The following is a 57,671-nucleotide window of genomic DNA, read 5'->3' on the forward strand; positions in this document are numbered from 1 at the left end:
CAGGCTCAGGTCGTCGATAATCAAGGCGCGCTCAATGAGCGAGCGCAGGCTGAGTGAGAACTGCAGGCGCTCAAAAGAGATAAAGGTTTGGTCGCTGTCGGGTTCTTTGAGGTCAAGGTTCTCTATCTCAAGCTGCAGGCTGAGGGGGTGGACAATAATCTTGCCGATTTTGAGCTCCCGATGGTAATCCTGACGGACCTGTGCAATCGCTTTGTCGCGCAGCATGTTCGGTAGAATTACGGCCGCAGCCATGAGGATCACGAAGATAAGGACAAAGACAGACAGCAGAATTTTTTGCCAGCGGCGCATGAGAAAACTCCGGTTCAGGGTAGTGGTCTGTCATTATAGCAGAGATATCTGGACCTTTTGGGTGCCAGATGACCTGTGCTTTTGTTGTTGTCGGCTAACTTGTTGAAAAATGTGTTGAGTGAAAGGTGATAGTTGGCCTTGATAGTTCGAAGTAATTGCTGGCGGGTGAACGCGGGATTGGCCCGGTTCAACATGCGAGACTTCTCCCCGAGAGGGGTCTTGATCCGCCGCTGCGGATCCTGTCTTGTCACTATCCGACGGTATTTTCCAGGGCAGCCTCAGCCATTCGGTCGTCACTCGTCTGCCAGGTTTAAAAAATCAAAAGGTGCAGGCCCGCACGCAGTAGTATTCCAACCAGGGCCCCGGCCAGTGCCGGTCGGACCACTGAGGCACACCGGCTTCCGGCCGAAATCAGAATCGCCACTCCAACCAGGTCACAGGGATTTATCACCAGACCGGCCATGCGGTTCATTTCCAGCGTAGTCAATGTTCCCTCCTGCAGCAGCTTGAGTACCACCCCCATCATGGCCGTGCCGCCGGCCATAAACTTGGTCGCGATCGGCAGGACTGCGACCGCCGGCAGCCCGATCAGGCTGAAAAATGGAGCCAGCAACCCTTGAACCAGTGTGATGACTCCGATTGCCTTGAGGACATTCACCAGAAAGATGGCCAGCAGCAGGATGGGGATGGCCCCAAAAATGATCTGAATCGCCTCCTGGCCGCCGACAATCATCAGATTGAAGGTTGTGGTTTTGCGCAGTTTTGCGGTCAGGGGCAGGCTCTCCTCTGTGAGCCGAATGTCCTCCTGAATGCCACGGGCAAAGATGAAATAGGTCGCGGCTGCGGCCGTCAGTCCGCCGACAACCGAGGTGAGCATGACCACTCCGAGGTTGAGGCCGACCGCCACCAGCGGGAAGACCACGTTGGCCTGGGACAAAGTAAAAAGCATCGCCAGGGTCGCGGCAATCTGGCGCCGCCCGGTAGCATCCCGCTCCATAATCGTCAGGGAAGCCAGGGGGGCGGCAAAGCCGATCAGCAGCAGCTGCAGCATGGCAAAGCCCCCGGCTCCTGGCAGTCCGAAGATCTTCAGCAGCGGGTGCAGCAAGCGTGCGACCTGCGCCAGCAACCCGCGCGCCTCGACAACTTTCATCAACGCCATCATGATGACCAGCACCGGCAAGAGCACGTAGAGCGCCAGATCAAGGGCTGATTTCCCCGAAGCGAGGATAATTTGAATAATCTCTTCCAAAGGTATTGGCTTTTCTGATGGGTTAGTAGATTGAACGCTCGGTCACTGCATCGAAGATATGCAGATGGGTTAAATCGAGGGTCATCGCCAGCTCTTCGCCGCTGCTGAAGAGGCGTCTTCCCGCCGACCTGGCGACCAGCTCGACCCCTTGAAGATTCATATGCAGGTTGGTTTCGCTGCCGAGAGGTTCCACGACCTTGATAGTCCCCAGGGTATCAAATGAGATGGCCGGGATGCGTCCACCGTCGGTCTGGGCGATGAAAATATCCTCGGTACGCAGCCCTACTACCACCTTCTGCCCGTCATTTAATTGGGCCTCTGGTCGGGCCGGGATCGGTATCTCAAGCTGCTCGCTCAACTTGAGGTGCTGGTTTTCTCCGGCATTCACTATGGTTGCCGGCACCAGGTTCATCGGTGGTGAACCGATAAAACCGGCGACAAAAATATTGTCCGGGTGTTGAAAAATATCCATCGGACTGCCGACTTGCTCGATATAGCCATCGCGCATGACCACGATCCGGTCGGCCAGAGTCATGGCCTCAACCTGGTCGTGGGTGACATAGATGATCGTGTTCTGAACCCGCTGATGCAGTTGTTTGATCTCCAGGCGCATCTGGGCGCGTAATTTGGCGTCCAGATTGGAAAGTGGCTCATCGAACAGATAAACGGACGGATGGCGGACGATGGCCCGTCCCATCGCCACGCGCTGACGCTGGCCACCCGAGAGTTCGTGCGGCTTGCGCAGCAGCAGGGCCTCCAGTTCGAGAATTGCGGCAGCCTCACTGACCCGTTTCTCGATTTCAGCTTTCGGCATTTTTCTCAAGGAGAGGCCGAAGGACATATTCTTGTAGACATTCATATGCGGATACAACGCGTAGTTCTGAAAAATCATCGCCGCATCCCGATCTTTGGGGGCGATATCGTTGACGATCCGGTCTGCAATCGAAATTGTCCCCCCGGAGATATCCTCCAGCCCGGCGATCATGCGCAGGGTAGTCGATTTTCCACAGCCCGAGGGTCCGACCAGCACGACAAATTCCCGGTCTTCGACGTGCAGGCTGACGCCGTGGACGACCTCAAGCTTGCCATATTTTTTAACGACATTATCGAGGATAACGTTGGCCATAGCATTAAGTTCTCCAGAATGAATGGATTTTGTCCAGATCATTCGTCTGTTATTATTTAGTCTCAAGAGTTAAAGCTGTTTGAGTTTTTTAGGTTAAATCGATTGACGTGCAAGTCAACATGGTTTTAACTCGAACTTTGTCAAACAGGGTTTTGATTGTATCAAAACATATATGCCTTATCAGGTCCCTGCTGGCAAGATTTAAACTGACAGGAAAGATAACCAAAATCATTTTTCGGGAGGAGAGCATGTCAAAAAACAGAAGTTTCATGTTTGTGCTGATGTTGGTTCTGCTGATCAGTTTTGCTGGGCCGGCGTTTGCTAAGCCGATCGAGATTCAATGGTGGCACGCCATGCGCGGTTCACGCGGGGACACTGTGCAAAAAATTGTCGATGGGTTTAATAGCTCACAATCAGACTACAAGGTGGTTGCGATCTATAAGGGTGCTTACGATGAGGTTCTCAACGCTGGTGTTGCTGCGGTGCGTGCCCATAAGCAGCCGGATATCCTGCAATCGTTCGAGGTTGGCACTCAGACCATGATGCTCTCCGGGGCGATCTATCCGGTGTATAAGCTGATGGCCGACAACGGCTACAAGATTGACTGGTCGCAGTATCTGCAGCCGGTGCTTTCGTACTACATGAACTCCGACGGTAACCTGATGTCGATGCCGTTTAATTCTTCTACGCCAGTCATGTATTACAATGTCGATCAGTTTAAAAAAGCCGGTATCCCCATGTTGTCCAAGGAGAAGCCGGTCACCTGGGATGAAATGGGCGAGATTACCGGTAAGCTGGTCAAGTCGGGCGTAAAAGGCGGCCTGGTTACCGCCTGGCAGTCCTGGACCCAGGTCGAAAACTACAGCGCGATCCAGAATATCCCCTTTGCCAGCAAAGCTAACGGCTATGAAGGGCTGGACACCGAACTGTTGATCAACAACGACAAGGTCGTCAAGCATATCGCCCGGCTTAAAAGCTGGATGAAGGATAACCGCTTCTATTACGGTGGTCAGAAATACCAGGGGCCTAAATCTGAGTTTATCGCCGAAAATGCCGGCATCTATATCGATTCGATCAGCGCCATCGCCAAGTTGAAATCGGCGGCAAAATTCAAATGGGACATAGCGCCATTGCCGGTGGAAACCTGGAACACCCAGCCACAGAACAGCATCATCGGTGGGGCCTCACTCTGGGTTTTCAAGGGGTTGCCGAAAAACCATTACAAGGGCGTCGCCGCCTTCCTCAACTACCTGGCCGGCGACGGACCCCAGATCCTCTGGCACAAGGAGACCGGTTATTTCCCGATTACTCTGACCGCTTATGAGCAACTGAAGTCGGAAGGCTACTACAAAGAGAGCCCGTATCAGGAAGTCGGTATCAAAGAGCTGACCCGGGCCACCCCGAACAAGAATTCGCGTGGCCTGCGTCTCGGGTACTTTGTGCAGATTCGGAACATTATCAATGAAGAGCTGGAGCTGGTGTGGAACGACACCAAAACGCCTCAGGCTGCAATGGACAGCGCGGTTGCACGGAGCAATGTCAAACTTCGCGAGTTCGAAAAGACCTATAAGTAATTCTCCTGTTTAAAGGCTGATGAACGTCCCCCTCTCCTCGCGTTTGGAGAGGGGGCTTCTTCGTGAACTGATTCTGCCATGATAAAAAAACGAGCCTTTTTTAAATCGCGGTCGCTCCCCTATCTGCTGATTCTGCCCCAGCTTCTGATCACCCTGACCTTTTTTTACTGGCCGGCCGCGCAGGGGGTGATCGCCTCATTTCAATTGAGCGATCCGTTCGGTTTTCGCACCCGTTTCGTCTGGTTCGATAATTTTATCGCTCTGTTCAGGGACCCGCTCTATCTGAAATCGATCCTGATCACTCTGTTTTTCAGCGGGTCGGTGGCCCTGATTTCGATCAGCTGTGGCCTGTTTTTGGCGACTATGGCCAATCGGGCGTTGCGCTTCACGACCTTAACCCGCACCCTGCTCATCTGGCCCTATGCCATCGCGCCGGCGATCTCGGGAATTTTGTGGCTGTTTCTGCTCCACCCCTCCTACGGCGTGGTCGCCATCGCGCTGAATAAATGGTTCGGCCTGGACTGGAACCCGCTGCTTGAAAGCTCCCATGCCATGCTGCTGGTGGTGATGGCCAGCGCCTGGAAGAACATCAGCTATAATTTCGTTTTTTTTCTGGCCGGGCTCCAGGCGGTGCCCCATTCCTTGATAGAGGCAGCTGCCATGGACGGCGCCAGCCCCTTTCGGCGTTTCTGGGCAATCACCTTTCCGATGCTGTCGCCGACCCTGTTTTTTGTAACGGTCATGACGATCATCTTCTCCTTTTTTGAATCCTTCGGCATCATCCATGCGGTCACGCAAGGCGGGCCTGGCGGGTCGACCAATATTCTGGTTTACAAAGTTTATCAGGATGGCTTTATCGGCCTGAACCTCGGATCCTCCTCGGCCCAATCGGTGGTCTTGATGGTGCTGATCATTGTGATTACGGCTCTGCAGTTCAAGTATGTCGAGCGTAAAGTCCAGTACACGGGGTAGCTTATGATGGTTGAAAAGACACCGGTCCTCGACCTGTTTACCTATGTGGTGTTGATCTTCGGCGTGGTGCTGGTCGGGTTTCCGATTCTCTATGCACTCATCGCCGCGACCCTCTCGCTGGATGAGGTCTCGCGGGTACCCATGAGCATGATTCCCGGGGATCAACTCTTCAATAATATGCAGGAAGCCTGGAGTCGGGGGCACCTTGGCACCCAGATGCTGAACTCGTTCATCATGGCGATGGGGATCACCTTCGGCAAGATCATCGTTTCGCTGTTCGGCGCTTTTTCCATTGTTTATTTCGATTACCGTTTCCGTACCCTGGCCTTCGCCACGGTCTTCTGTACTTTGATGCTGCCGATTGAAGTACGAATTCTGCCGACCTATGAAATGGCGGCCAATATCTTTGGGCCTCTTCAGTCGGTGTGGGACGCCCTGGGGCTGGATGGCATCGTCAGCTGGTTCGCACAACATGAGGTTAAGGTCACCCTGGAATTCAGTCTGCTCGACAGCTATGCGGGCCTGATTCTGCCGTTGATCGCGTCGGCCACCTGTACCTTTCTGTTCCGTCAGTTCTTCCTGACGATTCCTGAAGAGCTCTGCGAAGCGGCCAAGATGGACGGCGCCTCGCCGATGACATTCTTCTGGAAGATCCTGCTGCCGCTCTCCAAAACCAATATCGCGGCCCTGGTGGTCATCGAATTTGTCTACGGCTGGAACCAGTATCTCTGGCCCCTGTTGATCACCACCAACGCCAGGATGACCACCGCCGTTATCGGGCTGCAGCATTTGCTCCCCTCTCCGGAAGACCCGCCCAACTGGCATATCGCCATGGCCGGTGCGCTGATTGTCATGCTGCCGCCAATTCTGGTGGTGCTCTGCATGCAGCGCTGGTTTGTTAAAGGGCTGGTTGAGCGGGAGAAATAGCCTTGATCATACCCTTGCGCCAGTATCCCGCTATCGTAGATCAATCCAGTTTTTTTGCCGGTTGCTCCTGTGGCAAGCCGCATCCCTCGTCCGGGGTGACACTTTTTGTGAGGGATGATGCCTGCCGGGTTCTAGCTGAGGATTGCCGGGCCATCTACTGCGACCGGCCGGTTCTGCTGGTTAGTGATCCCGATACGGATGCTGTGGCCGGCAAGACCCTGCGCAACGAGCTGCAGCGGGCCGGGGTCAGTCTGGAGCATCTTCTGCTGAAGGCACATCCTGTCGCGACCGCAGATCTTGCAGAACAGGTCGCGGCGGTAGCGCAGGGGAAAGCCCTGATTATCGGGGTGGGAGCCGGGACGGTCAATGATCTCGGCAAGTTCGCCGCCGGGCGGAGCCTCTGTGATTACTGGAGCCTGCCGACGGCGCCCTCGATGAACGGCTATACCTCCGGGATTGTCGCCCTCAAGGTCAAAGGGGTGAAGCGCACCCTGCCGGCGGCACCTCCGCAACGCATCTACGCCGTTCCCCGGATCATTCAACAGGCGCCACTGAAAATGCGTCAGGCCGGCTTCTGTGACGTGCTGGCCAAGGTGGTGTCCGATATCGACTGGCAGTGTGAATCGTTGCTGCAGAGCCGCAGCTATTGTGAGCTCCCCTCGGCACTGATGCATACGGCAGAGCAGGGCTACGCCCACAATCCGGAAGGGGTTGCTCAGGGAGAACCTGATGTTGTGGGGGGACTGTTTGAAGGATTGTTGATTTCGGGGGTGGCCATGAGTCTGGCCGGCTCCAGCGCGCCAGCATCGGGGGGGGAACATCTGATCTCGCATTTTTGGGATATGCGTGAGGCGGTGACCGGCCGTAAGCCCGAACTGCATGGGCTGCAAGTCGGGCTCGGCATTATCCTCGCGACCGCCTGTTATGCCCGCCTGGCAGAGTGCCGAAGCGAGGATTGCCAGGCGGACGCGGCAACCGTTTATGCTCGGACGGAAGCTGCCATCCCGGAGATCTGGGGGCCGCTGGCAGAGGAGGTGACCCTGCAGCTCGCGGGGAAACGCGAGATTCTGCAAGAGTTCGATCATGTGCTTCCGCAATACTGGGGGCGTTTGCACCCCCTGTTTCAAAAGGTCCAATCGCCCCGTTACTTTGTCGATCTCTTCACTCGCACCGGCGCGCCCTTCACGCTCAAGGCCTTCGGCCTGAGCGCCGCAGAATTTCGATTGGCGGCCCTCAATGCGCGCGCTATCCGTTCGCGTCTCACGGTCCTCGACCTCGCCGCCCATCTCGGCGTGCTTGAAGCGGCAACCGAAGATGCCCTGCGTCTTTTGGTTTAGATCTTTTTCCTCAGGGTTTAAGCCGCCACGAGTTCTTCCCGTCGTGATGTACGAAAACTCCGCATAAACAACCAGCTCAGCACCAGCAGTCCGGCGACATGGACCCACCAGGGGGACGGCCAGAGCAGGGCCCCGGCGCAGGCCAGGGTCAGGAGCCGGAGCGGCCAGCCGAGCCTGGTTTCCATAAACCCTTCCAGGCCGGCGGCAAAGGCGTAGAGGCCGAAGAAAGCGAAGAAGAAGATCTCAAAGTCTCCGGCCCAGGAGCCGCCGATAAACGGAGTATAGGCAAACAGTAATGGGATTACATACAACCCCTTGGCCAGTTTCCACGACTGGAAGCCCGTCTCCATCGGTTTGGTCCCGGCGATGGCGGCGGCAGTGAAGGCGGCTAGCGCAACCGGCGGGGTGACGTTGGAATCCTGGCTTAACCAGAAGATGATCAGATGCGCCGAAAGCAGCGCGAAGGTCAGATCATGAGTACTGATGACCGCCTCGCGTACCATGCTCGCCATGTCGACCGGCACCGCGTCGACGATCGCCTGGGCGGCGGCGCTGGTCATGGGGTGCCCGATCACGGCGAGATGTTCAGGGGAGGCGATCATGAAGATCGCCTTCGCCGCTTCGGGGATCTGACCGCTGACCAGGGCGTGCACCAGCAGACCATCGGAAATGAGAGCGTAAAGCGCTGGCGCCGAGAGCGTGCCGAGCACGATATAGGCGGCGGTCACCGGCAGTCCCATGCCGAGGACCAGTGAGGCCAGGGCGATCAGGGCGATGGCGATGACCAGGCTATGCCCGGCCCACTGATTAATCATCAGCGAGAAGGTGTTGCCGACTCCGGCGGTGGAGATAACGTTAACGATCAGCCCGACGGCGCAGAGCAGGATGGCCGTCATCACCATGTTACGCGCGCCCATCGCCATCGCCTCGATGATCGCTCTGGGCCCCATGCGATTGGGTGAAAACCAGGAGGCGACAATAACGGCAAGAATGCTCAGGCCGGCTGCGTAGGTTGGGGTGAAACCGTAGATCAGCAGCCCGATGAGCACCGCGATCGGCAGCAAAAATACGATCCCGCCCTTCTTGAAGACTTCAAGGGCCGAGACCTCTTCGTTATCCAGCGCGTCGACATGGCTGCGTTTGGCCTCGATCCGGACAAAGAAACCGACTGCGGCAAAATAAAGGATCGCCGGCAGAATACTGACCATGACGATGGTGTTGTAGGAGATCTGGGTGTAGGTCGCCATGACGAAGGCCCCGGCGCCCATGATCGGTGGCATTAATTGGCCGCCGGTTGAGGCGGCCGCTTCAACCCCGGCGGCGAACTTGGACGGAAAACCGGCACGTTTCATCAGCGGGATGGTGATGACCCCGGTCGAGGCAGTGTTGGCCACCGCCGAACCGGAGATGGTCCCCATCAGCCCCGAGGCCATAACCGCCACCAGCCCGGGACCGCCGACCATGCGTCCCGCAACGGCGCGGGCCAGGTCGATGACGAATTCGCCGGCTCCCGAGCGCAGCAGAAAAGCGCCGAACAGGATAAACATGAAGACATAGGTCGAGGAGATGCCGGCGATGGTTCCAAACAGGGCGTCGTCGCCGTAGACGCTGCGAAACAGGATGGTTTCAAAGCTCAGCCCGGCAAACTTGAAGACCCCGCTGATCAACCCTCCCCACCAGCCTACATAGCTTAAGGCGATGAGGATCAGGACCGGGATAAACCAGCCCGCCACGCGCCTTGTGAGTTCGAGGGCACAGAGGATTAAAATAATTGCGGCGACCCATTCGGAGTGGGCCATGTGCACCCCACGCGCATAAATGGCGTCCTCCCTGGCGATCAGAAACAGGGCCGAGCCAGCGGCGAGCAGACCGACAAGAAGATCCAGCGCTCGCCACATGAGGGTTGAGTTCTTGCGCAGCGGATAGACCAGCACCGCCATCAGGGCGAATCCGGCAAAATGGAGGGAGTTCTGCCACAGGGATGAGAGGACGGTCACCACGTTGAACCAGATGTGCATCAGGGAGATAGCGACACCGAGAACGATCATTAGTCGGGTCGGAGGGAGTTGAGCATCGGCATCTGGCGGGGGAATATTTTCGGGCATCGCATTCCTCTCCTGGCAGAAATAAATCACCCGGCTGCTTTATTTTTCGCGGCCGGGTGAGGTTTGTACGCTTATTTGGAGAGCAGGCGAGCCGGAATCTTGATTCCGACTTCCTGATAATACCTGGCGGCACCGGGATGGAGGGGCATTGGTAGTCCGGCAATCGCTTTTTCGACCGCCATTGCCTTGGTAGCGCCGTGAATGGCGTTCAGGAACGGCAGGTTTTCATAGATGGTCTTGGTGATCTGGTAGACCGCATCCTCATCCACGTCGGCGCGCACCGCGAGGAAGTTGGGTTGAGCGATGGTGTTGATCGCCTTGGTCTGGCTCGGATAGGTCTCGGCCGGAATCACATAGCGGGTCCAGAGGTCCATGCCGCCATCGGCTTTTTTCATCTGCTCATCGGTAAAATCGAGTACGACAAAGTTATCGCCCATGTTGGCCATCGCCTTGGTTACGGCGCTGACCGGGACCCCGGCCGGGGTGCTCATGCCGGCCGCCTGACCATTCTGCATGGCATCGGCGGAGGGACCATAGCCGACGTAGATCAGGTTATAGTCCTTGGCGACATCGGCACCGAGGTTGTCAAGCAGTACGGTGTTGGAGCCGAGGGTGCCGGAGTTCTTCTTGCCGAGAGAGAGGGTCTCCCCCTTCATTCCGAGCAGGTCGGAAACCGTGCCGGTTTTGGCAAATTTTTTGTTGATCGCGAAGTGCTCCACATTCTGCCAGAGCATGGTCACCGAGCGCAGGTTCTTCTGGGCGCCTTCGGCCTTAATCGGGCCAGTGCCCTGCCAGGCATAGGCTCCGTAAAGTCCCTGCAGGATGGCGAACTGCACTTCATTGTCGCGCAGCAGCTTGATGTTTTCTCCCGAACCTGCCGAACTGATCGCCGACATCCCGATCTTCTGCTTCGGTTGCAGCTTGACCTTGACCAGGGTCGAGAGCGCGACCCCGACCGGGTAGTAGGTCCCGCCCGTTGATGCGGTCGCCATCAGATAGTTACGTTCCTCCGCGGCCCGGACGCTCGAGATGGAACCGAGCAGAAGCGTCAGCACTGCGACAAAAATCGTGAACTGTCGAAATTTTATTATCGTTGCCATGTCATTTTTTCTCCTCGGGTCAAGTGGTTGCATGGGGTGAACAGGCTGTTGGTTAAGGTCGGATCTCCTCAGATTCTACTGGAGAGTGCTGAACTTGCAAGCTGGATCGGGAGACATATCACCAACTCAATCCTTATGGGCGGGATTATGGTGTGATTGATCTTCGCGCCATTAATTATGGAGACCCTCTGTGGCAGGGGTCGGTCCGGCGGATTTTTCAAGATGGGGAAAGTAGTAACTGTTACGCCCGGTCTGCTTAACCTGGTACATCGCGGTATCGGCGACACACATCAGATCAGCTATGCTCTTGCTGTCATGAGGGTAGATCGCGCCGCCGATCGAAGCGGAGATTTGGCGGATACCGCCAGGAAGGACGAAGGGCTCTGCCAGGGTCTTAAGCAAACGTTCTGCTGGGAGGAGAACCTCGTTGACGTCTTTCAGGACTGGCAGAATGATGGTGAATTCATCCCCCCCCAGGCGTGCGACCGTGTCGGTCTCGCGCAGACAGGTGCTCATGCGTTTGGCGACCTGGCGCAGAAGTTCATCACCATTGTCATGACCCAGGGTGTCGTTGACGGCTTTAAATTGGTCGAGATCGATAAACATCAGGCAGGCCAGATGTTTATCACGGTCACAGTTTCCCAGGGCCTGTTTCAGCCGATCCATGAAGAGGCTTCGATTCGGAAGCCCGGTGAGAGCATCGAAGTTGGCCTGTTGCCAGACGAGGTCCTGGGCGGCTTTACGCAGAGTGATGTCGCGCAAAACGCTCTGTACCGCCGCCTCGCCTGCATAGAAGGTTACAGATCGGCCAATTTCAACGTCGAGACTCTTGCCGTCTAGGCGGATAATTTGCTCTTCGACATGGAGGTGTGTGTTTTTTTTAGTTTCGACTTCGGAAATTTGCCTGAAAGCGGTTTTGTGGTAATGGGGGTGGATCAGTTCGTTGAGGGAGCGGCCAACGAGATCCTCTTTACTCTTTGCACAAAAGAGTATGTTTGCCGCTCGGTTGGCGTATAAAACGTTGGCATGACGGTGCACTATGATCGCATCAGGCGAGCTGTCGATCAGCGCGTGATAGCTCTCCTGAGTTTCGCGCAGGGTCTTCTCTGTGTGTTTCAGGTTGGTTAGATCATGCAGCGTCTGTATCACAGCGACCAGCGTGCCATTCTGGTCGTGGATCGGCGCTGCATCGAAGGTCAGATATTTCGACCTGCCGTTATACAGTTTGAGCCAGCCTTCAGCCTGAATACTATTTTCGACCAGCGGTGAGTCGGCTAACAGGGGGTAAAGATCGAAGGCGGCAGAGTAGTCCTTGTCCAGCACAATGTCAGCCAGGCAGGGGCGCTCCGAGGGGTAGAAGGCCTGCCAATGAAGATTTGTCCCTAGAATGTCGTTAGCCTTGAGACCGGTCAATTTCTCAACCGCCTGCGTCCATATCAACACCCTGTGGTTCACATCGAGAACAAAGCAGGGGGTGGCAGAATTTTGCAGCAGGTTGAGGGTGAACTCACGTTCCCTCGCTACCTCGGTCATTAACCCATCAAAGGTCGCGGCCAGGGTGGTTATTTCATCCCCCTGACCTCTAACAGGGTGACTTTTATCAGCATCTGGCGGAGAAAATCCTGCCACGTGTGCGGTAAGCCGGGCCAGAGGGGCCAGCAGGGTGCGCGTCACAACCCAGGTAACGACGATGCAGAAGATGAGGATGATGCCGAGGCCGACAATGAAAAACCGCTGTACCTGAGCAATCGGTTGAAAGGCTTCATGGGTCGGGTAGTTAGCGGCAAGAATCCAGCGGTTACTGTTGAGACGCTTGAAGGACACCAGGGTGTGTAACCCGCGTGAGTTGACGGTCTCTTCAGTCCCCTCAAAACCCTCGATTGCCCGATCGAACCAGAGGTTCGCGCCGAGCGGAACGTCTTTCTTCATGATGCGCCGCGGGTCTGGATGCATGATCATCAGTCGGTCGGTATTAAAGAGGTAGAGATAGCCCGTCCGACCAATCCGTACAGCGCTCAGGCCGCCGAGAAAATTCTTACGCGTCAGATCGACGCTCCCCGCGATGACCGCGAGGATTTGTCCCTTGTCATTGCGGATGGGGGCCGTGAAATTAACCGCCGGGTGTTTTTGTTTCTGACTTGAAACATAGGGGTCAGAAATTTGAGGTTGTCCAGAGCGCAGCGTATCCTGGAAATATTTGCGGAAAGAGTAGTCTCGACCACGGCGATCAGGTTTGAAGGGATACTCCGCCAGCAAGCGCCCATCCGCTGTGAACAGGAAAATGCCATTATCGAACATGCTGGTGGTGCCGAGACCAAGCTGGGTGTCGAGGTAGGACTGGGCGAGTTCGGCGTTTTTAAGGCGGTCGAGGGGGAAGCTGCCAGCCGTAGCGGTGATCAGAGAACTGGCATCCTGCAGTTGTCTGTCAATCTGCTTGGCGATCTGTTCGATCAAGGTCGACTGTTGGTCAGCAATGAGTTTCTGGAAGGAGCGTTTAAAATAATGCAGCGACAGTCCACCCACACCTGCCATGATGACAAGGACGAGAGCCATGACGGAGAATGACATTCTGGCTTTGAGGCTGAGGGGGCGCTTGGGAATCATTTAGTTTTCCCCTATGACGGGAATGCTGGATCAGCAGAAGGTTGATCTCAGGGGGCAGAATATCTTAGGCAAATTTAACAGCGCTGGAAGGCTAATGCAAGGAATTGATAAAACAGCGTTAGTATTTACCCGACCTGCTCGGTCTGCCGCGCAGAATGGGTGGCCTTGAACTAATCGCGGGGAATTTTCATCGGACCCCGCTCCCCACCCCTTTGAGGGAACCCGGAACACTGTCATGTTGAAACGTTTAAATTTAAATTCTATTAAAAAGTCATCCCTTAAGTATACTGAAACTCTATTCCAGTGCGTATGCTCACTCTGGTCGCGATTGCTCTCAACTGAAATCGTCACCACTTGGGTTTCGCAGCTACTGTCGGGGTGGGTACGCCCCTGTCGCCGTCCCTTTGATTCTCGAAAGTCTGATCCTGAAGGAGTTCTGATATGACACGCAGTGAAATTATGACGATCATCCAAGAACAGAAGGTTAACTTTTTCCGACTGCAGTTTGTCGATATCTTTGGTTTCATGAAGAATATCTCCATCCCGCTGAGTCAGATTGAAAAAGCGCTGGATGGCCAGATGATGTTCGACGGCTCGTCGATTGACGGCTTTGTGCGCATCAACGAGTCGGATATGTATCTGAAGCCCGATTATGACACCTTTGTCGTTCTCCCCTGGCGGAACAAGAACGGTGTCAATGCGGCGCGGATTATCTGTGATGTGCACAAGGCCGATGGTACCCCCTTTGAGGGCTGCCCGCGGGTGAACCTGAAACGGGTGCTGGCCGAGGCCAAGGAACTCGGGTACACCATGAACGTCGGCACCGAGTGTGAATTTTTTCTGTTTCAGAAGGATGAGAACGGCAAGCTGTCAACCGCGACTAATGATGTCGCCGGCTACTTTGAGGTCGATCCGGATGACACCGGCATCAACTGTCGGCGTGAGATCATCGATACCTTGGAGGCCATGCATTTTGAAGTTGAGGCCTCCCATCATGAAGTCGCCGAAGGGCAGCATGAGATCAACTTCAAGTATTCTGACGCCTTAAAAGCGGCCGACAACACCCTGACCTTCAAGTGGGTGGTACGTTCCATCGCCGATAAACACGGCTTTCACGCGACCTTCATGCCCAAGCCGGTGTTCGGCATCAACGGTTCGGGCATGCATACCAACCAGTCCCTCTTCACCCTCGATGGGCAGAACGCCTTCTATGATGAAAGTGGGCCGCTGCAGTTGAGTGAAATCGCCTACCAGTATATCGCCGGAATCACCAGGAATGCGCGTGGCTTTACCGCCGTGACCAATCCGCTGGTCAACTCTTACAAACGCCTTGTCCCTGGTTACGAAGCGCCGGTCTACGTTGCCTGGTCAGCTTCCAATCGCTCGGCCATGATCCGTATCCCCGCATCACGCGGTATGGGCACCCGCACCGAGGTCCGCTGTCCCGACCCGACCTGCAATCCCTATCTGGCCTTCGCCATGATGCTGACTTCGGGGCTCGACGGAGTGAAAAACAAGCTCGAAGCCCCGGCGGCCGTCAATATTAATATCTTCAAGATGACGGCCGCCGAAAAAGAAGCGACCGGAATCGCCAGTCTGCCCGGCAGTCTGGAAGAGGCGATCATCGCGCTCAAGGAGAATCCGCTCGCCAAAGAAGCGCTCGGCGAGCATATCTTTAAAAAATATATTCAGGGGAAAACGAAAGAATGGAATCGCTATCGGATGGCGGTGACCGACTGGGAAATTAAGGAATATATGAAGAACTACTGATTTCTGTGATTATTTCGCGATGCTTATTATCCAAAGGCGAGGATGTTTGTTTCATAAACGCTTTTCTGGAGAGGGCAGCCATTCTGTGCCCTCTAGATGATATTGATCTGCCAGGCAAAGCGTTTCTCAACGTACAATTTTCACGCAATTTTTACCCGCGTTTTTGGCGGCATAGACGCCGCGATCCGCTGCCTTGATCAAATCTTCAGGTGTTTTCATAGCGGCTGTCTTGGCTGCAACTCCGACGCTGATACTTCCTGGCCAGACTCCGCCAAGGACCGGGACTGTTAGGGCTGCGATTTGGTCATGCATGAGAGTTGCGATCACCATGGCACCTTCCTCATTCGTCTTGGGACAGATGATGAGAAACTCATCTCCTCCAAGCCGACAGACGATATCGTCTGTCCGGACTGCATATCTCAGCTGTCTTGCCAGTTTCTGCAATACCAAGTCACCGGCATCATGGCCGTAGTTATCGTTGATTGCTTTAAAACCGTCGGCGTCAATCATCATGCAGGCGAGTGTGGTCCCCATATTGACGGACTCTTCCCACAATTGATCCAATATTTGTAAGGCATGGCGACGATTCGATAGCCCGGTCAAAACATCGGTGGACGCCAGTTTTCCGAGTTTTTGATTTGCCTCAGAGAGAGACTGGGTCCGCTCCCTGATCTTAACTTCAAGGGTTTGATTTAATTCGCTTAATTGTTTGTTTCGGTTTGATACCTGCTTGAAAAGATTATTCAGTGATCTGAGCAGTAACCCCGTTGCTTTATCAACCGCTTTTTCCTCCATCAGATAAGCGTCATCGGCGGAGTGACCAAACTCAATCGCTCTAATTTGACGGGCCAGGCTCATATCTGATCCCAGAATGTGGCAGACCAGCCAATTCATCAGAAATTCAAACAAGTCTTTCCCCGTAGTATCCTGGGAGGTTTCCATCTGTTGATGAAGCAACGTGACTTCTTGAAGAAAATTAAGGTGCTCTCGCTCGTGATGCTCGACATGTCTTATGTCGACACCGGTGCGATGAGACATTTTCTCTTCTTCTTCAAAATGATATTGCGTGTATGACACCAACTCGGTAAACACTTGTTCCAGGTCTGCAGAGTTGACGCTGTTTTGGGAGAGAAGTTGGCCGAACTCGTTGATCACTTTAACCAGATGCTTATGTTGTTGATCAACTTCGGCGAGACCTGTTTCAAAATTTTGATCCCATTGAAAGACGTCCATATACAATCCTTAGTAATGGCGGAAGCGTGCAGGATAAAGTGCTTTCTGGTGTAAACCCTCTTCTTCTGTCAACTGGTGGCGTGGAGGTTATCTTAGTAAAGGCCGTTCCGCGGCCAAGCTGTCCGTCGGTAAGTATGAAGAAATTTTGAAGTTTTAACTCCTGTAAAAGCTTCGCAGGCGAGATTCCAGAAGACGACGCGACCTTGCCGATTCAGGAGAAAGGCTGGGTTGGAAGATATTTCAGGCGCTCGTTGAAACAGGTTGTCCATTGACTCCACCTTGGCTCGCAGCGCTCCATCACCAATATATAGGTCTTTTGAGGAGGATAAAAAACGTTCATTTCACTTATTGATGAGGGTTAATTCGAGATGTTCGCATGGTCTGGATTAAGTTACAGCGAACTAATTATAACACAAACAAGGTTTTACTTTAAAGCGAGTATAAAATTGGATGTATCGGGGGACGCAGAAAGAATGGAATGGTTGTCTGACGGCGGTGACGGTCGGGGAAATTAAGGAACAGATGCACAACGACTGATCGTCACCTGCGGGACGAAAGGTTGTGGTGTTAAACTTTCAGCCCCTGTCAGCATAAGCTTGCAGGGGCTGAAAGTTTTATCTGAAATGCCCGGCTGACCCGGATAACCGTCTGTGAAAACTAATGGGACATCAGCACGGGGACGGTCATTGAATCCAGCAGGGTTCGGGTCGCACCGCCAAGTACCCACTCCCTGAGCCGTGAATGACCGTAGCCGCCCATAACGATCAGGTCGGCGCTGAGGTCGGCCGCGCGCGACAGGATTTCATTCCCCACGTCGATCCCGGTGACTGGATCTGTCGTCATATCGACACGCACGCCATGGCGCTCAAGATAGAGGACGATCTCGTCAACAGGAATGCTGCCGTGGCCACCCTGCTTGAGCTGAATTGCCATGAGGGTCACCTTTTGCGCCCGTTTGAGGAGCGGGATGGCGTCGGTGACGGCACGGGTCGCCTCGTGACTTCCGTTCCAGGCGATGAGAGCTCGACTGCCGATGCTGAGAAAACTGCCTGCATAGGGGATAATCAATACCGGACGACCGGACGCCAGCACCAGGCGCGGCGGGAAATCCACGGGGGTTCCCGAGTTATCCGAAATATCACTCTGGCCGATCACGACCAAATCGGCGTATCGCGCCTGCTTTGCGACCGCGTCGACGGGGAAGTCGGTCGTTGTGCGCCATTCGGCATTTTTAAAACCCAGGATCGACAGCTGTTGTTTAAAGGTTGCTTCGGCGTGCGCCATCTCCTCAGTTGCGGCTTTCTGCTGGGTCTCGATGAGTTCCGGTCCCATATGGACCAGGTAGCCGGGAAGGACAAAGGGGGTCTGCACGTACAGCGCGACCAGATGGGCTTCGTGCTGCAATGCCAGGCGGGCGGCGACTTCGACGCGTGGTGCACAGCGTCTGCCGGGGTCAATGTGAACCAGGATCGTCTTATAGCTCATGGAATTCCTTTCTGGGCAGGTTGTTGGTTCCTGCTTCGCCGCTTCTTAAGTGGACGAAAACCTCTGGTGGCATCTCACTTTGGCCGATCTTGCTTAATACTAATTGTCTTTAGCAAACACCTGATGCTGACGTCGCTCCTCCCCCTCAAATGGCATCACCAGGTGCCGCATTTTGTCTCGTCCAAGAACCGCCCAGCCATCGGAGCGTTCAAAGAACATGACCTTTTCGGTGACGATCAAATATTGTAATTCATCTTTTCTGACGGAGCATTCCAGCCAATTTTTAAGCACCACCGGAACAAGCATAAGCGCCTCCCTGGTTATGGATTTCCGATCCATCTTTTTAAGTGCCCAATTCCCTTTGCATAAACTCAGCCCTCAGTTTTCGGTAGACGACCTGCAACGGGAAGAACTGCAAATTGACGCCAAAGGTTGCTGTGTATCGCGACGGTTGGCTCAAGGCTCACAGGGCCGGGTGTGATCTTGCCTGGCCGCCTCCTAATAAATTCCGAAAAAATGGCCCACTTCATTCAGCGTGAGCCATTCCAATGTCGGTCGGATTTCGAGTTGTTGTAACTGGCCTGTATCACCGCCGGACGCAGATGACTCCAAAAATGTTCAGCTCATAGCTAAGAGCGAGCTACTTCACTTTAATTTCGATCTTTTTCGGCCGCGCCGCTTCCGTCTTTTCGATGGCGATATTCAGCATGCCATCCTTGAAGGTTGCTTCGACCTTCGATTGATCGACGTTGTCCGGCAGGGTAAAGCTCCGAGTAAAGCTGCCGTACTGCCGTTCAACGCGATGGAAGCGTTTTCCACTTTCCTCCTTCTCCTGTTTCCTTTCCCCGCTGATCGTCAGGACCCCGTTCTCCAAATTGACCTTGACATCCTCTTTTTTAACCTCGGGGATTTCGGCCTTGATCAAGAACTCTTTGCTGGTCTCAGCAATATCGACCCTGGGGGCCCAGTTCCTTGCGACATCTCCCGTCGTTGTGAGTTGGTTTTGCGAGCCACCAGCCCTGGTATAACGATCGAATAAATCTTCTATTTCGCGCCACGGGTCCCACGTCATAATTGCCATATTGTCCTCCATTTATACGGGATTTTGCGTACCCTCGAAGACAGCCCGCATTTCCGCCAATCGGGGTCTGTTGCTGCCGGTTGCCCCTTGAGGCCAGCAACCACCATAGAAAAGCCGAGCAAGCCATCAGGAATCACATCCTTCGGCAGCTCGGCTATCCTTCGCCAGAAAGGATCCGTAGCATTCCGTCGCCCTCCTTACAGAGGGGTTGGCTTTATCGGGACGCACAATATCCCACGGCTGATAGTTACCTTGTATCAGGTTTTATGGGGGAATCAAGTTTGTGCGTCAGGGTGGCCAATAATACGCCACACGCGCAAAAAAGCCCCCTAACTCAGATGATTTAGAGGGCTTTTTCGCAGGGCGACTCCAGCTTTTTAATGCGGTGAAACAGGGTCTATTTTTTTCGCACGTTTGACGCCTGGGGACCTTTTTGACCCTGGGTCACATCAAAGGTTACCCGGTCACCTTCGGCGAGAGACTTAAAGCCTTCCCCCTGTACCTCGGAAAAATGGACAAAGACATCCGGTCCATTGTCCTGCTCGATAAAACCAAAACCCTTTGCATCGTTAAACCACTTAACCGTACCCTCTGCCATCTTCTCGCTCCTTTTCTCCCCGGCCGGGAAGAATCTTGTCGTTGTGCCAATCGTCATGGACGACCTGAAAACCTCAACCCTCGAGGTCATGTGGATAAACCCAGGTTGCCGAACAGTCAATAGAGGTGCGGCAGCCAGTTTTGCTTTTAATGTAGCCTAGTATGCCAGAGGTCTTTCGGAATGCAAGCGGTCAGCAGTAGGGGGTGTAGTGAAGCCTTATGTCAATGAAATCCCCCTGGTTAAATGCTGGAACCCCGGCATAAAATCCAACGGGATGCCACCGACTGAGGCTGGCCGCCTGTGGTCCGCAGCTTGCCGGGCTAACCGGAACACCCCGATTTGCCAACGGATCGGGTCCCGTTATAATTAGAGCGCGGCGGCAGATGTCACGCGGTGAAACGACACAAACGGTGCTGCGACCCCGAAATCCAACCACCCGCAACAGGAGCAGGTTATGCACGAGGCGATGTTTTATACCCAGCTGGCCGATAATCGGGTGCGCTGTCGGCTGTGCCAGCATTTCTGCGAGATTTCCGCCGGCCGCCGCGGCCTCTGCGGGGTGCGCGAAAACCAGGCCGGAGTGCTGCGGACCCTGGTTTACGGGCAATCGATTTCAGCCGGTATCGACCCCATCGAAAAGAAACCGCTCTTTCATCTGCAGCCGGGATCGACCTCCTTTTCGATCGCCACGGTTGGCTGCAACTTCACATGCCGGCACTGCCAGAACTGGCAAATCGCACAGTATCCGCGCCTGCATGCGGGGACGATCCCCGGCAAAGAGCTGGCGCCAGAGGCCATAGTCAGGCAAGCCCTGGCGGCGGGATGCTCCTCTATTGCCTACACTTACACCGAACCGACCATCTTCTTTGAGTATGCCTACGCGACTGCAAGACTGGCTCATGAGGCCGGACTCAAGAATGCCTTCGTGACCAACGGCTACACCAGCGCCGAAGCGTTAAGGACCCTCGCACCCTATCTGGATGCCGCCAATGTCGATCTGAAAGCGTTCAGCGAGGATTTTTATCATCGGATCTGCGGGGCGAAACTGCAATCGGTTTTGGATACCATCTGCCTTTACCGCGAGCTGGGAATCTGGCTTGAGGTGACAACCCTGATAATCCCTGGTTATAACGACGATGAAAAGGAACTGAAAGGGATTGCCGATTTTATTGCCAGCGTCGGAGTGGAAATCCCCTGGCATGTCAGCGCCTTTTATCCGACCCACGAATTGCTGGATGCGCCCCGCACCTCAGCCAAAATCCTGCACCGGGCCCGGCAGATCGGGATTGAGGCCGGATTGCGTTATGTCTACGAGGGGAATATTCCCGGCGAAGGGGGCGAGAACACCTACTGCTATGCCTGTGACGAACTGTTGGTCGAGCGTTTCGGCTACGCAATTCGACAGAACCTTATCGACCAGGGCTGCTGCCCCTTCTGTTCGGCCAAAATCGACGGGATCGGACTATAGGAACCTGTTGATGAGATGGTCTTCCCCGTTCTTTTTCAGCCGCGTCTTGCCCGCTCGCCGGCCAGTTCGTTGCCGACGAGGAGCACCAGATTATTCAGCTGTTCGGCAATCAGTTCGGTCAGATCATCGCTCGTGATAATGCCGACCAACGCACCCTCGGCGTCGACCACCGGCAGGCGCCGCACCCCATGATGACGCATTTTTTCGAGGGTCTCCTGTAGGCCGAACTGCTCATTAATGCTGTGCAGCTCATAGCTCATGGCATCTCCGACCGAAATCCGGTCCAGGTCTATCTCCTCCGCAACAACTCTCACCACGATATCGCGATCGGTCAGGATGCCGATCGGCACCTGCCGTTCATGGCGGTTGTCGACTACCACTAGATCGCCGACGTGTTCAACGCGCATCAGTTTGGCCGCATCGAGAATGGTTGCTTCCTGATCGATGATGACGACTTGGCGATTGCAGAATTCGCTGACTAACATGGTCTCCTCCTTTAACGGATCGGGTTCGATGGTCTCGTCGTTCAACGGTCCCTGATGTTTGGCGGGTCGCTGGTCATCGGTACAAAAACGACGCTGAGCAGATCCTGGGTGGTGATGTCCCCTTGCAGGTTCTTCTCGACCAGCAACAGCTCCTGGGTTATGCCGGGCAGGCCGATGGGGATGACCAGTCGGCCCCCTGGTTTCAGTTGTTCGAGCAGGGCCTGGGGTAAATGGGTTGCGGCCGCGGTGACGATGATGCCGTCGTAGGGTGCATGTTCGGGCCAGCCCCGGTGGCCGTCATCGGTTCTGATTTCAATATTGTGATAATCCAGGCGGGAGAGGCGCTCAGCGGCTTGAGTAGCGAGGGAGGGGATAATTTCAAGGCTGTAGACCTGCTGCACCAACTGCGCGAGGATTGCGGCTTGATAACCCGAGCCGGTGCCGATTTCGAGGATGGTCTGGGTGAGTTGTGGTTCGAGCAGGTCGGTCATCAGGGCGACGATATAGGGCTGGGAGATGGTCTGCCCCTGACCGATTGGCAGAGGTCCGTTGACAAAGGCCTGACTGTGCAACTCCAGAGGGACGAAGGCGTCGCGTGGCACCAGCTTCATGGCCCTCATGACCTGCGGAGCGAAGCTCGAACGGCCGGTCCGAGACGCCGTCAGCCGGGCTTCTTGTTCGATGGTTTGGAGCATCTCGCGAAGCTTGAGTGCGCGCATGACTCACCCCCCTTGGTCCGCGGTGGAAAAGTAGTTGAGTGGAGTGTCTGTGCTTGATCAGAGCATACCATGCTCTCTTCGCTTTGGTGGGACGACTCAAGTATCAGCCCCGTCGGCGGTTGTTTCATCGCCAGTTGCAGGGCGACGGCCGCCCCGAAAGTTTCACTTGTAGCCTTCCGCCTGGAGGGAGAAGAGATAGGCATACTGGCCACCGAGCTGCATCAGGTCGGTGTGGCTGCCGTGCTCGACGATTCTGCCTTTGTCGATGACCAGGATCTGGTCGGCCATGCGCACGGTCGAGAAGCGGTGCGAGATCAGGATTGTCATCTTGCCGCGGCTTAAATCGCGGAAGTGCTCGAAGATCGTGGCCTCGGCGGCGGCGTCCATGGTCGCGGTCGGTTCGTCGAGCACCAGGATATCTGCCCGGCTGCGCATGAAGGCGCGCGCTAGGGCGATCTTCTGCCACTGGCCGCCGGAGAGTTCGCGTCCCCCCTTGAACCACTTGCCGAGCTGAGTATCGTATTTTTCAGGTAGTTTGTCGATAAAGGGTTCGGCCATCCCTTTTTGCGCCGCCTCCTGCCAGCGCGAGCGGTCTTCGAAGTGCGGCATGTCGCCGGCGCCGATATTCTCGCCGACCAGAAACTGGTAGCGGCCGAAATCCTGGAAGATCACCCCAATCCGCGCGCGCAGTGCGTCGGCTTCCCAGTGCTGCAGGTCGAGACCATCGAGTAGAATCCGCCCCGTGTCGGGCAGGTAGAGCCGGGTCAATAGCTTGATCAGGGTAGTCTTGCCCGAGCCGTTTTCGCCGACCAGCGCCAGACTGTCGCCCGGTTTAAGGTGCAGGGTGATCTGCTGCAGGGCGGGCTCATTGCTGCCGGGGTAGCAGAATGTGACCGCTTCGAAGCGCACCCCGTCACCAGGCGTTGGCCCCTGCTGCAGCTCTCCTTCGGTTGCGGGGACCGGTTGCTCCAGGTATTCGTAGAGGTTGGAGAGGTAGAGGTTGTCCTCGTACATGCCGCTGATCGCCGAGAGGCTGGCCGAGACCGCCGACTGTCCCTGTTTGAACAACAGCAGATACATGGTCATCTGGCCCAAGCTGATCAGACCCCGGATGGCCGAAAGCGCGATCCAGGCGTAGGCCGCGTAGAAGGCGGAGGTTCCGATGAGCCCCAGCACAAACCCCCAGGAGTCACGGCGCAGGGTCAGACTGCGGTCCTCGGCGAAGAGCTTGGCGAAGATCGTCCGGTAGCGTTCAAGCAGCTTCGGACCCAGGTTGAACAGTTTGACCTCTTTGGCGTAATCCTCGCGCGCCAGCACGGTTTCAAGATACATCTGCATCCGCGTTTCGGGTGAACGCCAGCGGAACAGGCGAAACTTGTCGCCCGAGAATTTCGCCTCGGCCAGAAATTCGGGGATTCCGCCGGCGATCAGGATCAGCACCGCCCAGGGGGAGAACTGCACCAGCAGCGCCGCATAACTGGCCAGCGAGATGCCATTCTGCACCAGGCCGAAGGTGCGGGTGACCAGGCTTAAAGGACGGGTTGAGGCCTCGCGTCGTGCACGGGTCAGCTTGTCGTAGAATTCGGAATCTTCAAAATGTGCAAGTCTGAGGGTCAGCGCTTTTTCGAGGATCATCAGATTGATCCGTTGCCCCATCAACGCCCGTAACAGCGCCTGACAGGTCGCGATACCACGCTGTGATCCGGCGATCAACGCCACGACCCCGGCCTCGGCGGCGACGAACAGCAGCACATAGGTCGTATCAGCGCTGCCGGTCTGTTGATGCTGCCCCATGGCCGCAACCACGCCGTCGACGATCAACTTGCCGATCCAGGCTACCGCCGCCGGCAAGACTCCGGCGACCAGGGTCAATAAGGCGAAGATCAGCGCCAGTTTCGCGCTGGTGGTCCAGACCAGCTCCAGCGCGCGGCGGCTGTAGCGGAAGACGTCGAGAAAACTCCTGGGAGGTGGGTCGCTGTCTGTGGCGAGATCTGGGTATTTCACGGACTGTCCTGGCGGTTTTAGAAACAAACTGGATTGAGGTCATTATCTTAGCAGAGAAACAGCATCCGAGAAATCGTCAAGAAGGGTTTGTTCCGCCGCAGGCTAGCGTTGAGAAAGGCCTGGGTGGTCTGGGTGAGGACGGTTGTCAGGCAGGCAGCGTCAAAGTTGAAGTCAGTGTAAGCCCAGTCGTTATAAAAACAGACAGATGGTCGGCTATCGCAAGGAATCAGGTGCGGAGCAGTCGGGGACTAGGCCTGCCAGGACTTGCGCGTCCTGACCTCGCAGGCGGTCAGCGGCCCGCCGAAACCCGCGCCGGTATCGAGGGAATAACGCCCCTCTTCAAAGACCGGGAGGCCATCTGGCGTCGGCTGATGCCCCACCACCTGAATCTCATCTTTGCCGGGTGGCAGCTTGCGATCCCACAACAGGGAATATTCGTCCTGCTCTGCCAGGGGCAGATCGTTTCGGGCGCCGGCATGGACAAATAAAAACCCCTCGGTGTGGAAATAGAGGCGGGTCTGCTGAAGAAAGGCGATATGCGCCCGGGGCAGTTCGTCGACCTGTTCCAGCGCATAACTTTTGAGGGTGGCCAGGCCGCCGTTCTGCAGATACAAGCTCAGATCAGAGCGGGCTCCACTGAAGATCGAAGTTGAGTTTTCAGGCAAGGCCGCCGGGGTGTTAAATGCCGTTTCGATCAGGGCATTGAGGAGCATCTGTTCGTGGTTTCCCTTGAGGAAAATCGTCTGTGGCAGGGTTTGGTGGAGCTCCAGCAGTCGGTTGACAACTCCCTGCGAGTCGGGTCCGCGGTCGATATAATCGCCCAGGAACACCAGCTGGTCCGTTTCGGTCGGCTGGACCTTTTCTAGCAGTTCCTCAAGCCGGGTCCGCTGGCCGTGAATATCCCCGATAGCAATCAAGCGTGGCATATTATTCTGCCTCTTTGAACGGCTTCCATCACCTTTTGGTCCGGGGGAGGAATCCCCTTGAGGATAGTTTAACTCAGAGGTTATGTCTTTGGCAAAAGCCGGCCCGTTAGCTGGTAATCTTTATCCTCATGCTTGGGGAGGCCTCCTTTGGTCTGGTCAAGAACATGGCAAGGCCTAAGATCATCGAACCCGCCCTGCTTCCCGCTTAAAACCCATCTCCAGCTAGCGGCGTAGATATCAATATGCGCCAGGACTCCCTTTTCTGCTAGTCTCGCAGTTGACATCCGACGGAAAGGCCTGAGTTAAACCACCTCCGACAGTATAGAAAATTCCGTGTACCATCCTGCACCTGGAGTTTTTGTTATGGTAGTTTTGAGACTCTAGGTAACGGAGATTTTTCTATGGAACCGAGCTTCACCCACCCCGACCTGCCGCGTTATACCCAAAGGCCTTTTCCCGCTTATCGCTATCTCCCCTTCCACCCGGATATCTCTCATCCGCGCAACGACCCGCAGGGGCACTCTTATGGCGCGGAAGATGAATATCTGCCGCAGTTTGTGGCGGCGGACTGGTGTGATTGCGAACCCTATCTGTACGCTGTCGATCTGTTCAACCACGGCTACTGGTGGGAGGCGCATGAGGCCTGGGAGGTTGTCTGGCTCGCGGCCGGACGTGAGACCCTGGAAGGGCAGTTTGTGCAGGGGCTGATTCAACTCGCCGGGGCTCAGCTCAAGCGCTTTACCGAGGTGCCGCGCGGGGCGCAGGTGCTGACCGAGAGCGGGGCAGCAAAGCTGTCAGCGGTCCAGGGGGTTTTTCTGGGGATTGAGGTAAAGCCGTTTGTTGTGGAGGTCGAGCGCTGCCTGCTGGAAGATGCCGGGGAGTTTCCACGGATTGAATTACATTTTTAACGCGTCGCTGGAAATCGACAGGTTGCAAATGCGCTCAATTAAATGGGGGTGCTCATCAGGACCTCTTTCACCAGATCCTCCAATGCACCGAGATTGTAGGGTTTCGCGGCTATACCCTTGAATCCGTAGTCGCGATAATTCGCCATGACCGGATCATCGGCATATCCACTGGAAACAATGGCTTTGGCTTGTGGGTGAAGCGCCAGAATCTGTCTGACGACGTCTTTTCCACCAATACCGCCAGGGATGGTCAGATCCAGGATTACCAGGTCAAACGGCATCCCGGCATCCAATGTCTGGCGAAAGCGGTCGAGCGCCAGGGCGCCGTTCGCGACGGTCTCAACTTTGTATCCGATATCTTCCAACAAATCTTTGACGATGTCACAAATCGCCTGTTCATCATCCATGACGAGGATCCTTGCGGCCTGCGGCCAGGGCTCGGCGACCTCGGCGACAGGCTGTATCGGGAGCGCCTGAATTTCAGCCGCCGGCAGATAGATGCTGAAGGTCGTTCCCTGTCCAGGTTGTGAAGCAACACTGATGTGACCGCCATGTTTTTGAATAATTGAATAGACTGTGGCTAACCCGAGTCCGGTCCCTGTTTGTTTGGTGGTGAAATAGGGATCGAAAATGTGCTCAAGGTGCTCTGGCTTGATCCCGGCGCCGCTATCCGTCAGCGAAATCAGGAGATAGTTTCCTCCGGCCAGCCCCTGCAGCTGGTTGTCATGAATTGCGGTATTTTCGAGGGTGATCTGCAGTTCTCCGCCTTCAGGCATGGCTTGTTTGGCATTGATTGTCAGGTTTCCGAATACTTGCTGGATCTGGCCCTGGTCGACACAGGCCAACCACAGGTCGTCCGGGTGGGATATCACCGGCTTGACGTTGCTGCCGGACAGATTGAAAGGGATAACCTGTTCGATCAGTCTGCTCAGATTCAGGGTCTCTTTGATCGGCGCGCCGCCCTTTGAAAAGGTGAGCAACTGATTGGTCAGGGCGGTCGCCCGATTCCTTGAGTTTTCGGCGGCTTCGAGATAGCGGAGGCTGGGGTGGTCAGGCAGGGTCCTGGTCAACCTGTCTTTGGCCAAAGAGAGATTGCCGTAGAGTCCGGCCAGAATGTTATTGAAATCATGGGCGAGTCCGCCAGCCAGAAGCCCTAAACTTTCGAGTTTTTGCGCCTGCTGAAACGTTTCTTCTGCTTCCCGTTGTGTCTTTTGGGCCTGAATTTGTTCTGTCATGTCACGCGTAATTGAGAGGATACAGGCTTCGCCATTGATGTCCATGACGCGCGCCGACATCTGCCCGAAGATGATTCGTCCATCCTTGCTCCGAAAAGGTGCCTCAAAGCCGGTTACCTCCCCGGACTTTTTCAGCTTCTCGACAAGCAGTTGACGGTCTTCAGGTTGGTACCAGATATCGAGATCATCCGGTAGAGAGCTGTGCCCGATCACGTCTTCTTCGGTCCAGCCAATGATGCTGGTGAATCCCTGGTTGATGGCAAGATAGGTACCGTCCGACAGACGGTTGATATTGACCGAATCAGGACTCAGCATAAAGGCGCGTGAAAATTTCTCTTCAGACTGGCGCAGGGCAAGTTCAATCTCCTTGCGCGCGCTGACATCGCGCATAAAGGTATGGAAGGTCCCGTCCGGCAAAAGTCGACTATTCATTTCAACTGTTACTTTAGTGCCATCCTTACGTACAAGCAGGCGTTCGGTTTTAACCGTCAATCCCTGAAGAAGAAGGTCATAACGCAGGGGCGCCTGTTGAAGTCCTGAGCCACAAAAGAGTGTGCCGATATTACGACCTGTCAACTCTGAACGGGTAAATCCGCATAAATCGCTAGCAGCCTGATTGGTATAGGTTATATCCCCTTGAAGATCACCGAGAAAAATCGCGTCAGCGGCATTCTCGACCAGATCTTCAAGTCGTTTGAGGCGGGAGGATAAGTCCTGGGGATGATGTTCTGGTTGTTGTTTTTCATCAGGCATCATTGACTCACTCTCTGGTCATTACGGATATGTTCATTCCAATGTGGACTGATCTCTATTTCGGTGAGCAGGTCAACCTATAATCCCCAGCGCCTCGCTTAGTTTCTGTGCGATCCCGATCAAGGTCAGCTGACCGTTTATTGAGCGTGGAAGCGGAAAATCGAAATATGCCATATGTCATGGTGATTCAGGATGGTACCCAGAGTTTTGTTGATTTTTTATGTTGTACTGACTTGGATTTTATCTAGCTTTGTCTTAAAAATCCAGTTTTTGGCTCACCGCAGCCAGCGGATCAGGCCGTTTGCTTTTTTTGTAGCGCGTGTCTGATTGAGTGTGACCAGTCGCGGCAGAATCTCCTCATCGCCCAGCTCGACCGACCAGCCGGAAGCCGCCGCCGTGTCAAGTTCGTCGTGCAGCAGGGATTTAAAATCTCTATTTTCTCACCGGTAAACCTTTTCGACATCGGGTTCGTCTAAAAGGTAAAGGCAGGTAGAGGTCAGTTTCTTAAATGAGTGCTGTGCCTTTAGGGGACAGTAGAAAGGGAGGCTTTATGAAAAGGCTGAATTCGGCGAAAAGGTTTTCAGGTGGGAGTTTGACCGGTCTGGTCGTTTTGGCTCTGGGGATCTTGCTGCTTCTACCGGTGTCTGTGCTTGCAGGGAGAGGTGGCGGCCAAGGAAGTGGCGGCAATAGTGGCGGATCTGGTGCACAAGGGGGGCATGGATATGGCACTATGACCATGGAGCGCACCATGAATCAGGAGCGCACCAGAGAAATGAACATGAATCAGACCCTGGACCAAGCTCGGGATCAGGATCAGGATCAGGATAAACTTCAGGACCGTGATCGTGACCAGCTGAGAGATAAAGACAGCGATCAAGACCAGGATCAGGATCGTGACCGGGATCGTGACCGGATCGATCAATAAGTCAGGGAGTGTTCCCGTCCTGCTTCGTTGAAATTTTGTGGATAATGTGGATGAATGGCCAGCCTGATTTTATGGGCTGGCCATTTTTGCGGGTCTGTCAGGAGGAGTGTAGCCAGAATATCAATCAGAACCAGAATGTTTATCTCCCTCGCAACACCTGCTCCTGCGGCGGTGTAGCTATCCACCTCCCAGCGAGTTGCTGCTATAATTACTCCTTCAGCCTGAGCACTTCTTTATTCAGAGGGGCTTTGCGGTATGACTATCCCGAACGGTATCGACAACATGTTCCCGGCGTTGGATGACAGCCCGACGCAATTCAGTTTAGCGCAGCCGGTTGAGTAGCCTGAGTATCTGATCGATGGGGAACTTCTCGATTTGAACCTTTGGTGCTGTCAAGGAGATCACGCATAACAAGCAGATTCTCAGCCAGATCTCTTGCGAGCACCCTTCTAATTCTCTCTCAACAGATTTTATCCTCTAACCCAGGGAGAAGGGCTATGAGTAGACTGATCGACACTAATGCACAAGATTGGCAACCGGTCCGGCCTGAACTGACCCGGGGGGTGGGCGGCAAGTTGCTGCTCGACGGCGCGATGCGGATGGTTTTAACCCGGGTTGTCCCGGGCGGAAACTTTCCGCCGCATCGTGATGCTTACGGGCATCTGTTCCATTTCTTGTCCGGCGCCGGAACGGTTATAATCGGTGATAAGCGGATTGTTGTCGGTGAGGGGATCTGCCTGCAGATTGACGCCGGGGAGCTGCACGGCTATGAGAACAATGGGTCCGAAGATCTGCTGTTGATTTCGGTCAACCGGGAAAATAGCTAAATCTGGCAGGATGTCAGCGTTATTTAGTGGTTAGGCCCATTGGTTAAATGACCCCGCAGGGCCGACCGATGAAGAGCTGGATTCTTGCTATCTCGGAGAAGATCGGCTATTAAAGTGCAGAACAGTTTTTTAAAGATTTGCGTTTCGGAGGTTTGAGAATGCTTGGCATTGAAGAGATTGGATATTACATCCCGGCCGGGAGAATTTCCAACTATGGGCGAAAAGAACAGTACGGTATCGACGACAACTTCATCGAAAACAAGATCGGCGTCAAACAGGTTGCGCTGAAAGGTACGGACGAGGAGACCTCGGATCTCTGCATCAAGGCCTTTGAGGCCCTCTGTGCCAAACAGGAGGTCGACTGCAGCGACATTGAGGCGTTGGTGGTGGTCACCCAGAATCCGGATCAGAATATTCCGCATGTGTCGGCGATGGTCCACGGTGCCCTTGATCTTCCTGGTGCCTGCGCCTGCTTTGATATTTCCCTTGGCTGCTCCGGCTTCGTCTATGCGCTCGCGGTTTTTCAGGCTTTCATGACCGCCAACGACATGAAGAAGGGCCTGCTTTTTACTGCCGATCCCTACTCCAAGGTGGTCGATCCGAACGATAAGAACACCTCGCTGCTGTTTGGCGATGCGGCGGCGGTGACCCTGGTTTCCGACAGCCCCAGTCTGGTGCCGGGCAAGTTCACCTTCGGCACGGCTGGGGTCGAACACCAGAAGTTGATGAATATCGGCGGAAGTCTGTTTATGAACGGGCGCGCCGTGTTCAACTTTTCGGCCAAGACCGTGCCCGGAGATATCCGTCTGATGGCCGACAAAAATGGCATCGCCCTTGAAGAGATTGACCTGTTCCTGCTGCATCAGGGGAGCAAGATCATTGTCGAGACGATTGCAGATAAATTGGAGATCCCTCGGGAGAAGGTCCCCTATCGGACCTACGACTACGGCAACACCATCTCATCGAGTATCCCGATTCTGCTCGCTGACGAATTGCATGGCGCGGCGAAAACCATCGCCATCTGTGGCTTTGGCGTCGGCCTGTCCTGGGCGAGCGGTCTGTTGACGCGCGTCTAACCAGTCAAGTTGCTGGCGCCTTATTCAGCGCCACACATGAACTGGACTTACAGAACTAATAAAAGGCCCAATTACGTTTAGTAGTTGGGCCTTTCCCTTTCCCCCTGTTTAATCTTCCGAGCAAACGACATCAGGTAATTTATCATAATGATATGTATCTGATTTTCCCGGGGCTGATTTACGCCCAACCCATGGTTACTAAGGAGCGGCTATCGGAACTCATGATTTCTCAAAATGAGATCTATTATCGATTTGATACACATTTAGGCAGCCAAACGCCGAAGGTTTTGCCAAATAATTAATTTAAGTAATTGATTTTATTGATTTTTATTCTTTTGGTGTAAATATTGTATTGCGATAACTATTGTTGTTAATAAGATTTTCCTGCGAACTTTTTTAAATATTTACTATCCTCCGTAAGGATCTGATATGAAAATCCAAGCACTTAGAGATGGCAAACTGTTCCGAGAGCAATGTTATATCAATGGACACTGGACCAATGCTGATCGGGACGAAACGATCAGCGTCGACAACCCCGCAACCCAGGAAATTATCGGCACCGTGCCCAGGATGGGTGCGGGTGAAACAACAAAGGCTATTGCTGCGGCTAATATTGCGTTCGGACTCTGGCGCAAAAAGACCGCCGAAGAGCGTGGAAACATCTTGTATCGCTGGTACGAGCTCATGCTGGCCCATCAAGATGATCTGGGTTGCATCCTGACGATGGAGCAAGGAAAACCCCTCGCCGAAGCGAAGGGGGAGATCCTGTATGCCGCTTCGTTTATCAAGTGGTTTGCCGAGGAGAGTCGCCGTGCGTATGGGGACACCATCCCCGGTGCAAAACCCGGTCAACATATCCTGGTGATCAAGCAGCCCGTCGGAGTCACTGCGGCCATTACTCCCTGGAATTTTCCCTCCTCAATGATCACGCGCAAGGCGGGGGCGGCACTGGCCGCCGGTTGTACGATGATTGTCAAGCCTGCCTCGGCGACGCCTTTTTCGGCGTTAGCCCTCGCTGAGTTGGGGGAAAGAGCTGGACTTCCGCCCGGTGTATTTAATGTTATCACCGGGAGTGCCGGAGCCATCGCCGACGCGCTGACCACCAGTGAGATCGTGCGCAAAATCAGTTTTACCGGATCGACCGAAATCGGCAGCAAATTGATGTCCCAATGTGCCCAACACCTCCAGAAGGTCTCCCTTGAGTTGGGCGGGAATGCGCCGTTTCTGGTTTTTGATGATGCCGATCTGGATAAAGCGGTTGAAGGGGCCATGGTCTCGAAGTTTCGCAACACTGGTCAAACCTGTGTCTGTGTTAACCGGTTTTTGGTGCAGGAGACGGTTCACGACGCCTTTGTTTCCAAGCTCAAGGCAGCCATCGACAAACTGAAAGTTGGCGATGGGTTCGAGCCCGGCATCGAGCAGTCGGCCTTGATCAATCGCTCTGCTGCAGAAAAAGTGTCAGCCCATGTTCAGGATGCCGTTGCCAAGGGCGCGTGCATTGTGACTGGCGGTAAACCTCACCAGCGCGGTGGAGCCTTTGTGCAGCCCACGCTTATAACCGGCGTCAAGCCGAACATGCAGTTATGTCAGGAGGAGACTTTTGGCCCTCTTGCCGCCGTCATGAGTTTCAAGACCGAAGAGGAGGCGATCCTGCTGGCCAACGATACCCCCTATGGACTGGCGGCTTATTTCTATAGCCGCAACATCCACCGGATCTGGCGGGTGGCCGAAGGGATTGAGGCTGGCATGATCGGCATCAACGAAGGACTGATCTCTAACGTTGTCGCACCGTTCGGCGGCGTCAAGGAATCGGGTCTGGGCCGCGAAGGCTCCAAGTACGGGCTCGAAGAATTTATGGAAATAAAATACCTGTGTATGGGGGCGGAATAGGTTCAGAGATGACGCTAAATCAAACCTGACTCCTTGATACCGAAACCAACCTCGGGATTAGAGGACCAAGCTGGAGTTTTAAATGAGTAATGGAAAAAACTGGCAGATCGTGGTCATTCCCGGGGACGGTATAGGTCACGAGGTTATGGTGGCAACCCTTGCTGTCCTTGATGTCCTGCGTGCGGATAAAATCCTTGATCTGACCTGGAAAGAACTGCCTTGGCCGAGCACGGCCTGGCATCGTCAATACGGCGAAATGATGCCGGCCGATGGCTTGCAGCAGCTCAGACAATATGATGCGATTCTGCTTGGCGCTCTGGGTGATCCAGGCCCGAAAAGCGATCCCAACCGCTACGTCGTTACGGATGGGATTTCTCTGGCGCCACTGCTGGAAATCCGCAAAGGCTTCGATCTCTGGGCCTGTGAAAGACCGGCCCGTCTGCTTGAGGGTGCTCGGCAGTATCTGGCCGATCCGCGCGCCAGGGAAGTCGACATGTTGGTGATTCGCGAAAACAGCGAGGGGGAATACGTCAATCAGGGCGGACGTCTGCATTGTGGGACGCCCTTTGAGATCGCCACGCAGGTGGAGGTGTTCTCCCGTCACGCCACCGAGCGGTTGATTCGTCATGCCTTCCATCGGGCGCAGCAGCGTCTGGAAGAGCGCCGTCTGGGTCAAAGGGCCATGCGCCAATTCTCTGATGATCGTGGTGGTCAATCCCAGGCTCAGGTCTGTCTGGTGACCAAGCGCAATGCTCTGCCCCACTGGGGCGAGCTCTATTGTGAGGTTTTTGCCGAGATTGCGCCTGAGTTCCCGGAGATTGGCCTGCATCATGAGCTGGTTGATGCGGCCTGTATGAAATTCGTCCAGTGCCCCTGGCAGTTTGATGTGGTAGTCGCCAGCAACCTGCAGGGCGATATCCTGACTGACCTCGCGGCCGTTCTTTCTGGAGGGATGGGGGTCGCTTCCTCTTGCAACATCAACCCGGATGACCACAGCATGCCGGCCATGTTCGAGCCAACCCACGGCAGCGCGCCGGACATTGCTGGCGAGGATAAGGCCGACCCGCGTGCCATGATTCTGACCGCGGCGAATATGCTCGACTGGATGGGAACAGAGGACCGCGCCGCCGCCGCCGCCGCGCAGCAACTGCGTCAGGCCGTAGCCCAAGACCTGGCCGCGAACCATGAGTCCGAGCGGAGCACATCCGAAACCGGGCGCGCGATCATGAAAATTCTACAGAGCTCATAAGTGACTGTGGTCTGTCATTGCGGGGGAGTCTCGCTCAAAGTTTCTCTGGCAGGTGAAGACTTTGTCGCGTCGGCCTTAGGCCCAAAAACTTGATAATAAAAGCAGGTATCCCCGGGAGGTGGTATTGAAATCGGTACTCAGAGAGATTCAGGACACTGTCATCAAATATGCCAGTATCATCTCTCAGGTGATCAATGTTGACGTGGATATTATCGACAAAGAGTTTTGTCGGATTGCCGGGACCGGCTCCTACCAGGCCAGAATCAACGAAGATATGTCCGTTGAAGGGTATATCTACCGCGAAGCGATTGCGACCGGGCAGACGCTGGTAATTCATGATCCAACCGTCAATCAGCTCTGCTCCCCCTGCCCCAGGAAGTCGGCCTGTACTGAAAAGTTCCAGATCTGTAAGCCGATCACATTAGGCCAGGAGACCATTGGTGTGATCGCCCTGGTCTGCTTCACCGAGGAGCAGAAGGCCCATCTGCTTGATCGCTATGATGTCTATCTGGCCTTTCTCGATCAGATCGCTGAGTTCATCTCGACCAAGGCCTACGAAAACAAGGAACATCAGCGCACCGAATTGATGATCAGGCTGATGGAGCAGGTGGTCAATAAAACCGAGATGGGCGTCATCGTCATCGATCATGAAGATACGATCATCAAGGTCAATGGCAACGCCTTGCAACAACTGGGGTCTTCGGAAGACTGTCTCAATCAGAAGATTCTGATCCAGGCGACCGGTGACAATATCGGTGAGGCTGAAGAATTCAAGGTGGCTATCGGGCGGGAGGAATATTTCCTTTTCGGCAGCATGCTGCAGGTCGATTTCGATCTAGAGGAGTATGCCAAGATCCTGGTCTTTCACGACATAAAAACGGTCAAATCCAGAATCTACGAACTCACCCAGGTCGGTGAAAATGTGCACATCGGCGACATTCTGGGGCACTCCAGCGTGGTCCAGGAGCTGAAAGAAAAAGTCCGCAAGATCTCCACCTCCACCTCCACGGTGCTTATTCGCGGTGAGAGCGGCACCGGTAAGGAGCTGTTCGCCCGTGCGATTCACCGCGAGAGTGACCGCCGGAACGAACCCTTCGTCGCGGTCAACTGCGGCTCCATCCCCGATACGCTCATGGAGAGCGAACTCTTCGGCTATATCAAGGGGGCCTTTACCGGTGCCGATCCCAAGGGGCGCATCGGCAAATTCGAACTGGCGCACAAGGGCACCCTGTTTCTCGATGAAATCGGCGACATGCCGCTGTATGTACAGGTCAAGCTGCTCAGAGTTCTGCAGGAACGACAGATCACCCGCCTCGGTTCCAACAACCTGATTGATGTGGATGTGCGGGTCATCGCCGCCACCCACAAAGATCTCGCCGAAATGATTCAGGAGCAGACTTTTCGCGAAGATCTGTTCTACCGTCTGAACGTCGTCCCGCTTGAGATCCCGCCGCTGCGCGAGCGGAAAACCGACATCGAACCGCTGGCCTACCACTTCATCAAAAAGTATTCACAGCTGTTCGGCAAGCACTTCAAACGGCTCGACCCCGAAGTGATGGAGAGCCTGTTGGCCTATGACTGGCCGGGGAACGTGCGGGAGATGGAGAACGTGATTGAATTCATGATCAACATGATGGAGCCGGACGGCCTGCTGGCTAAGAAGCTGTTGCCTAAAGGGATCCTCCGCCAGCTGCAACAACCCGCCCCGACCGCCGGCCCGACTCAGGTGCGCCCGATCCGGGCCCTGGAAATCGAAGCGATTGCCAAGGCGTTGGAGATTTACGGCACCAGTTCGCAGGGGAAAAAGCTGGCGGCCAAGAAGCTGGGGATCGGAATTGCGACCCTCTACCGCAAGCTCGAAATCAACAATTTATCTAATTGAGATAGCGTACTCACATAAGTTGCCCGTGGGGCTTACAGCATTGAGGAGACTAAACTGTTCCTCGCAGAGGAGGATTCTATGTATGGATTTTTTGGCCGGATGTTAGTGGCCGATGCAAGCAGTCGGACCTGTCACGTGGAAGCGATCTCTGAAGAGTTGTACCGCAAATATTTGGGCGGGAAAGGGGTCGGGACGCACCTGCTGATGGAGCACGCGCCGGTGGGTGTCGACCCGCTTTCGCCGGAGAATCCCCTCATCTTCTCCCTCGGCCCAATTACCGATACCAAGATCTGGGGCGGCTGCCGTTTCGGGGTGCACACCAAGAGCCCCCAAACCGGCTTTTACGCCGAATCCTACTCCGGGGGCAAGCTCGCTGAGAAGATGTCGCGCACCGGCTTTGACTTTTTCATGCTCACCGGGGCCGCGACCAGTCCCGTCTATCTGGAGGTCACCGAAGAGGGCGGCCAGTTCCATTCGGCCGAGGATCTCTGGGGCCTTGAGACTTACGCGACTGAAGATGCATTAATGGCAAAGCACGGTGGTAAAGCCAAGTGCGGCGCGGCGGTGATTGGTCCGGCGGGGGAAAATCTGGTCCCCTTCTCCATCATCGCCAACGACTACTGGCGCTGCGCGGGCCGCACCGGAACCGGCGCGGTGATGGGCTCAAAAAAGATCAAGGGCCTGGTGTTTGTTGCCGGGCAGGCCAAGCGCCCGGTGGCCGATCCGCAGGGCGTTGAGGCCTTCGCCAAAAAAACGCTCGCCGAGACCCGGGATCTGCCCGCAACCCAGAACTACAAACGCTGGGGAACGCCGCAGATGGTGAGCGTCATGAACGAAATAGGGACACTCCCAACCCGCTACTGGCACAATGGCAAGTTCTCTGAGCATCAGCAGATCAACGGTCAGACCATGGCAGCGCGCGGAGCCCGGCCGAAGGCCTGTGCCCGTTGTTACATCGCCTGTGGCAAGCTGATGACATTTGAGGAGGGGCCCTACGCTGGACTCAGCATCGAGGGACCGGAATTTGAGACAATTATGTCTTTGGGCAGCCTGTGTCTGATCGACTCCCTCGATGCCATTGCGCATCTTAACGACCTCTGCGACAGACTAGGGATGGACACCATCTCTGCGGGGAACCTGATCGCCATGGCGATGGACGGATCGACTCGCGGGCTGACTCCCGAAGCGATCGCCTACGGTGATGTCGACGGGGTAACCAATCTGCTCAAGCAGATGGCGGCGCGGACCGGTATGGGGGCCATTTTGGCCCAGGGGAGTCGCGCCGCGGCGGCGGAATGGGGGATGGCGGATGCGGTTATCCACGTCAAGAATCTCGAACCTGCCGCCTATGATCCCCGGGCCCTCAAGGGGATGGGTCTTGCCTATGCCACTTCTCCGCGTGGAGCCTGTCATATGCGCGCCACCATTTACAAATCAGAGGTGAGCGGCAAAATGCCGCCGGCGCAGATTGAGGGGAAAGCACTTGAAATGATCGACTACGAGGATCGGCTGATCCTGCATGACACCTTTGTTCTCTGTCGCTTCTATCGCGATTTTTACTTATGGCCGGAACTGACCAAAATCATTCAACTCACGACCGGATTTGATATGAACGAGGCCGAAGTTCGGGAAACGTCCCGACGCGTGGCCGACCTGGTGCGCAACTTCAATCTCCGTGAAGGCCTGATCAAGGAGGACGACTGGCTCCCTGAGCGTTTCTTTGATGAGCCTCTGCCTGAAACCGGTGCAAGCATCACGCGCGAGGAGTTGGCAAAAATGCGCAGCGACTATTATTATGAACGAGGCTGGAACGAGGAAGGGGTGCCCCGTTCGTGAGTTCAGTTTCCCCGAAACACTTCAGAAATTCAGAGCAACGTTTCAGCACTTCTGTGAAGGCCTGCGGTCACCTGCTCTTGTCTGCGTCTAACGTTGCGACTTAACTTCCCGCTGGCAACAGCAGCAGCCCGCATGCTGTGCAGATTAGATAGGGTGCTGAATAGTTACTTATTTCTGGAATCGTTGTTTGAGCTCTTTGGCAGAGTACGCAGGAATTTGAGCCATGCGGATCACGATCAAACTTATTGCCTCACTGGGGGGTGATCGATCAAGCGAGCAAGTTCGTACTTATCCTTCAGGGACACGTATCTGTCAGGTGATTGAAGAGCTGGCTCTGCCTGAGGGTCATTTTGGCATGGCTGTTCTCAACGGTTGTTATGCCGACCTGGAGACCGTCCTGAGCCCTGGGGACGTCTTGTCTCTGTTGCCGCAGGTCGGAGGTGGTTAAGGTGGCCCTGCTTTCTGGCGCTTGTGGCGTTTCTCTGTCTCTAGCCCACCTCTTCGTCAGGTTTCGCTTAACGTTTGGCGACTCCGGGCTTTCTACACCATAGATTGGGTCTTAATTCGACTTCCAAAACACCGTATGCTAGAGATAAACAGAACGTCGCGGAATTCGGAGGTATTTGATGCCAACTATCTTGAAAGAGATCCAGGACACTGTTATCAAATATGCGAGTATCATCTCTCAGGTGATCGATGTTGACGTGGATATCATCGACAAAGAGTTTTGTCGCATTGCCGGGACCGGTTCCTACCAGGCGAGAATCAACGAAGATATGTCGGTTGAAGGGTTTATCTACCGGGAAGCGATTGCTACCGGACAGACCCAGATTATTCATGATCCAACGGTTAACCGGATTTGCCTCCCCTGCCCCAGGAAGTCGGCCTGTACTGAAAAGTTCCAGATCTGTAAGCCGATCACATTAGGCCAGGAGACCATTGGTGTGATCGCCCTGGTCTGCTTCACCGAGGAGCAGAAGGCCCATCTGCTTGATCGCTATGATGTCTATCTGGCCTTTCTCGATCAGATCGCTGAGTTCATCTCGACCAAGGCCTACGAAAACAAGGAACATCAGCGCACCGAATTGATGATCAGGCTGATGGAGCAGGTGGTCAATAAAACCGAGATGGGCGTCATCGTCATCGATCATGAAGATACGATCATCAAGGTCAATGGCAACGCCTTGCAACAACTGGGGTCTTCGGAAGACTGTCTCAATCAGAAGATTCTGATCCAGGCGACCGGTGACAATATCGGTGAGGCTGAAGAATTCAAGGTGGCTATCGGGCGGGAGGAATATTTCCTTTTCGGCAGCATGCTGCAGGTCGATTTCGATCTGGAGGAGTATGCCAAGATCCTGGTCTTTCACGACATAAAAACGGTCAAATCCAGAATCTACGAACTCACCCAGGTCGGTGAAAATGTGCACATCGGCGACATCCTGGGGCACTCCAGCGTGGTCCAGGAGCTGAAAGAAAAAGTCCGCAAGATCTCCACCTCCACCTCCACGGTGCTTATTCGCGGTGAGAGCGGCACCGGTAAGGAGCTGTTCGCCCGTGCGATTCACCGCGAGAGTGACCGCCGGAACGAACCCTTCGTCGCGGTCAACTGCGGCTCCATCCCCGATACGCTCATGGAGAGCGAACTCTTCGGCTATATCAAGGGGGCTTTTACCGGCGCCGATCCCAAGGGGCGCATCGGCAAATTCGAACTGGCGCACAAGGGCACCCTGTTTCTCGATGAAATCGGCGACATGCCGCTGTATGTACAGGTCAAGCTGCTCAGAGTTCTGCAGGAACGACAGATCACCCGCCTCGGTTCCAACAACCTGATTGATGTGGATGTGCGGGTCATCGCCGCCACCCACAAAGATCTCGCCGAAATGATTCAGGAGCAGACTTTTCGCGAAGATCTGTTCTATCGTCTGAACGTCGTCCCGCTTGAGATCCCGCCGCTGCGCGAGCGGAAAACCGACATCGAACCGCTGGCCTACCACTTCATCAAAAAGTATTCACAGCTGTTCGGCAAGCACTTCAAACGGCTCGACCCCGAAGTGATGGAGAGCCTGTTGGCCTATGACTGGCCGGGGAACGTGCGGGAGATGGAGAACGTGATTGAATTCATGATCAACATGATGGAGCCGGACGGCCTGCTGGCCAAGAAACTGTTGCCTAAAGGGATCCTCCGCCAGCTGCAACAACCCGCCCCGACCGCCGGCCCGACTCAGGTACGCCCGATCCGGGCCCTGGAACTCGAGGCGATTGCCAAGGCGTTGGAGATTTACGGCACCAGTTCGCAGGGGAAAAAGCTGGCGGCTCAGAAGCTGGGGATCGGGATAGCGACCCTCTACCGCAAGCTCGAAAGCAATAATTTATCAAATTGAGACGACCTTTCCATTAATCACGCCCCACAGTCGCTACAGACGGGACACCTTGGCCCCATAAGCCCCTATCAAAATGATATCAATTATCATCTTGATAGGGGCTTTTCTCGTTAATTCCTGCGCTGTATTCAGAAAAAGTGCGCAAAATACTGTTTTAATTACTCTTTTAATCCTTGGCATAAGGATTGAAGTAATGATCCTGAACGGAGACAATTTGAGTGGAAGAATATAGCTAAAATCTAATGGTTCCAGTTGTATTTACACAATTCAATCATTGAGATTTATAAATCTAACACCGGTTTACAGCAATCCAGGTGCTGCACTGGCCGGAGCAGCAAAACCACATAAGGAGCATTTATCCATGAGTCATCTATCCCCGCTATTGAAACAGTCGAGCTCCCTTTTTGCCGAACGTGGCCAGGGCTCCTTCCTTTACGATGCGGATGGCAGGGCCTTCCTCGACTTTACCTCGGGAATCGGTGTTACCAGCACCGGGCATTGCCATCCCAAGGTTGTCGCTGCGGCACAAAAGCAGGTTGCCACCTTGATCCATGCGCAATACACCACCATCCTGAATCCACGCCTGGTGGATTTGACCGACAGGCTCTACGCCCATCTTCCTGAGCATCTCGATTCCATCGCCTTCGCCAACGCGGGCACCGAATCGGTTGAAGCTGCACTGCGTTTGGCGCGGCATGCGACCAAACGCGCTAACATTATTGCTTTCAGTGGCGGCTTCCACGGCCGGACCATGGCTTCGGCCTCGATTACTACCTCAACCACTAAAATCCGGACCGGCTATCACCCCATGATGGCTGGCGTTGTCATTGCGCCCTTTCCGCATGCCTACCGCTACGGTTGGGATGAGGCGCGGACCACCGAGTTCTGTCTGCGCGAACTGGATCATATTCTCCTGACCCAGACCGCCCCCGAAGACACCGCCGCAATGATCATCGAGCCGGTCCAGGGTGAGTACGGTTACTACCCCGTGACCAGAGGGTTCCTTGAGGGGCTGCGGGAGCGCTGTGATCGGCATGGCATCCTGTTGATCTTCGATGAAATCCAGGCTGGATTCGGCCGGAGCGGCAAATTTTGGAGCCACCAGCACTTTTCCGCCAAACCCGACATCCTGATCACTGCCAAGGGGCTGGCCAGCGGCTTCCCCATCTCGGCCATTGCCGCCAATAAGGAGTTGATGGCCAAGGGCCTGCCCGGCTCGCAGGGCGGAACCTACGGCGCCAATGCGGTGGCCTGTGCCGCGGCACTGGCGACCATGGAGGTGATCGATGAAGAGGGGTTGGTTGAGAACGCGCGTAAAAGCGGGGAATACCTCAGGGAACGTCTCACCTCTTTGCAGAATCAACATGCCGAGATCGATGAAGTTCGGGGCATGGGTCTGATGCTGGGGATGGAGATTGTCGATAAAAACGGGGCTCCGTCAGGAGATCGCGCCGCGGCACTACTCAAGAACAGCGAGAAGCATGGGCTGTTGCTGCTGCGCTGCGGCATCCATGGTCAGGTGGTGCGCTGGCTCCCGCCCCTCATTGTCAGTAACAAAGAGATCGATGCGGCGGTCAGTAAGTTTGAGCTGGCTCTGGCCGAAGGCTTATAAGCGATGGCGAAAATCGAAAATCCTGAAATTCTGGTTTTGACCGCAGCTGACGAGGAGAATCTGCCTGGCCTTGAAACTCTGGCCGGAACGGCAAATATTTCCTATGCCCGAGACGAAGCATCATTGAAGGCGGGACTACTCGAGGCCGATATTCTGGTCGTTACCGACTTTCGTACCGAATCGCTGCGCAAGGTCTGGCCAAAGCAGCACCATATCAGTTGGCTACATGCCACGAGTGCCGGGGTGGATGCGCTGATGTTTCCTGAACTGGTGCAGAGTGACATTCAGGTGACCAACGCCCGCGGGGTATTTAATCGCGGCATCGCGGAATACGTCCTTGGCGCCATCCTGCTGTTTGCCAAAGATACCCTGAATAACCTGCGTTATCAGCGCGAGCATCAATGGCAGCACCGGGAAACCCAGCTGGTCCGCGACAGCGTGGCGTTGATTGTGGGGGCTGGCTCCATCGGCCGGGAGGTCGCGTCCCTCCTGCGCTGCCTCGGGATGCGGGTGCTCGGTACCGACCTGGTGGCACGTGAAGATGAGTATTTCGACGAAGTGCGGGCCAATGATGAACTCTGCGATCTGCTGCCTCAGGCGGATTACGTCATTATCAACGCGCCTCTGACCAGCCAGACACGAGGGCTTTTTTGTCGGGAAACCTTTGCCCGGATGAAATCGACGGCGCCGCTGATCAATGTCGGGCGCGGGCCGGTAGTCTGTACTGAAGATCTGGTTGAGGCCCTGAAAAACGGAGTGATTGCCGGGGCGGCGCTGGATGTTTTTGAAACCGAACCCCTGCCCAAAGATCATCCGCTGTGGGATCTGCCACAGGTGATGATCTCTGCCCATATGTCCGGCGACTTCGTCGGCTGGCGGCGTGCGCTGGGGGAGCAATTTGTCGAGAATTTCCGCCGGCGACAGGCAGGAGAAGGTCTGTTTAATCTGGTGGAAAAGACAGCTGCAACCTAGTTCTTCTCGGATAGGTTTTAAGATTTTTTTGTACAACTTTGTAAGCTATTTAGAACCCGTCACAAAAGTGCTGAATAGGTATACGACTTTTAACTATAGATAAGGATCACTTATGTCAGAACAAAGCGTTTTTCAGGTTGCTCTAAATACCCTCAACGAAGCTGGCCGTTTGGGGAATATCGATCCCGGGGTCATGACGATCCTCCAGGCGCCGAAGCGCATTTTTCACTTTCGGATTCCAATTAAACTCGATAACGGCACGGTGCAGGTTTTTCAGGCCTATCGGGTCCACTATTCGGACGCCGTGGGTCCGTTTCGTAACGGGACCAGAATTCGGCCCAAGCTCAGTCTGGATGAAGTCCAGGCCCTGGGGATCTTCATGACCATCAAGCACTGCGTCGGGGGAATTCCAGCGGGGGGCGCCAAGGGCGGGATCAGGGCCGACCTCAGCACCCTCTCCATCGGTGAACAGGAACGCTTGGTCAGGGCTTTCATCCGCAATCTGCATCCCAAAGGTCCTTGGGCCGACGTGCCTGGTGCCGACATCGGCACCGGCGAGCAGGCGATGGCCTGGATGCTCGATGAATATGAGCAGATAACCGGCGAACACTGCCCTGCTGCCATCAACGATAAACCCCCGGTTCTCGGCGGAACCCTGGGTGGTGAAGAAGCGACCGGGCGCGGGGTCTTTATTGTGCTGCAGGCTGCGGCCAAAGATTTCGGCATCGATCTCGCCGGGGCAGAGATTGCCGTCCAGGGGTTTGGCCAGGTCGGGTCGGTCGCTGCGTCCCTGCTGCATGGCATCGGCTGCCGGGTGGTTGCGGTCAGCGATGTCAATGGCGGGGTCTACAACAAGTCAGGTCTCGACATCCCTGCACTCAAACTTCATCTGGCCGCTACCGGTACGGTCCTCGATTTTCCCGGCGCCAAAAACATCACGAACGAAGAGCTGCTAACGACGCCGGTAGACATTCTGGTCCCGGCGGCTGTGCAAAACGTGATCAATGCCGACAACGCCGCCGAAATCAAGGCCAGACTCATTGTTGAAGGGGCAAACGGCCCGGTGACCACCGAGGCTGATGCCATCCTGATGGCGAAGGGGATCAAGCTCGTTCCCGATGTTGTGGCCAATAGCGGCGGTGCGATCGTCTGCCATTTTGAGCGGACGCAGGGGCTTTCAGATGAATACTGGGATCTGGAGCGGGTCAATGCCTCGCTCAATAAACGGATTATGGCTGCCTATACCAACTCCAGAGACAGGGCTGCCGCCGTTGGAACGGCCTCGATCCGGATCGGCGCCTGGATTGAAGCTTTAAAGAAAATCGAACTGGCGATGAAGCTCAGAGGCTGGGTCTAAGTCGCTAGGAGGCTGTCCAAGAATAAAGACCGAAGCGAAAATCCGGAAGTTTGAGAACAGATTTTAGCTGGTTTGCCGCCTCATAGCCGTAGCTATGGGGCAAAAAGGAGCTGACATATGGGCCAAACAGCTGGGTTTGCAGCCGGTCATTCATTCTGGGACAGCCTCCTATGGCCTGTCGGATTGTGACATGGAAGAAGATCAGGGAGAAGTGCACGGATGAACATATTTTCTAAAACCGAATATGAACAGCGCCTGCTGAACACCAAGACCGCGATGGTCAAGCAAGGGCTTGACGTCATCCTGCTGGCCGACCCCGCCAACATGAACTATCTGACCGGCTATGACGGCTGGTCCTTCTACACGCCACAGGTTGTTCTCGTTGTCCTCGACGAGCAGGAACCCTTCTGGATCGGACGCGCCATGGATGCAAACGGCGCCAGGCATACCTGCTACCTCGCAGGGGATCACATTATTGGTTACCCGGAAAATCTCGTTCAGACGGCCGCCGACCATCCGATGCGCTTTGTGGCCGATTTTCTCAAAGAACGACATTGGGACAAGCGTTCGATCGGGCTGGAGAAGGATGTCTATTACTTCAATGCCAGGTGGCTTGAGGAACTGCAGCAGGCCATGCCTCTTGCCAATTTCCGCGACTGCAGCCTTCTGGTGAACTGGGTGCGCAGCATCAAATCTGCGGCGGAAATAACCTATATGCAGCGCGCCGGAAAAATTGCCGAGCGGGCGATGCAGGCGGCCATTGACAACATCGCTCCCGGCGTCAGGGAATGTGATGCCGTCGCTGAGGTCTACCGTGCCCAGATTCGTGGGACCAAAGAGTTTGGTGGTGACTATCCCGCCATCGTGCCGATGATGCCGACCGGTGAGAAGACCTCTGCTCCACACCTGACCTGGACTGACGAACCCTATAAAAATGAGCAGGCGGTCAATCTGGAGCTTTCCGGTTGTTGTCACAGGTACCACAGCCCCCTGGCCCGCACGGCCTACATCGGCCGGAACCCGCCCCGGAAGCTGCAGGATCTGGCCAAAAATGTGGTAGACGGTTTGAATCTCACCCTGGACGCGATCAAGCCCGGGATCAGTTGTGAGGATGTGGAACTGGTCTGGCGCAAACACATCGCCAAATTCGGCCTGAAGAAGGACTCCCGTATCGGATATTCCACGGGCTTGAACTATCCCCCCGATTGGGGGGAGCACACCATGAGCTTGCGCCAGGGGGATAAGACATTGTTGCAACCAAATATGACCTTTCACATGATTCTGGGCATGTGGTTGGACGACGGCGGCTATGAATGCAGTGAGGCTTTCAGGGTCACGGAGACCGGCTGTGAGACGTTCGCCAACTTCCCGCGAAAGTTGTTGCAAATCTGACCAGCGTTAGTTTATCGCCACGACGGGAGAAGACGCATGTTATTCCAGGCTAGAAAAAATCAGACCTCCTATGGCGAAGCCATCGGTATTCTGTTGCTCGATTCCGGTGCACCGTTCATTCAGGGCGATGTCGGGAATGCTACCACCTATGATTTTCCGGTCAGGTTTAAACGGATTGACGGACTGACCGTGCCCCGCATTTTCGCGCACGATCAGTCGTTTATCCAGAAGATGGTCGACGGCGCGCGCGAGCTGGAACGGGAGGGGGTCAAGGCGATCACTGGGGATTGTGGTTTCATGGCGATCTATCAGACTGAAGTCAGCAAGGCTGTCGATATCCCGGTGCTCTTGTCGAGCCTGCTGCAGATCCCTTTTATCAAAGCTACGCTTCCTGCCAGCGCTAAAATCGGCATCCTGACCGCCAACTCCAAGGCGCTGACACCTGAGGTTTTCGAACGGCTGGGGATTAATGCGCGGGAATCTCTGGTAATTTCCGGGATGGAGAACTGTGAAAATTTTCGCGCGGCGGCCATCGCCGAAACCGGCGAGCTCGACAGCGACAAGATCAGGACCGAGACGGTCGAGAGGGCCAGGGAACTCGTGATACGGAATCCGGGTGTTCGCTCGATTCTGCTTGAATGCAGTCTGATGCCGCCCTATTCGGAAGCGGTTCAAGGCGCGACAGGTCTGCCCGTTTACGACTATATAACCATGATTAACCATGCTTATTCGGCCATAAAAGCCAAACACTATGCAGACACCATGTGATGGGGAGCTCTGAGTAATGGGTAAGATCCGACAAAGAATCGAAGAGCTGAACCGGGAACTGATTGATCTTCGGCGTGATTTTCATCGGCACCCTGAGCTTGGATTCCAGGAGCACCGCACCGCCGGGGTGGTGGAAACCTATCTCAAGGGTCTGGGCATCGCCACGGAACGGGTTTCAAGCACCGGGGTGGTGGGGTTGCTGGCCGGGACCAGGCCCGGACCGGTGCTGATGTTGCGCGCCGACATGGATGCTCTGCCGGTCGCCGAAGAGAATGATCTGCCTTATAAATCAATCAATGCCGGGATCAGTCATGCCTGTGGTCACGATGCCCATATGGCCATGCTGCTGGTCGCGGCCAAGGTTTTGTCAGAGCATCGGGACGCGTTGACCGGGTCGATAAAGTTTGTTTTTCAGCCGGATGAGGAGGTCGCCGGCGCAATCCGTATGATCAAGGATGGCGTCCTGGAAAATCCTCGCGTGGACGCAGCGATCGGCATGCACATCTGGACGCCGCTGGAATCGGGCAAGATTTCCATTACCGCCGGCGCGGTGATGAGCAGTCTGGAAGTGTTTAAGGTGACAATCCACGGTAAGGGCGGGCATACCGGCTCTCCCGAAAGTGCGGTCGATCCGATCCTCGCCGCGGCAAACCTCATTCAAACCGTACAGCTGGTCCAGACTCGCGAAATCAACCATCTCAAATCGACGATCATCATGTTCGGCAAGATTCACGGCGGCACGAAAAGCAACATTATTCCCGACACTGTGGAGCTGGAAGGGTCAATCCGTTTTCTTTACGCCGGTGGGCCCGAGAGCGCGGAACAGCCTGTTGAACGGTTCAAAAGGATCGTGCGCGGAGTGTGCGAAACCCACCGCTGTACCTGTGAGATTGAAATACAGACGGAAAATATCCCCCTGGTCAACGATGACGGGATGGTCCGACGCGCTAAAGCCACGGCAAAAAAGGTCTTTCGTGAGGATGAGATCATCGAGAGCCAATATCTGGCCAGCGAAGATTTTGCCTTCTTTGCGGCGAAAGTCCCCGCCGTTTTCATGTTCCTTGGCTGTGGAGATGAGGGGAAGAAAACCACCTATCCGCATCATAGCTGTCATTTCAATATTGATGAAAGCACACTCCACCTCGGGGTGGAAATGTATATAAGGACCGCGATCGATTTCTTCAATTGTGTCGAATAGTTGCTGACTTGATGGGGATGAGAACCACGCTGTCAGCAGCCTGAAATGTTCATCCCTTGGCTAGGAAAAGTTTTAAAACCCAATCACGAGAAGGAAAAGTTATGAAGAAACTTGTTGGATTACTGGCTATCTGCATCTTTCTGTCGACTTTCAGTATTGCTTTTGCTGGTGGCTACACTGGCGGACCGATCAAGGCAAAACTCGCTTCCGAGGAGATTGCCGGCGATTTTATGACGGTCTGGGCTAACAACTTTGCCGACCACATGAAAAAGTGGTCTGACGGCAAGATTGATATCGAGGTATATCCCTATGGAACCCTGGGAGCAACCGGCGATATCAATGAACTCTGTCAGCTCGGTGTCGTTGATTTTGTGTTCTCAGACTATGCCTGGATCAGCTCGTTTGTTCCGCAGGCCCAGGTGTTGACCCTGAATTATCTGTTCCCGACCGAAAAAGTCCCACAGGTCCTGGACTGGATGATTAAAAATGGTGAGTTCATGCCGCTCCTTGAGAAATCCTTCAACAAGAATGGACTGGTACCACTTTCGATCATGTTTGAAGGCTGGCAGTGGCTGTCATCGAAAGATCAGGTTAAATCCCTGGCAGATATGAGTGGTCTTAAATTGCGCGTCATGTCTTCCAAGCTGCTGGTCGAAGGCTATCGGGCTTATGGCGCCAGTCCTACTCCCATGAGCTACGGTGAGGTCTACAGTGGTCTGCAGATGGGTTTGATCGATGCTCAGGTTAATCCGTTGTTTGCAATCTACAGTATGAAATTCTATGAAGTTCAGAACTACCTGACCCAATTGAAGAGCGAACCTTTCGTCGGCATCCCCACGGTTAACCAAAAGTTTTTCAAGAGTCTGACCAAGGATGCCCAAGCTGAAATGCTCAAATACTGGCACGACTCGATTATCCCTGCCGGGAAATGGATCACGGCGCGCAATGCCAGTGACCGCAAGAAGATTGAGAAGGCCAAACCGGCCATCAAATTTCATACGCTGGATGCTGCTGCTGTTGCCCAGTTCAAAGCCAGGGCCGAAACCGTGTATCCCCAGTATGTCAAACTTGGAGGTGAGGGAGCTCAGCAGATTCTTGATGCCTTCCTGAGAGATGTTGAAAATTCTAAAAAAGCATTAAACATCAAATAACCGGTCGTCAGAGCCCTGCAGCGGTCAGGCGACTGCAGGGCTTTGTTTGTCCAACGAAAGGGCATGGGTCCATGAGTGAAAAAGACAAAGGCAGGCGGCCGCAGAACATTTTCCAGCGCTTTAACCACAATGTCGGTGTTGTGTTGAACGGCATCGAAGTTTCGATTCTGGTGTTTTGCGTTGCCGCTCTTGCCGTGCTTCTGATTACTAATGTTTTTGCCCGGACGTTTTTTCAAAGTATTTATTTTGCCGAGGAGATCTCGAAGTTTCTGGTGATGCTGATGACCTTTGTCGGGGTGAGCTATGGGGTCAGAAAGGCGCGGCATATCCGGATGGGGGCATTTTTAGACGCCATGCCGCCGAAGGTTGAAAAAGTTTTTCTGATCGTAATCTCCCTGGTCAGCGCCATTGTGATGGGAGTTATGGCCTGGTTCTCCTACCAGTACCTGTTAAATGCCATGGAGATGGGACATATGACTCCGGCCTTGCGGGTTCCCACGTGGACCTTCTACATCATTCTCCCGATCGGATTTGGACTGGCCTGTCTGCAGTATCTCCGCACCATCATCAAAAATCTGACTGAGAAGGACCCCTGGCAGTCACCTGATCAGCAGAGCGAGTATGAAGATGAGCAGATTGGAGGGACCCCCCAATGACCATGTTAGTTACAAGTCTGATCTCGATGCTGCTCTTCGGGTTCCCCTTCATGGTCACCTTGCTGGGTTCCTTGATGTTGTACATTTATGTCTACATGCCTGATTTTGCACCGCGCCTGATGATGACCATGGTGCAACAGGTGACTACCGGATTGACTCCGCCCGCACTGGTTTGCGTGCCGATGTTCATCCTCGCCGCGAGCCTGGTTACCTCAGGGCAATCCGCCGGACGGATGATCCGGATGATCAAAACCTTCGTCGGCCACCTGCCTGGCGGATTGCCAATAACTGCTAACGCCAGTTGTACTCTCTTTGGCGCGGTTTCAGGTTCAACCCAAGCGACTGTAGCGGCTATTGGTGGCACCATGCGGCCGATGCTGCTCGAGGCGGGATATAGCAGTTCTTTCACGCTGGGGTTGATTATCAACGCTAGCGATATTGCCTTTCTCATCCCCCCGAGTATCGGGTTTATTGTTTATGGAGTCGCAACCAGTACCTCGATCGGTGCGTTGTTTCTGGCTGGGATTATTCCTGGTCTGATGATTCTCGTGATGTTTTCGGTCTATTGCTATTTTTATTCGAAAGCCAAAAAGATCAAGGTGCTGCCCAAGGCGACCGGCGCTGAAAAAATTGCTGCGCTTAAAGACAGCCTCCCGGTTATGGGCTTTCCAGTCATTGTCGTCGGTGGCATCTACTCTGGAATTTTAAGTCCAACGGAAGCGGCCGCGGTATCAGTCCTTTATGCTCTGATCGTGGAAATGCTTATTTACAAGAGTTTGCCCATGCACCGGGTGATTGATGCCTTTTTGCAGACTGGAGTTATCACCGGAGTCGTTTTTATCCTGGTAGGTGCGGGTCAGGCATTCTCCTGGCTCATCGGGTTTTTACAGCTACCGCAAAAATTTATACCCCCATTGTTCGGACCCGATCCCTCGATGTTCCGCGTGATGGCGATCATTGTGGTGGTTTATTTTGTGGCCTGTATGTTCGTCGACCCGATCGTGGCAATTTTTGTTCTGAGTCCCATTTTTCAACCCTATGTTGTCAGCGCCGGGGTTAATCCCATTCTGCTTGGGACGCTTGTCACCTTGCAATGCGCCATCGGTTCGGCGACCCCGCCCTTCGGTTGTGATATTTTTACCGCACAGTTGATCTTCCGACGACCCTATCTTGAGGTTATCGGTCATTCTTTGCCATTTCTGCTGATCCTGATCGCGGCAACTATCATCCTGATGGTCTTCCCGGGTATCGTCATGTTTTTACCGAATCTGTCGATGGGAAATTAAGTCAATCGCCAGATCTGCAGGGTCATGCCTGAAAAGCAGCGACTGCGTATTCCTCATAAAAAAAGTTGGGAGAAAATATGGATTTTAAAAACGTGTTGGTATTGACCGATTTTTCCAAAGATTCTGAAGATGCGTTACAGGATGCGGTCAAATTTGCTGAAAAGTTTGGCTCTCATCTGACGATTCTTCACGTCGTGCAAGATGAGAGCAGCCTCAGCTTCGTCTTGTCGAACAAAGAGTATCGCAGCCTGGAGGACAGGCTTGACCTGCACGCCAAACAGATGTTCGTGGCGCTGGAAGAAAAAGTCCCCGGCTTGAAGGCTCTCAATTTTACAACCAAAACCCGCAAGGGCATCCCCTATATCAACTGTCTGTATGAGATAGAGAGCGGGGATTACGATCTGGTGTTTGCCGGTTCGCGCGGGAGATCCGACATGAAACACATCTTTGTCGGCAGTACCGCCGAAAAAATCATGCGGCGATCACCGATCAGCGTGTTTATGACGCGTAGCCATCTATGATGGCGTCGCAAAAACTCGCCAACTGCTGCGTTGCTGCAATTGCTCTCACTGCTTCGACGTACGTAAGTACGCCTCATTGCTCGACAATCGCGCGCCTTGCATTTGACGCTTTTTGCTTAGCCATCCAACCTGATGCTTTTTGTGAAAGCCTCATTTAGAGTCCGAACAATTTTCGGGCGAGGATTCTCTTAAGCAACGGAGTTCCCGATTCAATGGATAAAACCAGCCTTTATCTTCAAGATGTTTTTCTCGCCAGACAGCGCTGCTGTGGTTTTGCTCATAAGACTCCGCTGCTCCACTCGCTTCCACTGAGTGCTGCCACCGGGCGAAAGGTGTATCTCAAGCTGGAGAATCTGCAACAGACCGGATCGTTCAAGATTCGTGGTGCGGTCAACAAGTTGCTTTCGTTGTCATCCGCAGAACGCGAGCGGGGGGTGATCGCCTTTTCCACCGGCAACCATGGCCGCGCCGTCGCCTATGTCGCCGCTCAATTGGGTGTTAGGGCGGTGATCTGCATGTCTCACCGGGTTCCTTCATACCGGGTGGCGGCGATGGAGGCCCTGGGAGGGGAAGTGATTCTCCATGGGCAAAGTCAGGACGAGGCTTATGTCAAGGCCTTGGAACTGGAGCGGGACGAAGGGTTAACTATGGTCAAGCCCTTTGACGATCCTCATGTCATAGCCGGTCAGGGAACGATCGGCCTTGAGATTCTGGAAGAACTCCCTCAGGTCGACTGCCTGCTGGTGCCGCTTTCGGGCGGCGGTTTGCTGGCCGGAATTGCTCTGGCGATGAAGGCGACCTCTCCTGCGATCAGAGTTGTCGGGGTCGGACTCGAGGTTTCGTCCCCGATGCAGGCCAGTCTGCAGGCCGGGCGGCCAGTGGAGATTGAGGAGACGGACAGCCTGGGTGATGCCCTGTTGGGCGGGATAGGACTGGATAACAGCTATACCTTCCCCATGGTCCGGGACCTGGTGGACGAGGTCGTTCTGGTCACCGAAGAGGAGATCGCTGCGGGGATATTCTATGCCTTCGACAGCCACCGCCAGGTCATCGAAGGTGCGGGCGCGGTCGGAATCGCCGCCCTGCTGGCCGTCAGGGTTTCATCCCTAGGTGAGAATGTTGCGGTTGTGGTCAGCGGCGGGAATGTCGATCCAAGGCTTTTAATCGAGATTGCAGGGAAAAAATATGCCTGAGTCCAGTTTAGTCCCACAGCTTCCGTTTGAACGTGCGGAATATCAGAAGCGGGTAAAAAACACCAAAGAGGCCATGGGGCGATCAGGCGTGGAGGCCCTGCTGGTCACCGAGCCAGGGAACATGAACTACTTGAGCGGCTATGATGGCTGGTCCTTCTATGTCCACCAGGGGGTCCTGTTGTTGATCGATCAGGAGGAACCGATCTGGTTCGGTCGCGCCCAGGACAGCAACGGCGCGTTTTTGACGACCTGGCTGAGCAAAGAGAACATCTACGGCTACCGTGACAATTATGTGCAGTCGAAGCTCTCTCACCCGATGGAGTTTGCCGCCGACATCCTCAAAGAGCGGGGCTACGGCCAGCGCCGTCTGGCGGTGGAGATGGACAGCTACTACTTTACCGGTCGCTGCCTCGATACGCTGCGCCGCTGCTTGCCACAAGCGGTGATCAGCGATGGGGATGACATTGTCCGCTGGGTGCGCTGCGTCAAATCGGCAAAGGAGCTAGAGTACCTGCGTATGGCCGCCCGCATAACCGAGCAAGTCATGCAGAAGGCGATTGACGGCATCGGGGTCGGGGTGCGAGAAGGTGATGTCGCCGGAGAGGTTTATAAGGCCCAGATCTGCGGTACCATCGATTATACCGGCGATTATCCGGCGATTGCGCCGATCATGCCCTCCGGCATCCGGACCTCAACCGCCCATCTGAGCTGGACCGACCGCCGCTATGAAGATGGCGATATCGTGTTGCTCGAACTGGGCGGTGCCAAACATCATTACAACATGCCATTGGCCCGCACGGTGATGGTCGGAGAGCCCCCAAGTGAGCTGCTGGACGTGGCCGAAACCGCCATTGAAGGCCTGAACCGAACCCTGGCGTTCATCCGCCCGGGGGTGACGGCCGAAGAGGTGGAAGCGACCTGGCGCGAGTCGATTTCCGGCAGCCGCGTGGTCAAGGAATCGCGGGTCGGCTACGCCTTCGGCCTGAACTACCCCCCCGACTGGGGTGAGCACACGCTCAGCCTGCGGCCTGGTGATAAAACTGTACTCAAGCCCAACATGACCATCCACTTCATGCCGGGGATCTGGCTCGACAGCTTCGGCTTTGAATGTACCGAGCCGATCGTAGTCACCGAACAAGGCTGCGAAACCTTTATGGATTTTCCGCGCCGGTTGTTTGTCAAATAGTTGCTATTCAGCCCTTTTGCGAGGGCCTGCGGCCTACAACTGTTACCTGCGTCCAACGTTGTCGCTTAACTTCCCTTCGGCAACAGCCGCAGCCCACATGCCGTACCGATTTCGTTAGGTACTGAAGTTACATCAAATAAAACCATCACCCCTATGAAAAGGGGAGAGGAGCACAGGATGAAAAAAGAAGTGATCTTTTCCACCAAAGCACCCGCGCCTGGGGCTTATTCCCAGGCCATCAAATATGGCGACCTGATCTTCGTGTCGGGCCAGACTTCCGATGATCCGGTCAGCCATCAGCCGATCAAGGACAGCATCGAGGCGCAAACAGAGCGGATACTCAATCACATCAAATACATCCTCGAAGCCGCCGGCTCAGGACTGGATAAGGTCCTGAAATGCAACATTTACCTTTCAGACTGGGAGGATAAAGCGCGGATGAATGAGGTCTATAAAACGTTTTTCCCGCACGCCCCTCCGGCCCGCATCTGCATGGCGGTTAAGGGGTTGGATTCGGGGCTGAACGTCGAGATCGATTGTATCGCCGGGGCCTGAAACGGGTCCCTGTCTTGTCAGGGATCACCGGTTAAGCCGAGTGAACGCTTACTTTCATTTTAGCTATAAACGGGCGCGAGGTCTCAGTTGAATTTACAGGCGGTCTCATTTGTTCGGGAACGTTGGACCGGATTTTGTTTCGCCCTGGCTTCAGCGCTGTTTTTTTCCTTGCTGAATGTCGCCATTCGTTACAGCGAACCCTACTTCGACGTGTGGCAGATCATGTTTGCCCGATCTGTCTTTGGTCTTCTGGCAATGCTCCTGGTTGCGCGGTTGAGCAGGGTCAGCTTGGGTGGAGTGGAGCGGAAAACTATGCTCCTGATCGGGGTAGTCAGCGTCATCAATGTGATTTGTCTGACTGCCGCAATTTTTCGCCTGCCGCTCTTCGAGGCTCTGGTTCTGCTTTACCTCTATCCAGTATTTGCTGCTCTACTTTCCCCCCTGATCAACGGCGACCGCTTCGGCGGTAGCGACTGGGGCCTTATTGTTCTGGGGCTAGTCGGTACAGTTCTGGTGCTCTGGCCCGGCGAGTTGCACAGCCAACTGTCCAGTGCCCATCTGTTGGCCCTTGGGGCCGCCCTCAGTTATGCCTTGACCACGACCCTGATTCGCCGGGTCGCCCGGCTGAACAACCCATTGATTCCGTTTTTTTATATTTGCCTGGTGGGGTGTATCGTCTGCGCCATACCGGCATTGGCTCTGAAGCCCCTGGTCAATCTTCCTCTGGTTGGCTGGGTGGGGCTTTTCTCCCTATGCCTGTTCGGTTTACTCGCCTATCTGGCCAGCATCAAGGCGCTGCAATATCTCCCCTCGCCCCGGGTGGGAGTGATCTCCATGGCGGAAGTTCTCTTCAGCAGTCTTCTCGGATTCTGGCTTTTTCATGAACACCTCGGTAGCCTGGCCTTGACTGGGGGTGCCCTGATCATGGTGAGCGGCCTGCTTTTGAGCATCAAACCGCTGTATCGGCATCCCGTAAAAGCGGTCCTTTGAAAACGTTTAATGCTCGTCGCAGCCTGTTCCTTCTTAAGGTTACTTGTTTCCCGGATTCAGCAGCGCTATAGTCGGGGGCCGCCGGGGTTCGGTTAAGTTTGAGCCTGTTTTGGCTGCGTGGAAGTCCTATCTTTGACCCCTATCTCATTACTTAAAGCAGGTGTAAACCTATGCGTCGTAGCGAAAAAGCCGTCACCCATATCGCCGGTCTCGAACAAATTTTATGGCAGGGGCGGGTCTGTCAGTTGGCGATTGCTGATGTCCCCTCCCCCTATATCGTGTCGCTCAGTTACGGATACGGCGACGGTATTCTCTATTTTCACTCGGCCGCGGAAGGCCACAAGATCGAACTGCTTCACTGCAATCCGCAGGTCGGTTTTTCGGTGGTCGTCGATCTGGGAATCGTCGAGGGCGAGCAGCCGTGCAACTGGGGTGCTCGCTTCCGCTCGGTGGTTGGTCAGGGGCGGGTTGAATTTATTGAGGAGTCGGAATCGAAACGCACTGCCTTGAAGCTGTTGATGGCGCAGTACGGGGAGGGGGCCTTCGACTTTCCGCTAAAGGCAATTGAGGAGACGACGGTCTTCCGACTGGTCATCAAAGAGATGACCGGCAAGCAGTCGCGGGTTTAAGCGTGGCGGAGACAAATCTCACCCTCTGGCGGCAGCTGCAAGCGGTCCTGTGCGAACTTGTTCGCGAGACCCTGAGCACCTGCCTGATTCTGTTCAAGATCATCGTTCCGATCAGCATCGCCACGCGTTTTTTGCAACAGTGGGGGGTGGTCGATCAGCTCGGGGTGCTGCTTGGACCGGTGATGCATCTGGTCGGCCTGCCGGGGGAGATCGGCCTGGTCTGGGCGACGGCGATCGTGACCAACCTCTATGGTGGGGTTGTGGTCTTTGCTTCGCTGGCGCCGGGACTCGACTTGAGCATCGCCCAGGTGACGGTGCTGACCAGCATGATGCTGGTGGCGCACAGTCTGCCGGTGGAGCTGCGTATCGCCCAGAAAGCCGGCACCCGTTTTCGCACCCAGGCGCTGTTGCGCGTCGGTGGCGCGCTGCTGCTGGGTGGACTGCTCAATTTCGGTTATCACCTGACGGATAGTTTGCAGGGGGCAAGCCACTCCTTATGGAACCCGCCAGCGGTTGATCCCTCCTGGCTTGGTTGGGGTCTGAATGAGTTGCGCAATCTGGCCTCAATCGCGCTGATTATCTTCAGTTTGATGTGCCTGCTGCGGCTGCTGAAAAAAATCGGGCTGGTTGATCTGTTAACTCGCAGCCTCGAGCCAGTGTTAGCGCTGCTCGGCATGGGGCGACAGGCCGCACCCCTGACGATTGTCGGCATCACCCTGGGCTTAAGCTATGGTGGCGGCCTGATTATTCAGGAGGCGCAGTCCGGCCGCCTGAGTAAGCGGGAGGTCTTCAGCTCCATCGCGCTCATGGGCCTCTGCCACAGCCTGATCGAGGACAGCCTGCTGATGATGGTCTTGGGTGGGCATGTCTCGGGGGTGTTCTGGGGACGTTTGATCTTTGCCCTGCTGTTGGTTTTTCTGCTGGTCCGCCTGATCCGGGTTCTGCCACAGAACGTCTTTGAACGTTACTTTGTACGTCCGGCGTTGGTGAAGAGCGAACCGCAGGCTGAGGAGCTCCGTTGTTGCTGATCTCAATCATCGTCGCCATGGCCAGAAACCGCTGCATCGGCCGCGACGGCCGACTCCCCTGGCATCTCTCCGGGGATCTGCAACGCTTCAAACAGCTGACCATGGGGCATAGCCTGCTGATGGGGCGCAAGACCTTTGAATCTATCGGCAGACCGTTGCCGGGGCGGACCAGTTATGTCCTCAGCCGGGACGCAGCGTTTAATGCCCCGGGCTGTCACGCCTTTGGCGATATTAGCGCGGCGTTGGTTGCCGCCGAGGCAGCCGGTGAGAATGAACTCTTTGTTTGCGGTGGCGAGGAGATTTATCGTCAAATGCTGCCGCGCTGCGGACGTATCTATCTGACCGAGCTTGAACGTGAGGTTACGGGCGATGCCTATTTCCCGCCGCTACCGGCAGAACAATTCCAGCGGGTACGACGGGTCACCCTGGTTGAGGATGAGACCTATACCTTTTCGGTGTACGAACGCAGGGGGTAGTTCCGGCCGTTGGTTGGGCCCGAAATACGCTGCGTAAAAAGGCCCCGTCGGCAGCTGCCGACGGGGCCTTTTTACCTCCGCGCCAAGCGGCTCTGGTTAGAGCAGATCCCAGCTGTGGAGCATTTTAACGGCAGCGTAATATGAGATGGCGATCAATGCGATCCAGGCTAAAATGAGCATGGTGAAACCTCCTGTCAGTAGCTTTTTTTGTCGGCGGTCAATTCTTTCAGGGTTAATTTTTGGCTATCCATCTGGCGCCAGACCCAGATGATATAAGCCAGCACAAAGGGGACGGTCAGGGCAACGTAGGACATCATGGTCAGGGTGTAGTGACTGCTTGACGCGTTGTAAATGGTCAGGCTGCTGGCCAGATCGACCTTGGACGGATAGAAGGCGGTGTTGTTGTAGCCGGCGAGAAAGAAGATCGCCAGGCAGGTCAGCACCGTGCCCAGGCCCGCCGGCCAGATTCCGCGCACCGATGCGGTAAAACGATTCAAAACGACCCCGACAATGACCAGCGCCAGTCCAGAGAGCAGCAGCACCAGATTGAGCGGCATCTGGAGCAGATTGTTGAGATATTTATGGGCTTCCATGGTGACAACCCCGCTGACCGGATTGACCGCGTAGCCATCCATCAATATCAGGCTGACCAGCACGTAGAGCA

The 57,671-nt window shown here is 54.9% G+C and carries 50 protein-coding genes and 1 riboswitch (2 of these 51 only partly in view); of the genes, 33 read left to right on the top strand and 17 right to left on the bottom strand.

Translation table 11 applies throughout. The features are described 5' to 3' along the window. From D888_RS22745 to D888_RS0100570, 3 genes are all read right to left on the bottom strand, one after another. Positions 1 to 309: the 5' end (the start) of a DUF748 domain-containing protein gene (locus D888_RS22745; RefSeq protein ID WP_020674568.1), read on the bottom strand. Its footprint begins 2,565 nt before the window's first position; only the first 309 of its 2,874 coding nucleotides appear in the window; it begins with the start codon at positions 307 to 309; its stop codon lies beyond the left edge, outside the window. Between the two features lie 310 nt (positions 310 to 619). Continuing rightward, complete coding sequence (locus D888_RS0100565; RefSeq protein ID WP_020674569.1) at positions 620 to 1,558, bottom strand: hypothetical protein; 939 nt, start codon at positions 1,556 to 1,558, stop codon at positions 620 to 622. A gap of 22 nt (positions 1,559 to 1,580) precedes the next feature. Beyond that, positions 1,581 to 2,684 (bottom strand): ABC transporter ATP-binding protein, encoded by a 1,104-nt coding sequence (locus tag D888_RS0100570; RefSeq protein ID WP_020674570.1) that lies wholly within the window; start codon positions 2,682 to 2,684, stop codon positions 1,581 to 1,583. A gap of 248 nt (positions 2,685 to 2,932) precedes the next feature. On the opposite strand from D888_RS0100570, the gene ugpB reads away from it, so the two are divergent. The 4 genes from ugpB to D888_RS0100590 all read left to right on the top strand — a co-directional run bounded on the left by ugpB (position 2,933) and on the right by D888_RS0100590 (position 7,494). Next, entirely contained in the window at positions 2,933 to 4,258 is a 1,326-nt protein-coding gene (gene ugpB / locus D888_RS0100575; protein WP_026362148.1) for a sn-glycerol-3-phosphate ABC transporter substrate-binding protein UgpB, read from the top strand. Between the two features lie 81 nt (positions 4,259 to 4,339). Beyond that, positions 4,340 to 5,230, top strand: a complete 891-nt coding sequence (gene ugpA, locus D888_RS0100580; RefSeq protein ID WP_026362149.1) for a sn-glycerol-3-phosphate ABC transporter permease UgpA — start codon at positions 4,340 to 4,342, stop codon at positions 5,228 to 5,230. 6 nt (positions 5,231 to 5,236) lie between these two features. Further along, entirely contained in the window at positions 5,237 to 6,157 is a 921-nt protein-coding gene (locus D888_RS0100585; protein WP_026362150.1) for an ABC transporter permease subunit, read from the top strand. Positions 6,158 to 6,159: 2 nt separating this feature from the next. Continuing rightward, entirely contained in the window at positions 6,160 to 7,494 is a 1,335-nt protein-coding gene (locus tag D888_RS0100590) for an iron-containing alcohol dehydrogenase (RefSeq protein WP_020674575.1), read from the top strand. 17 nt (positions 7,495 to 7,511) lie between these two features. Here the strand turns inward: D888_RS0100590 and D888_RS0100595 are convergent, their stop codons facing one another. The 3 genes from D888_RS0100595 to D888_RS0100605 form a co-directional block, all read right to left on the bottom strand. Next, positions 7,512 to 9,599, bottom strand: coding sequence for a TRAP transporter permease (locus tag D888_RS0100595; protein ID WP_020674576.1), 2,088 nt, complete (start codon positions 9,597 to 9,599; stop codon positions 7,512 to 7,514). Positions 9,600 to 9,670: 71 nt separating this feature from the next. Next, positions 9,671 to 10,699 carry a TAXI family TRAP transporter solute-binding subunit gene (locus D888_RS0100600; protein ID WP_020674577.1) on the bottom strand — a complete coding sequence of 343 codons (1,029 nt, stop codon included), beginning with the start codon at positions 10,697 to 10,699 and terminating at the stop codon, positions 9,671 to 9,673. Positions 10,700 to 10,870: 171 nt separating this feature from the next. After that, the gene (locus tag D888_RS0100605) at positions 10,871 to 13,303 is read right to left on the bottom strand and encodes a diguanylate cyclase domain-containing protein (protein WP_020674578.1); all 2,433 of its coding nucleotides are present in this window, start codon (positions 13,301 to 13,303) and stop codon (positions 10,871 to 10,873) included. Positions 13,304 to 13,744: 441 nt separating this feature from the next. Here D888_RS0100605 and glnA point away from each other — a divergent pair, with 441 nt between their 5' ends. Next, positions 13,745 to 15,073 carry a type I glutamate--ammonia ligase gene (gene glnA, locus D888_RS0100610; protein ID WP_020674579.1) on the top strand — a complete coding sequence of 443 codons (1,329 nt, stop codon included), beginning with the start codon at positions 13,745 to 13,747 and terminating at the stop codon, positions 15,071 to 15,073. A 126-nt stretch (positions 15,074 to 15,199) separates the two neighbouring features. Here glnA and D888_RS0100615 read toward each other — a convergent pair whose 3' ends face one another. The 5 genes from D888_RS0100615 to D888_RS0100635 form a co-directional block, all read right to left on the bottom strand. Beyond that, the gene (locus D888_RS0100615) at positions 15,200 to 16,306 is read right to left on the bottom strand and encodes a GGDEF domain-containing protein (RefSeq protein WP_020674580.1); all 1,107 of its coding nucleotides are present in this window, start codon (positions 16,304 to 16,306) and stop codon (positions 15,200 to 15,202) included. Positions 16,307 to 16,963: 657 nt separating this feature from the next. Further along, entirely contained in the window at positions 16,964 to 17,791 is an 828-nt protein-coding gene (locus D888_RS0100620; protein WP_020674581.1) for a universal stress protein, read from the bottom strand. Positions 17,792 to 17,890: 99 nt separating this feature from the next. After that, on the bottom strand, positions 17,891 to 18,097 hold the full coding sequence (locus D888_RS20235) for a GSU3473 family protein (protein WP_020674582.1): 207 nt from the start codon (positions 18,095 to 18,097) through the stop codon (positions 17,891 to 17,893). 334 nt (positions 18,098 to 18,431) lie between these two features. Beyond that, on the bottom strand, positions 18,432 to 18,872 hold the full coding sequence (locus tag D888_RS0100630; protein WP_020674583.1) for an Hsp20/alpha crystallin family protein: 441 nt from the start codon (positions 18,870 to 18,872) through the stop codon (positions 18,432 to 18,434). A gap of 141 nt (positions 18,873 to 19,013) precedes the next feature. After that, a riboswitch (cyclic di-GMP riboswitch) is annotated at positions 19,014 to 19,095 on the bottom strand. A 174-nt stretch (positions 19,096 to 19,269) separates the two neighbouring features. Further along, entirely contained in the window at positions 19,270 to 19,470 is a 201-nt protein-coding gene (locus D888_RS0100635; RefSeq protein WP_020674584.1) for a cold-shock protein, read from the bottom strand. Positions 19,471 to 19,924: 454 nt separating this feature from the next. Between D888_RS0100635 and amrS the strand changes: the two genes are divergently transcribed. Continuing rightward, on the top strand, positions 19,925 to 20,938 hold the full coding sequence (amrS, locus tag D888_RS0100640) for an AmmeMemoRadiSam system radical SAM enzyme (RefSeq protein WP_020674585.1): 1,014 nt from the start codon (positions 19,925 to 19,927) through the stop codon (positions 20,936 to 20,938). 35 nt (positions 20,939 to 20,973) lie between these two features. Here the strand turns inward: amrS and D888_RS0100645 are convergent, their stop codons facing one another. The 4 genes from D888_RS0100645 to D888_RS0100660 all read right to left on the bottom strand — a co-directional run bounded on the left by D888_RS0100645 (position 20,974) and on the right by D888_RS0100660 (position 25,072). Continuing rightward, positions 20,974 to 21,423, bottom strand: a complete 450-nt coding sequence (locus D888_RS0100645) for a CBS domain-containing protein (RefSeq protein ID WP_020674586.1) — start codon at positions 21,421 to 21,423, stop codon at positions 20,974 to 20,976. A gap of 41 nt (positions 21,424 to 21,464) precedes the next feature. Further along, entirely contained in the window at positions 21,465 to 22,142 is a 678-nt protein-coding gene (locus D888_RS0100650) for a protein-L-isoaspartate(D-aspartate) O-methyltransferase (RefSeq protein ID WP_020674587.1), read from the bottom strand. A gap of 162 nt (positions 22,143 to 22,304) precedes the next feature. Then, entirely contained in the window at positions 22,305 to 24,146 is a 1,842-nt protein-coding gene (locus tag D888_RS0100655) for an ABC transporter ATP-binding protein (protein ID WP_020674588.1), read from the bottom strand. Positions 24,147 to 24,394: 248 nt separating this feature from the next. Continuing rightward, positions 24,395 to 25,072, bottom strand: coding sequence for a metallophosphoesterase family protein (locus D888_RS0100660; RefSeq protein WP_020674589.1), 678 nt, complete (start codon positions 25,070 to 25,072; stop codon positions 24,395 to 24,397). A 401-nt stretch (positions 25,073 to 25,473) separates the two neighbouring features. Between D888_RS0100660 and D888_RS22750 the strand changes: the two genes are divergently transcribed. Next, on the top strand, positions 25,474 to 25,980 hold the full coding sequence (locus tag D888_RS22750; RefSeq protein WP_020674591.1) for a DUF309 domain-containing protein: 507 nt from the start codon (positions 25,474 to 25,476) through the stop codon (positions 25,978 to 25,980). A gap of 38 nt (positions 25,981 to 26,018) precedes the next feature. On the opposite strand, the gene D888_RS20245 is transcribed toward D888_RS22750, so the two are convergent. Next, positions 26,019 to 27,971, bottom strand: a complete 1,953-nt coding sequence (locus D888_RS20245; protein ID WP_020674592.1) for a hybrid sensor histidine kinase/response regulator — start codon at positions 27,969 to 27,971, stop codon at positions 26,019 to 26,021. Positions 27,972 to 28,518: 547 nt separating this feature from the next. On the opposite strand from D888_RS20245, the gene D888_RS24395 reads away from it, so the two are divergent. The 26 genes from D888_RS24395 (at position 28,519) to D888_RS20260 (ending at position 57,007) form a co-directional block, all read left to right on the top strand. Then, positions 28,519 to 28,893 carry a hypothetical protein gene (locus D888_RS24395; protein WP_020674593.1) on the top strand — a complete coding sequence of 125 codons (375 nt, stop codon included), beginning with the start codon at positions 28,519 to 28,521 and terminating at the stop codon, positions 28,891 to 28,893. A 497-nt stretch (positions 28,894 to 29,390) separates the two neighbouring features. Continuing rightward, positions 29,391 to 29,720, top strand: a complete 330-nt coding sequence (locus D888_RS20255) for a cupin domain-containing protein (RefSeq protein WP_020674595.1) — start codon at positions 29,391 to 29,393, stop codon at positions 29,718 to 29,720. A gap of 158 nt (positions 29,721 to 29,878) precedes the next feature. Further along, complete coding sequence (locus tag D888_RS0100695) at positions 29,879 to 30,796, top strand: ketoacyl-ACP synthase III (protein WP_020674596.1); 918 nt, start codon at positions 29,879 to 29,881, stop codon at positions 30,794 to 30,796. Between the two features lie 429 nt (positions 30,797 to 31,225). Further along, positions 31,226 to 32,686, top strand: a complete 1,461-nt coding sequence (locus tag D888_RS0100700; protein WP_020674597.1) for an NAD-dependent succinate-semialdehyde dehydrogenase — start codon at positions 31,226 to 31,228, stop codon at positions 32,684 to 32,686. An 82-nt stretch (positions 32,687 to 32,768) separates the two neighbouring features. Next, positions 32,769 to 33,935: an isocitrate/isopropylmalate dehydrogenase family protein gene (locus D888_RS0100705; RefSeq protein ID WP_020674598.1), complete on the top strand. Its 1,167-nt coding sequence runs from the start codon at positions 32,769 to 32,771 to the stop codon at positions 33,933 to 33,935. A 124-nt stretch (positions 33,936 to 34,059) separates the two neighbouring features. Next, positions 34,060 to 35,817 carry a sigma 54-interacting transcriptional regulator gene (locus D888_RS0100710; protein ID WP_020674599.1) on the top strand — a complete coding sequence of 586 codons (1,758 nt, stop codon included), beginning with the start codon at positions 34,060 to 34,062 and terminating at the stop codon, positions 35,815 to 35,817. Between the two features lie 78 nt (positions 35,818 to 35,895). Then, entirely contained in the window at positions 35,896 to 37,653 is a 1,758-nt protein-coding gene (locus tag D888_RS0100715; RefSeq protein WP_020674600.1) for an aldehyde ferredoxin oxidoreductase family protein, read from the top strand. 223 nt (positions 37,654 to 37,876) lie between these two features. Beyond that, complete coding sequence (locus D888_RS0100720; RefSeq protein WP_020674601.1) at positions 37,877 to 38,101, top strand: MoaD/ThiS family protein; 225 nt, start codon at positions 37,877 to 37,879, stop codon at positions 38,099 to 38,101. Positions 38,102 to 38,279: 178 nt separating this feature from the next. Continuing rightward, entirely contained in the window at positions 38,280 to 40,037 is a 1,758-nt protein-coding gene (locus tag D888_RS0100725) for a sigma-54 interaction domain-containing protein (RefSeq protein ID WP_020674602.1), read from the top strand. Between the two features lie 361 nt (positions 40,038 to 40,398). Continuing rightward, a complete protein-coding gene (locus D888_RS0100735; RefSeq protein WP_020674604.1) occupies positions 40,399 to 41,649 on the top strand; it encodes an aspartate aminotransferase family protein in 1,251 nt (416 codons plus the stop codon). Positions 41,650 to 41,652: 3 nt separating this feature from the next. Further along, complete coding sequence (locus D888_RS0100740) at positions 41,653 to 42,621, top strand: D-2-hydroxyacid dehydrogenase (protein WP_020674605.1); 969 nt, start codon at positions 41,653 to 41,655, stop codon at positions 42,619 to 42,621. Between the two features lie 112 nt (positions 42,622 to 42,733). After that, positions 42,734 to 43,978, top strand: a complete 1,245-nt coding sequence (locus D888_RS0100745) for a Glu/Leu/Phe/Val family dehydrogenase (protein ID WP_020674606.1) — start codon at positions 42,734 to 42,736, stop codon at positions 43,976 to 43,978. A gap of 219 nt (positions 43,979 to 44,197) precedes the next feature. Further along, positions 44,198 to 45,370 (top strand): M24 family metallopeptidase, encoded by a 1,173-nt coding sequence (locus tag D888_RS0100755; protein WP_020674608.1) that lies wholly within the window; start codon positions 44,198 to 44,200, stop codon positions 45,368 to 45,370. A gap of 36 nt (positions 45,371 to 45,406) precedes the next feature. Beyond that, positions 45,407 to 46,138, top strand: coding sequence for an aspartate/glutamate racemase family protein (locus D888_RS0100760; RefSeq protein ID WP_020674609.1), 732 nt, complete (start codon positions 45,407 to 45,409; stop codon positions 46,136 to 46,138). A gap of 16 nt (positions 46,139 to 46,154) precedes the next feature. After that, positions 46,155 to 47,336 (top strand): M20 metallopeptidase family protein, encoded by a 1,182-nt coding sequence (locus D888_RS0100765; protein ID WP_020674610.1) that lies wholly within the window; start codon positions 46,155 to 46,157, stop codon positions 47,334 to 47,336. Positions 47,337 to 47,437: 101 nt separating this feature from the next. After that, the gene (gene dctP / locus D888_RS0100770) at positions 47,438 to 48,487 is read left to right on the top strand and encodes a TRAP transporter substrate-binding protein DctP (RefSeq protein ID WP_020674611.1); all 1,050 of its coding nucleotides are present in this window, start codon (positions 47,438 to 47,440) and stop codon (positions 48,485 to 48,487) included. 71 nt (positions 48,488 to 48,558) lie between these two features. Beyond that, the gene (locus D888_RS0100775) at positions 48,559 to 49,143 is read left to right on the top strand and encodes a TRAP transporter small permease (RefSeq protein ID WP_020674612.1); all 585 of its coding nucleotides are present in this window, start codon (positions 48,559 to 48,561) and stop codon (positions 49,141 to 49,143) included. Continuing rightward, entirely contained in the window at positions 49,140 to 50,429 is a 1,290-nt protein-coding gene (locus D888_RS0100780; protein WP_020674613.1) for a TRAP transporter large permease, read from the top strand. The genes D888_RS0100775 and D888_RS0100780 overlap by 4 nt, the downstream gene beginning before the upstream one ends. Before the next feature lie 77 nt (positions 50,430 to 50,506). Further along, the gene (locus D888_RS0100785; protein WP_020674614.1) at positions 50,507 to 50,950 is read left to right on the top strand and encodes a universal stress protein; all 444 of its coding nucleotides are present in this window, start codon (positions 50,507 to 50,509) and stop codon (positions 50,948 to 50,950) included. 212 nt (positions 50,951 to 51,162) lie between these two features. Further along, entirely contained in the window at positions 51,163 to 52,143 is a 981-nt protein-coding gene (eutB, locus tag D888_RS0100790) for a hydroxyectoine utilization dehydratase EutB (RefSeq protein ID WP_020674615.1), read from the top strand. Beyond that, on the top strand, positions 52,136 to 53,329 hold the full coding sequence (locus tag D888_RS0100795) for a M24 family metallopeptidase (RefSeq protein ID WP_020674616.1): 1,194 nt from the start codon (positions 52,136 to 52,138) through the stop codon (positions 53,327 to 53,329). Before eutB ends, D888_RS0100795 begins: the two co-directional genes overlap by 8 nt. A 177-nt stretch (positions 53,330 to 53,506) precedes the next feature. Next, positions 53,507 to 53,884 carry a RidA family protein gene (locus D888_RS0100800; RefSeq protein WP_020674617.1) on the top strand — a complete coding sequence of 126 codons (378 nt, stop codon included), beginning with the start codon at positions 53,507 to 53,509 and terminating at the stop codon, positions 53,882 to 53,884. Between the two features lie 87 nt (positions 53,885 to 53,971). Then, the gene (locus D888_RS0100805) at positions 53,972 to 54,874 is read left to right on the top strand and encodes a DMT family transporter (RefSeq protein WP_020674618.1); all 903 of its coding nucleotides are present in this window, start codon (positions 53,972 to 53,974) and stop codon (positions 54,872 to 54,874) included. 170 nt (positions 54,875 to 55,044) lie between these two features. Beyond that, a complete protein-coding gene (locus D888_RS0100810) occupies positions 55,045 to 55,503 on the top strand; it encodes a pyridoxamine 5'-phosphate oxidase family protein (protein ID WP_020674619.1) in 459 nt (152 codons plus the stop codon). A 2-nt stretch (positions 55,504 to 55,505) separates the two neighbouring features. Then, positions 55,506 to 56,531 (top strand): nucleoside recognition domain-containing protein, encoded by a 1,026-nt coding sequence (locus D888_RS0100815; RefSeq protein ID WP_020674620.1) that lies wholly within the window; start codon positions 55,506 to 55,508, stop codon positions 56,529 to 56,531. Continuing rightward, positions 56,522 to 57,007 carry a dihydrofolate reductase gene (locus tag D888_RS20260; RefSeq protein ID WP_156826913.1) on the top strand — a complete coding sequence of 162 codons (486 nt, stop codon included), beginning with the start codon at positions 56,522 to 56,524 and terminating at the stop codon, positions 57,005 to 57,007. The genes D888_RS0100815 and D888_RS20260 overlap by 10 nt, the downstream gene beginning before the upstream one ends. A 194-nt stretch (positions 57,008 to 57,201) precedes the next feature. Here the strand turns inward: D888_RS20260 and cydB are convergent, their stop codons facing one another. Further along, positions 57,202 to 57,671, bottom strand: the end of a protein-coding gene (gene cydB, locus D888_RS0100830; RefSeq protein ID WP_020674622.1) for a cytochrome d ubiquinol oxidase subunit II. The gene runs 661 nt beyond the window's last position; the window shows 470 of its 1,131 coding nt (coding positions 662-1,131); its start codon lies off the right edge, out of view — the gene reads right to left on this strand; the stop codon is at positions 57,202 to 57,204.

It is taken from the genome of Geopsychrobacter electrodiphilus DSM 16401 (genome assembly GCF_000384395.1).
Classification (GTDB): domain Bacteria; phylum Desulfobacterota; class Desulfuromonadia; order Desulfuromonadales; family Geopsychrobacteraceae; genus Geopsychrobacter; species Geopsychrobacter electrodiphilus.

Excerpts from the sequence above, each read along its gene's own strand:
- D888_RS0100570 (WP_020674570.1), bottom strand. The coding sequence starts at position 2,684 with ATGGCCAACGTTATCCTCGATAATGTCGTTAAAAAATATGGCAAGCTT.
- ugpB (WP_026362148.1), top strand. The coding sequence starts at position 2,933 with ATGTCAAAAAACAGAAGTTTCATGTTTGTGCTGATGTTGGTTCTGCTG.
- D888_RS0100585 (WP_026362150.1), top strand. The coding sequence starts at position 5,237 with ATGGTTGAAAAGACACCGGTCCTCGACCTGTTTACCTATGTGGTGTTG.
- D888_RS0100595 (WP_020674576.1), bottom strand. The coding sequence starts at position 9,599 with ATGCCCGAAAATATTCCCCCGCCAGATGCCGATGCTCAACTCCCTCCG.
- D888_RS0100600 (WP_020674577.1), bottom strand. The coding sequence starts at position 10,699 with ATGGCAACGATAATAAAATTTCGACAGTTCACGATTTTTGTCGCAGTG.
- D888_RS0100605 (WP_020674578.1), bottom strand. The coding sequence starts at position 13,303 with ATGATTCCCAAGCGCCCCCTCAGCCTCAAAGCCAGAATGTCATTCTCC.
- glnA (WP_020674579.1), top strand. The coding sequence starts at position 13,745 with ATGACACGCAGTGAAATTATGACGATCATCCAAGAACAGAAGGTTAAC.
- D888_RS0100615 (WP_020674580.1), bottom strand. The coding sequence starts at position 16,306 with ATGGACGTCTTTCAATGGGATCAAAATTTTGAAACAGGTCTCGCCGAA.
- D888_RS0100620 (WP_020674581.1), bottom strand. The coding sequence starts at position 17,791 with ATGAGCTATAAGACGATCCTGGTTCACATTGACCCCGGCAGACGCTGT.
- D888_RS20235 (WP_020674582.1), bottom strand. The coding sequence starts at position 18,097 with ATGCTTGTTCCGGTGGTGCTTAAAAATTGGCTGGAATGCTCCGTCAGA.
- D888_RS0100630 (WP_020674583.1), bottom strand. The coding sequence starts at position 18,872 with ATGGCAATTATGACGTGGGACCCGTGGCGCGAAATAGAAGATTTATTC.
- D888_RS0100635 (WP_020674584.1), bottom strand. The coding sequence starts at position 19,470 with ATGGCAGAGGGTACGGTTAAGTGGTTTAACGATGCAAAGGGTTTTGGT.
- amrS (WP_020674585.1), top strand. The coding sequence starts at position 19,925 with ATGCACGAGGCGATGTTTTATACCCAGCTGGCCGATAATCGGGTGCGC.
- D888_RS0100645 (WP_020674586.1), bottom strand. The coding sequence starts at position 21,423 with ATGTTAGTCAGCGAATTCTGCAATCGCCAAGTCGTCATCATCGATCAG.
- D888_RS0100650 (WP_020674587.1), bottom strand. The coding sequence starts at position 22,142 with ATGCGCGCACTCAAGCTTCGCGAGATGCTCCAAACCATCGAACAAGAA.
- D888_RS0100660 (WP_020674589.1), bottom strand. The coding sequence starts at position 25,072 with ATGCCACGCTTGATTGCTATCGGGGATATTCACGGCCAGCGGACCCGG.
- D888_RS22750 (WP_020674591.1), top strand. The coding sequence starts at position 25,474 with ATGGAACCGAGCTTCACCCACCCCGACCTGCCGCGTTATACCCAAAGG.
- D888_RS20245 (WP_020674592.1), bottom strand. The coding sequence starts at position 27,971 with ATGATGCCTGATGAAAAACAACAACCAGAACATCATCCCCAGGACTTA.
- D888_RS24395 (WP_020674593.1), top strand. The coding sequence starts at position 28,519 with ATGAAAAGGCTGAATTCGGCGAAAAGGTTTTCAGGTGGGAGTTTGACC.
- D888_RS20255 (WP_020674595.1), top strand. The coding sequence starts at position 29,391 with ATGAGTAGACTGATCGACACTAATGCACAAGATTGGCAACCGGTCCGG.
- D888_RS0100695 (WP_020674596.1), top strand. The coding sequence starts at position 29,879 with ATGCTTGGCATTGAAGAGATTGGATATTACATCCCGGCCGGGAGAATT.
- D888_RS0100700 (WP_020674597.1), top strand. The coding sequence starts at position 31,226 with ATGAAAATCCAAGCACTTAGAGATGGCAAACTGTTCCGAGAGCAATGT.
- D888_RS0100705 (WP_020674598.1), top strand. The coding sequence starts at position 32,769 with ATGAGTAATGGAAAAAACTGGCAGATCGTGGTCATTCCCGGGGACGGT.
- D888_RS0100715 (WP_020674600.1), top strand. The coding sequence starts at position 35,896 with ATGTATGGATTTTTTGGCCGGATGTTAGTGGCCGATGCAAGCAGTCGG.
- D888_RS0100720 (WP_020674601.1), top strand. The coding sequence starts at position 37,877 with ATGCGGATCACGATCAAACTTATTGCCTCACTGGGGGGTGATCGATCA.
- D888_RS0100725 (WP_020674602.1), top strand. The coding sequence starts at position 38,280 with ATGCCAACTATCTTGAAAGAGATCCAGGACACTGTTATCAAATATGCG.
- D888_RS0100735 (WP_020674604.1), top strand. The coding sequence starts at position 40,399 with ATGAGTCATCTATCCCCGCTATTGAAACAGTCGAGCTCCCTTTTTGCC.
- D888_RS0100740 (WP_020674605.1), top strand. The coding sequence starts at position 41,653 with ATGGCGAAAATCGAAAATCCTGAAATTCTGGTTTTGACCGCAGCTGAC.
- D888_RS0100745 (WP_020674606.1), top strand. The coding sequence starts at position 42,734 with ATGTCAGAACAAAGCGTTTTTCAGGTTGCTCTAAATACCCTCAACGAA.
- D888_RS0100755 (WP_020674608.1), top strand. The coding sequence starts at position 44,198 with ATGAACATATTTTCTAAAACCGAATATGAACAGCGCCTGCTGAACACC.
- D888_RS0100760 (WP_020674609.1), top strand. The coding sequence starts at position 45,407 with ATGTTATTCCAGGCTAGAAAAAATCAGACCTCCTATGGCGAAGCCATC.
- D888_RS0100765 (WP_020674610.1), top strand. The coding sequence starts at position 46,155 with ATGGGTAAGATCCGACAAAGAATCGAAGAGCTGAACCGGGAACTGATT.
- dctP (WP_020674611.1), top strand. The coding sequence starts at position 47,438 with ATGAAGAAACTTGTTGGATTACTGGCTATCTGCATCTTTCTGTCGACT.
- D888_RS0100775 (WP_020674612.1), top strand. The coding sequence starts at position 48,559 with ATGAGTGAAAAAGACAAAGGCAGGCGGCCGCAGAACATTTTCCAGCGC.
- D888_RS0100780 (WP_020674613.1), top strand. The coding sequence starts at position 49,140 with ATGACCATGTTAGTTACAAGTCTGATCTCGATGCTGCTCTTCGGGTTC.
- D888_RS0100785 (WP_020674614.1), top strand. The coding sequence starts at position 50,507 with ATGGATTTTAAAAACGTGTTGGTATTGACCGATTTTTCCAAAGATTCT.
- eutB (WP_020674615.1), top strand. The coding sequence starts at position 51,163 with ATGGATAAAACCAGCCTTTATCTTCAAGATGTTTTTCTCGCCAGACAG.
- D888_RS0100795 (WP_020674616.1), top strand. The coding sequence starts at position 52,136 with ATGCCTGAGTCCAGTTTAGTCCCACAGCTTCCGTTTGAACGTGCGGAA.
- D888_RS0100800 (WP_020674617.1), top strand. The coding sequence starts at position 53,507 with ATGAAAAAAGAAGTGATCTTTTCCACCAAAGCACCCGCGCCTGGGGCT.
- D888_RS0100810 (WP_020674619.1), top strand. The coding sequence starts at position 55,045 with ATGCGTCGTAGCGAAAAAGCCGTCACCCATATCGCCGGTCTCGAACAA.